This window comes from Neisseria sp. P0017.S009, assembly GCF_051957375.1.
GTDB lineage: Bacteria > Pseudomonadota > Gammaproteobacteria > Burkholderiales > Neisseriaceae > Neisseria > Neisseria perflava.
Genome location: NZ_JBQCWL010000001.1, coordinates 315,870 through 371,379, shown reverse-complemented (window position 1 = coordinate 371,379; position 55,510 = coordinate 315,870). Strand labels below are relative to the sequence as shown.

Genomic DNA, 55,510 nt, shown 5'->3' with positions numbered 1-55,510 from the left:
AATGAAAAAGCCGAAGCCGAATTGGTGAAAAAATGGACGGCAATCCGCGAAGCACGCGAAGCGGTAACTGCCGCCATCGAGCCTCTGCGTACGGATAAAACCGTCGGTTCTTCATTGCAAGCCGAAACCGAAATTACGGCTCCGGAAGAAATTGCCGATTATCTGAACACTTTGGGCGAAGAATTGCGTTTTGCTTTGCTGGTGTCTAAAGCTGAAGTGAAAGTAGGTGATGAACTTGCCGTAACCGCTAAAGCCAGCGATGGTGAAAAATGCGAACGCTGCTGGCACTACACCCACGATGTGGGCGCAGTTGCAGGCCATGAAACTATCTGTAAACGTTGTGCCGACAACGTTGACGGTAAAGGCGAAGACAGACATTACGCTTAATTGTTTGGTCTAAGATAAAGGCCGTCTGAAAACTTTGAAAATAGGTTTTCAGACGGCCTTTGTTTATTGAATCTGTTTCGTATAGCGAATAGATTTTGAAGGGTAATTGGGATTTGTGATTTAGGTAAAATGCAGGATAGGGTTTCAAGTTATTGTGGGGTAGAAGTTTAATTGCAAAAAATGACTCTTACTTCAGAGAAAATTTGTTGAGGATATAGGAATTACGAATAATCATTTATCTAGAATTGAGATCAATTATTACAATTTTGGATTCGTAAGTCTTTAATAAAACAATGAGATATTATATGCGCCCTAAAGATAAGTTTGACATCAATGCTTGCAAAAAAATTAAGGACTGCAACGATGAGGAATTAATTGAGATGGGGGAGTGGCTCTCAGGATGGTTGGGAGATGCGAACTTTCCTGTTTTTAGTGAAATTGTCGAAATCTTTGTAGAACGACAAGACACATTACTTCCATTCGTTTCAAATATTTTTTACTCAAATGATAGTATATGCATTTATTGGGTTTTACTTGAACTCTATCCAAAATTATCCTATCAAAACCAAGTAGCCTTAGCCATTGATTTGGAACATTGTCTTCATAATATTTCAGAAAAATTAATTTTGGATGAAGATGATGAAAACCTTAAAGAAATCTTGGAAAAAGTTTTAAATTAAGGTAGATATATATTTAATGATTTTGAAATAATGCATTGTCGGAGAAGATACCTTTTAAAGGGTCTTACTTATCCGTGGAGTATGGACGTATTTTGAACCTTCAAATAGCCTCATATTTGCATTTTATCCTTAAACGGAAATTTCGTTTTATCCAATATGAAAGGCCATCTGAAACAAGTTTTCAGACGGCCTTCAGCTATTCTATTGCTAAGTAGAAATTAGCGGGCAGAGCAAGAAGTTTCTACTTTGTTGCCGTATGGGTCAGTGAAGCCGAAGAATGCTTCGCTGCCTTTTTGATGCCATTCGGCGCCTTTACCGAACAAGCCTTGGTTGGCAACATAGCGTTCGCCTGAACCTGCAACGGCAGAAGACAGGGTGGCAACTTTGTCGTCAAGGCGTAATTCAACTTGATCGGTGCTCAGGTTGCGGATTTGTACAGACAGGCCATTTTCGCAGCTGAATGATTGAACACGGGCATCATGATCGTGTGTACGGCCGTGGTCATGATTGTGCTCGTGACGGTGACCATGGTCATGTTGATGGGCTTCGGGTGCGGCACAGGCAGCGAGGCTCATGGCGGCGGCAATTGCAAGCAGGGCTTTTACTTTCATTTTTGACTCCTATGGTCAGTGTTGAAGGAAGAATGTAGCGGCATGTTATAAATATCTTTATGGCTTCACAATAGGGATAACCATTATTTACTTTTTCTTCCTGTTTCCGGGAGTATGGCAGGATTTTTTGTAGTTTTGATATGAATGATTAATGCCGTTTGAAAAAAAACCGCACTTGCGCTAGAGGTAAACGAAAGTGCGGAAAATTCAGAGAGTTACATTGAAATATGGGTTGGGCCACTTAACGCTGGCGTGCTTTAAAGCGGGGGTTGCTCTTGCAAATAACGTACACTTTGCCTTTTCGGCGGACAATTTGACAGTCGCGGTGTCGTTTTTTTGCAGTTTTCAGGGAGGAGAGGACTTGCATTATTTATCCTTTCTGAAGGAAGACATCATGGATTGGTAACGTTGGTTGAACTTGCTGGCGCGGCCTTCGATATTGACATTGCGTTGTTTGCCTGTGTACACGGGGTGGGAAGCGGAAGAGGTATCAAGCGAAAAGAGGGGATACTCTATGCCGTCTTTCCAAACCATGGTTTTGCCGTGGGTATTGGCGCATGAACGGATAAGCCATCCTTGGTCTGCGCCGCTGTCGTAAAACAGGACGGTACGATAGTTGTCCGGGTGGATATCGGATTTCATTTTTTTCTCCAGTAAATGTTATGGTATAACATTATACTCCTAGAAAAAGAGCAGGCAAGTGTTTTTTGTTTTTCTTTATCACGGGATTGCGGCATTTTGATAAAATATGCGGTTTCAGGCGGCCTTTTTTATGAGGCCGTCTGAAACATTTTGTTTTCTGATGATAGGAATATGATGTATCTGCATAAGGGTTTCAGATTGGGCGGTGCGGTAAGCAAGGTGATGCCGATTGTCCATGTATTGTCCAAGCTGGGACTGTTGTTTTCATTACTGTTGGCCGTGCCGACACTGATGTCGTATTTTTATCACGACAGCGCGTTTCTCGTGTTTGCCTATACGGCTTTGACTGTATTGCTGGTATCGTGTGTAACTTGGGTGCTGACTTTGCGTTTCAACCGTGAATTGCGGCCGCGTGATGGATTTACCCTGGTATTGATGCTGTGGCTGGCCTTTGCTGTCGTGGCGGCGATGCCGATTTATTTCTATATGCCGTCCATGAGTTTTACCGATGCATTTTTTGAAGCGATGTCGGGGCTGACGACGACAGGTGCGACAGTGATTTCCGGCTTGGATACGCTGGCGCCGTCTGTAAACTTTTGGCGACACATGCTCAACTGGCTTGGCGGTATGGGTATTATCGTGCTGGCTGTGGCGATTTTGCCGATGTTGGGCGTGGGGGGCACGCAGCTCTTCAAAGCAGAAATTCCGGGTATGGATAAAGAAAGTAAGATGGCGCCCCGCATTTCGCAAGTGGCCAAACGGCTATGGTTTGCCTATGCGCTGACAACTGCTGCGGCTTTTGTATCCTTGCATATTGCCGGTATGGGTTGGTTTGATGCCTTGTGCCATGCGATGTCGGCAGTGGCCTTGGGCGGTTTTTCGACACATGATGACAGCGTTGCCTATTTTGATTCTGTGGCAGTCGAATGGACGTTGATGTTTTTTACTGTCTGGGGCGGTATCAATTTTGCCAGCCATTTTACTGCGCTGGGCAACCGCTCTTGGCGGGTGTATTGGAAGGATGAAGAATGCCGCACCATGCTGCTGGTTTTGTCGGGCAGTATTTTGATTTCGGCATTGTATCTGTGGCAGCAGGACGTGTACCAAAGCCTTGGCGAAGCTTTGCGTTTTGTCAGCTTCAACTTTGTGTCCATAGGATTGGCCAGCGGTTTTTCCAATACTGACTTTGCTCAATGGCCGCTGATTGTGTCGCTGTGGATGTTTTTCCTCTCTAACGTGTTGGCAAGCTCAGGCTCTATGGGTGGCGGTATTAAAAACGTGCGTGCGTTGGTATTGTTTAAATTCAGCTTGCGCGAGATGTTGATTTTGCTGCACCCGCGTGCGGTTCGTACGGTAAAGGTCAACAATCGCTCCATTCCGGATCGTATGGCGCTGACCGTTATGTCGTTCATTTTTATTTACTTTATGACGGTCATCGTATTCAGCTTTTTACTGATGGCCGCAGGCTTGGACTTTTTATCCGCCTTCACGGCAGTCATTGCCTGTATTACCAATGCAGGGCCGGGTTTGGGCGCAGTTGGTCCGTCGCATAATTATGCCGCGCTGAGCGATGTGCAGAAGTGGCTGTGTACGGCGGTGATGTTGTTGGGACGTTTGGAGATTTTTACCGTTTTAATTTTGTTTACTCCGGCATATTGGAAGAAATAAGTGTAGAAAAAGGCCGTCTGAAATTTCAGACGGCCTTTTTATAATGGCTGGGCTTAAGCGTATTGCTTGAGTAATTCTTTGAATTGTTCGCCGGTTTCATGGTGTTTCAAACCATAAGCCACGGTTGCTTCAAGGTAACCCAATTTGCTGCCGCAGTCGTAGCGTTTGCCATCAAACGCATGAGCCAACACAAACTCATGGTCGAGCAGGCGGGCGATACCGTCTGTCAGTTGGATTTCGTTACCGGCGCCGCGGGGCAGGTTGGTCAACAAGTCAAAAATACGCGGAGTCAGGATGTAGCGGCCGACAACAGCAAGATTGGAAGGCGCTTCTTCCGGTTTTGGTTTTTCAACAATATTGACTACACGTTGATAGCTTTTCAGCTTTTCAACTTCAACGATACCGTAAGAGCCTGTTTGGGAAGGATCGATGGTTTCAACGCCTAAAACGCTGTTGCCGCTTTGGTTATACACGTCAACCATTTGTTTTAGCGCGCCTTTAGGCGCATCAATCAAATCGTCTGCCAAAATAACGGCAAAAGGTTCATTACCGACGGCAGCTTGCGCGCACAATACGGCATGCCCCAAACCCAATGCTTCAGTTTGACGGATGTACATGCAGGTAATGTTGGAAGGCAGGATATCGCGAACGTGCGCCAACAGTTTGTCTTTTTGACGCAATTCCAATTCGGTTTCCAACTCGTATGCTTTGTCGAAATGGTCTTCGATACTGCGTTTGTTACGGCCGGTGATGAACACCATTTCAGTACAGCCGGCTTCAACCGCTTCTTCAACTGCATATTGAATCAGAGGTTTGTCCACGATAGGCAGCATTTCTTTGGGGCTGGCTTTGGTTGCAGGCAAGAAACGAGTGCCCATACCGGCAACGGGAAAGACGCATTTTTTAATGGGTTTCATATTATTATCCTATTTTAACTGTGGGTTTATACCCCAAAAAGTGTAAAGATGTAGTCGCATGTAACAATAATACCACATGATAAAGTATCGGGCGGTTTGAAAAGGAGGATTGGTCATAGATACTGTCTTATCCCAGCAACGTCAGTAATTCTTCTTCGGTTAATACGGCCACGCCCAAAGTTTGGGCTTTTTCCAATTTACTGCCTGCGGCTTCTCCGGCGACAACGTAGTCGGTTTTTTTGGATACGCTGCCGGAAACTTTACCGCCTGCAGCCTCAATCATGGCTTGGGCTTGGTCGCGTTTGAGTGTAGGTAAAGTCCCTGTTAATACAAAGGTTTTACCTGCTATGGTCTCATTGATGCCGTCTGAAATAGTTTCATCTTGAAGCTTAGACAGTGTTTGAGCAAAGAAAGTTTTCATATTTTCAAGCAGGGCTGCGTTTTGCGGTTTACTGCGCCATGTTTGCCAATCGGCAGGTAACGCTTTGTCGCTTTGTAAACCTTCTATGCTTTGACCAGCAAGTTCCCACAAGGCCAGCGCTTTGGTTTCGCTGATTTTAAAATCAGGCAGGCGGGCAATCCAGCGTTGCGGCTCGGCATGGCGTAACGGCGGGATAGTGACAGCCTGGCTTTGCAGGGCAACACCTACAGCCAGCAGCTCGTCTATCATCGCCTGTTGTGCTTCTTGGGCAAAAAAGTGGGCGATGGAGTGGGCAACCACTGTACCGATATCGGGCAGGCAGGCGAGGATGGGTTCGGGTGCATGGCGGACGTTTCCCAGTGTGCCGAATGCCTGCGCCAGCGTTTTGGCGGTGCGTTCGCCGACGTGACGGATGCCGAGGGCAAAAAGGAAGCGCGCAAGTTCAGGCGTTTTGCTGGCTTCTATACCTGCGAGGATGTTTTCCGCCCATTTAGTTGGCTGTTTTTTACTGGTTTTGCTAAGCAGGGCATTGCCGCTCTCGTTTTCAAAGTCTTCAATCTCACTGTTTGATGGTTCTTCTTCATTAACTGATGCTTTGTCCGCCGTTTCTTTCATTTTTTGCAGGGTTGGGATATCGAGGCGGTAGAGGTCGGCGAAATGACGAACCAAATCTTGTGTTACCAGTTGCTCGATTTGTTTTTGACCAAGTCCGTCAATGTCCATGGCTTTGCGTGAGGCGAAGTGGATTAAACCTTGCGCGCGTTGTGCTTGGCAAAGCATACCGCCGCTGCATCGGGCAACCGCTTCACCTTCTTCGCGTTCGATTTCGCTGTGACAGATAGGGCAATGGGTAGGCAGGCGGTAGGGTTTGTGAAGCGGTTCGGCTCGGGTTTCAGAAGGTGTTTCGGCAAACAAATCGTCTTGCAGGCCGTCTGAAACGGAAATATTGCTCTCCTGCATTGGGCGACGTTCAAAAATCACGCGCACTACCTCGGGAATCACGTCTCCGGCGCGGCGTACGACAACTGTGTCGCCAACGCGTACGTCTTTTCGAGATACTTCGTCCTGATTGTGCAGGGTGGCGTTGGTAACGGTAACGCCGCCGACGAATACAGGTTGCAGGCGGGCGACGGGGGTTACTGCGCCGGTGCGCCCGATTTGTACATCAATGGCTTCGACAATGGTCAATGCTTCTTCAGCAGGGAATTTGTGGGCAATGGCCCAGCGCGGCGCACGGGAGATGAAGCCGAGTTCACGCTGTTGCGCCAAGCTGTTGACTTTGACCACCATGCCGTCGATTTCATAAGGTAAAGTAGGGCGTTTTTGCTGCATTTGCTCGTAAAACGCTAATACTTCATTGATATTTGGGAAACAGCCGAAATTGCCATCGGGCAGGCTGAAGCCAAGCTCTTTACAGTAGCCCAGCTCTTGCAGGTGTTCTTCTGCGATAAAACCGCCTTGCTGTCGGGCGATGGAATAGGGGAAGAAATGCAGTTTGCGCTGTGCAGTAATGCGCGAATCGAGTTGACGCAGACTGCCGGCAGCGGCATTGCGTGGATTGGCGAAAGGTTTTTGTCCGTTTTCAGCCTGTCGTGCGTTTAAGGCGGCAAAATCGGCTTTGAGCATCAGTACTTCGCCGCGTATCTCGATAAGCTCGGGAATGTTTTCTCCATACAGGCGCAGGGGGATGTTGGATACGGTTTTGACGTTTTGGGTAACGTCTTCGCCTGTTGTGCCGTCGCCACGGGTTGCCGCTTGAGTCAATACGCCGTCGCGGTACAGCAGGCTGATGGCCAGACCGTCAAATTTAGGCTCGATAACGTATTCCGGTTTTTCTCCATTTAAACCGCCACGAACGCGCTCATCAAAAGCGTACATTTCGGCATGGTCAAACACGCCGTTTTCGTCTTGTGGCGAAAAGGCGTTGGTCAGTGACAGCATAGGCACTTCGTGGCGCACTTCATCAAAGCCTGCCAAAGGCTCGCCACCGACGCGCTGGGTTGGGCTATCGGGCAGTTTCAACTCAGGGTGATTCAACTCCAATGCTTCGAGCTCGCGGAACAATTTATCGTATTCGGCATCGGGTACGCTGGGCGCGTCTAGGGTGTAATATTCGTAGGCGTAGCGGTTGAGGAGGTCGGTCAGGTATTTGATACGTTGTGCGGTCGGATTCATGAGCAATCGAAATAGAGTTTTCAGACGGCCTGATGATAGAGAGGCCGTCTGAAAATCGATGAATATTGAAGATGAAGGGATTTTACCTGAAAAAAAGCGGATATGCCGTCATTGCATATCCGCTTTTTGATTGGGGAAGTTAAGAGAACAGGCGCAGGGCTTGTTTGCTGCCGGGTTTGATGCCGACTTTAAGCATTTCTTCCTGACGGGCTAAAACGTAGTTGCGTACGTCTTTGAGCCATTGGGTGGAAACTTCTTCCATTTGGTCGTTAACCAAATCTAAGCTGAGTTGGCCGGAGAGTTTGACAGCCAAGTCCATAAATTTGTCGAAAGTTTTTTCGCCGGCAGGAACATGCGGAATATCCAACAGCATGCTGAAGCCGCGGTAGGCTTGGTTGTCCAACAGAGGATTGGTAAACGGTTTGTTGTCCAAAGTATGGATGGAGAACAATTGAGGGTTGTTGTTGTCGCCGAAGTGGAACGCGCCGTCTTCACCCAGTTTGAAACCGGTTTCTTCCACGGCGGCACGCAATTCTACGCCGCTGATGTTGGAATGGGAAACCAAGTGAATGGCGATGGTTTGGTCAACACGCGCACAGAATTGGTCGAGAGCTTGTGCGACTTCGGTGAACGCATCCAAGTCGGTATGCAAAACTTTGCCGTCCATCAGTTGGGCAAAAGCATCAACCTGTTGGTCGAAGTGTTGCAGCTCTTCACGCGCTGCCAAACCGTTGCGGCTGACAGCTTGCAAGCCTATGACGAAGCCTTGGTAGTAAACGCCCGGAATCGGCTCGGCAACGCGGAAATGGTCGTCCATAGTGCAACCGATGATTTGGAAGCGGTGTGTGCCGGAAAGGCGCGGCAGGGCGTGCAATTCTTGGGCTTGTTTCAGGGAGATGTAGGCCATGTAGTCGAAGCGCGGGTCAAACCAAGGCAACTCGACTTGCGACAATTCGTCCAAGCTGATCAATGGTACTTGTACCACAGGTTCGGAAGCGGTTTCAACCGGAGCAGAAGCGGCTTCGGCAGGGCTAATGGTAATTTCGTTGTTTAAGCCGATAACAGTGTGTTGGATTTTTTCTTCTGCGGAAAAGTCGTCTTCCACAGTCAATTCGACATCGGTTTTAAGTTGGGCAGGATGAGCCAGTTTGGCTTTTGCCGCGTAGATTTCATCTTGCTCTTGCAGGTTGCGTAATGCCTCTTCGGTTTTTTTGTTTTTCTTGATAAACAAACCTTGGCCGCCAGTTTCTTTGCTGTCGCGGACGTGCTTGGTTTTGCTGGTCAAAAGCGCATCCTTATCGGAATGGCCGAATTGTTCGCGCACTTGTTTGCGGTATTGGTTTTCCTGGTACATGTTGTAACCGATGACCGCCAAAAGAGCGGCGAGGGCTAAGACGATGAAAATCATGGAGTAATCACTTTTTAAAAAGGCAGCATTCCGTCTTTTTCAGGGTGCGGAATCTTGCTGCATGGGAAGTTCGTTGGAGCCGGACTTTATGCGTCCGAATGAATAGCTGAATTATAACGAAAATAAACGGTTGTGACAGCATTATGTCTGCCAATCATTTCAGGCCGTCTGAAAGTTATCCGCGCCGGATGGGGAAACCTGCTTTTTGAAGGCGTGGCCAATCGAAGAAATGCCCAGGATCGGTTTTCCTGTCCGGCGCGATGTCTTGATGGCCGGTAACGGCCTGAATCGGGTAATGCTCGGAAATGGCGGTCAGCAAGGCTTGTAGGCTGGTGTATTGTGCTTCGGTAAAAGGCTCGAAATCGCAGCCTTCCAATTCGATACCGATGGAAAAGGCATTGCATTTTTCTCTGCCTTGAAACGACGATACGCCGGCATGATAGGCCATGTCGTCGCAGGAAACGAATTGGACGGTTTCGCCCTTACGGCTGATGAAAAAATGGCTGGAGACGCGCAAGGTGTGGATGATGCTGAAAAAAGGATGCTCGTTAGGGTTGATTTGGTTGGTAAACAATTTTTCCACTGCCCCTGTGTTGTACTCAAAAGGAGGGAGGGAAATATTGTGGAGGACAACCAATGAGACGTTTTCATCCGGTTCGCGCGGGCTGAAATTGGGCGAATGAGTTTGGCGTGCATTCAGCCAACGGCCGTTTTGCCAAGTGTTTTTTGAAGGGGAATTCATGGTTTCAGACGGCCTTTCGGGATAGGAAAACATACGTTGGGGAAGGTGGCAGGCTTAATGTGCTTGTTTTCGGTTATACTGTTGCCCGACACGTTCACAAACCAAGAATCCTACCATGTTGAAAAAATTGTTGAAATGGCTGGCCGTATTTTTGACGGCATTTGCCGCCGTGGTTGCCGCATTGTTGTTTGTTCCGAAAGACAACGGCAAACCATACCGTATTACCATTACCAAAAACCAAGGTATCTCTTCCGTCAGCCGCAAACTGGCTCAAGACGGCATTGTTTATAACCGTTATGTGCTGGTAGCTGCCGCATATGTGATGGGCGTGCACAACCAACTCAATGCCGGCTCTTACCGCCTGTCTGCCAAAGTATCGGCTTGGGACATTTTAAAACGCATTAAAAAAGGCCGTCCTGATTCGGTCAGCGTGCAAATTTTGGAAGGCGCGCGTTTTGCCCAAATGCGCCGTATTATCGACAATACTGCCGACATTGCCCACGATACGCGCGGTTGGAGTAATGAAAAACTAATGGCTGAAGTGGCGCCCGATGCCTTGAGCAGCAATCCTGAAGGACAGTTTTTCCCGGATAGTTACGAAATTGATGCTGGTGGCAGCGATCTTCAAATTTACAAAATCGCCTACCGTAAAATGCGGGAAAACCTGCAAGAAGCATGGGACGACCGTCAAAGCGGCCTGCCTTATAAAAATCCGTACGAAATGCTGATTATGGCGAGTCTGATTGAAAAAGAAACCGCACACGAAGACGACCGCGCCCATGTGGCCGCAGTATTCGTCAACCGCCTGAATATCGGCATGCGCCTGCAAACCGACCCGACCGTTATCTATGGCATGGGCGATGCGTATAAAGGCAGAATCCGCAAAGCCGACCTGCAACGCGATACGCCTTACAATACCTATACGCGCAGCGGTTTGACGCCGACGCCGATTGCGCTTCCCGGCAAGGCCGCGCTTGAAGCAGCGGGTCATCCGTCTGATGAAAAATATCTGTATTTCGTCTCAAAAATGGATGGTACGGGCTTGAGCGAGTTCAGCCACAATCTTTCTGAACACAACGCTGCCGTGCGCAAATATATTTTGAAGAAATAAACCGAATAGGCCGTCTGAAACATTTATAATCCCAGTTTCAGACGGCCTTTAAATTGACGATATCCATATGAAACCTAGATTTATTACCCTTGACGGCATAGACGGCGCAGGCAAGTCCACCAACCTCGCAGTAATGAAAGCATGGTTTGAGAAACACCAACTGCCCGTATTGTTTACGCGCGAACCGGGGGGTACTCCGGCCGGAGAAGCATTGCGTGAAATCCTGCTCAACCCTGCCACCCAAGTCGGCCTGCGTACCGAAACCCTGCTGATGTTTGCAGCCAGGCAGCAACACTTGGAAACAGTCATTCTGCCTGCCCTGAAAAACGGCACGCATGTCGTTTCCGACCGCTTTACCGATGCAACGTTTGCCTATCAAGGCGGTGGACGCGGTGTTCCCTTGCAAGATATTGCCACGCTTGAGCATTGGGTGCAGGGCGATTTCCGTCCAGATTTAACTTTGCTGTTGGATGTGCCTTTGGAAGTATCGATGGCGCGCATCAACCAAACGCGTGAGAAAGACCGCTTTGAACAAGAAGAAGCCGAGTTTTTCAATCGGGTGCGCGAAGTGTATCTGCAACGTGCTAACGAACAGCCGGAACGCTATGCCGTCATCGACAGCAGCCAAAGTCTGGACGCGGTAAAAAATCAGATTGAAACCGCGCTGGACAGTCATTTTGGATTGAATGTTTAAGTTTAAATAAAATGCCGTCTGAAAGAAGGGTAGTGTGGCGAAGAAATATTATTACAGAAGTTTTTAGACATAAAACCAAATAAAACGAAATATCAAAACAAATGTAATAAATATCGGTATGCGCCACCAAAAGAACATGATAAAATTACGGTCCCTTACAAAGCCGGACTGTTAACAACCCGACTTTAGAAAATTTAAACGTCTGAAGCAGCCTGTTTCAGACTTATTCGCTGTAAAATCTCTCTCGCAAACAGGATCGATAAATGGAAAATTCATTAAAAGAAGCCGCCCTGCAGTTCCACGAATTCCCCGTGCCGGGCAAAATCTCCGTTACCCCAACCAAATCTCTGGCCACGTCTAAAGATTTGGCGTTGGCGTACTCTCCGGGCGTAGCCGCTCCTTGTATGGAAATCCATGCCGATCCGCAAACTGCCTACAAATACACTGCCAAAGGCAATTTGGTTGCCGTGATTTCCAACGGTACAGCAGTGTTGGGTTTGGGCAACATCGGCGCATTGGCCGGTAAACCTGTAATGGAAGGCAAAGGCGTATTGTTCAAAAAATTCGCCGGTGTTGATGTATTCGACATCGAAATCGATGAAAAAGACCCTCAAAAATTGGTAGACATCATCGCTTCTTTGGAACCGACTTTCGGCGGTATCAACCTCGAAGACATCAAAGCGCCTGAGTGCTTCTACATCGAACGCGAATTGCGCAAACGTTGCAAAATCCCCGTATTCCACGACGACCAACACGGTACTGCCATCATTACCGCTGCCGCTGTACTGAACGCTTTGCGTTATACCGGCCGCAAAATTGAAGAAGCGACTTTGGTGTGCTCCGGCGCAGGTGCGGCCGCGATTGCCTGCTTGAACCAATTGCTGGATTTGGGTTTGAAACGCGAAAACGTGACCGTTTGCGACTCCAAAGGCGTGATTTACAAAACCCGCGAAGACAAAGACCGTATGGACGAGTCCAAACAGTTCTACGCCATCGAAGACAACGGTCAACGCGTATTGGCTGATGCCGTTAAAGGTAAAGACATCTTCTTGGGTCTGTCCGGCGCAAACCTGCTGACGCCTGAAATGCTGAACACCATGAACGAAAAACCAATCGTGTTCGCCATGGCAAACCCGAATCCGGAAATCCTGCCTCCATTGGCAAAAGAAACCCGTCCGGATGTGGTCATCGGTACCGGCCGTTCAGACTTCCCGAACCAAGTGAACAACGTATTGTGCTTCCCATTCATCTTCCGTGGCGCATTGGATGTCGGCGCGACCACCATCAACGAAGAAATGAAACGCGCCTGCGTGTATGCACTGGCTGACTTGGCAATGGAAGAGGTAACTGAAGAAGTGGTTGCTGCTTACGGTAAGAAATTTGAATTCGGTGCGGAATACCTGATTCCTACCCCATTCGATTCCCGCCTGTTGCCTCGCGTTGCTACAGCTACTGCTAAAGCAGCAATGGAAAGCGGCGTGGCTACCCGTCCAATCGCTGATTTGGATGCGTATGCTGCTAAACTGGCCGGTTTGAAATTGTAATCCGGTAAGTAGTATTTGATTGAAAATGCTGTCTGAAAGTTGTATTTCAGACGGTATTTTTGTTTATTGGGTATTTTATAGAGGGTTTAATGAAACGGTTGGAATGATGAACATGGTAAGCTGCCGATTCAAAATAGGCGTGGAAATATGAATTGCTTTCTAAAATAGGTTTCTTATTTTTGAGCCGCTTTGATTTTGCAGAATTTGTATGGGATTAAATACAATATTTTTGCCAGCTTTTTAAACAACATCAGGCCGTCTGAAATCGGGTTTTTCAGACGGCCTGAGTTAATGAAACGGTTTATTTTTGCCAATAGGTTTTGACGTTGACGAACTCGTACAGCCCGAATTCTGATAGCTCGCGTCCATAGCCTGAAGCTTTGACGCCGCCAAAGGGGAGGCGCAGGTCGCTGCTGGTGTGACGGTTGATAAAGACAGAGCCTGCTTGGATTTTTTCGGCGTATTGCCATGCGTTTGCTGTGTCTGCTGTGTAGATACAGGCGCCGAGGCCGAAAGGTGTGTCATTGGCAAGTGCGACGGCATGATCCGGATTGTCGGCGCGTAAGATCATGGCAACCGGGCCGAAGACTTCTTCGTGCCAAACGCGGCAGTTTGGATTGACTTGATCCAATACCGTGGCAGGGTAAAACCAGCTTTCTCCCTCAGGGATATAGCCGCCGCTTAAGCATTGCGCACCGTGTGTAACCGCATCTTCAACCTGCTCGTGTACGGTTTGACGCAGGTCTTGGCGGTGAAGTGGGGCAAGGGTGGTGTTCGGATCTTTGGGATTGCCGGTTTGCAGTTTGGCGCACTCGGCAAGGAAGAGTGGGATAAATTGTTCGGCAATATCTTGGGTAACAACGATGCGTTTAGCGGCATTGCAGGATTGTCCGGCATCGCGAAAGCGCGAATAGCAGGCATCGATGGCTGCGCGTTGCAGATCGGCGTCGGGTAGGATGATAAACGGATTGCTGCCGCCCAATTCAAGGACGTTTTTTTTCAGATGTCTGCCTGCATGTGCGGCCAGCAAGCGGCCGGTATGGGTCGAACCGGTAAATGCCATGGCATCGGTATCTTTAATGGCTTTAAGCGTGTCTTCATGGTTTAACCATGCGCCGATAAGCGGCAAACCTTTGGGGATGAGGCTGAAGAGGGTTTCGCTGACGCGGGCGACACTGGGCGCAGGTTTGACCGCGCAGGCATTGCCGGCGCACAGGGCAGGGATGGCAAATCGTAAAATCTGCCAAACAGGATAGTTCCACGGCATGACTGCCAAAACAACGCCCAAAGGCTCGAAACGGACTTGGCTGAGGCTGGCTTGGGTGGCGATGGTTTTATGGGCAAGCAGTTCGGGGGCAAGACGGACGTAGTAGCGGATAAGCTCGATGGATTTATTGATTTCGGCACGGCATTCGTGCAGGCAGCGTCCGACTTCTTCGCAAACCATTTCAGCAAGGCGTTCTTGGTTTTGGGTAAGGCTGTCGGCAAATTGCTGTAAGAGGGCGGTGCGCTCGGTAATGCTTGATTGAGCGAAGGTTTGCTGAAGGGTTTGGAGGCGGTTTAATTCGTCGGTAAATTCAGTGTAGTTTTGTGCCGGTCGGCGGCAAATGGTTTCACCGGTAAAGACATGGGTGCTGTGAAACATGGTTGGCTCCTTTGTTTTTATGTTTTTATGAGGCCGTCTGAAAATGTTTCAGACGGCCTTTTATTGTGATAATTGTACTTCAAGCGACCAGTTGGGGAAAAATAGATTTTAAGCCGGCAACAATAATCTCTACGGAAATGGCAGCAAGCATCATGCCCATGATACGGTTGAGGATGGTCAGGCCGGTCGTGCCCAAGCGTTTACTGATGCGTCCGGCAACGATCAGGATGAGATAGCAAATCAGGCTGACCAGAAAGCCGGAGATGATAATTAGGGCAATATCGCTGTAATTTTTGGCGGCAGAGGAGTAAATAATGACGGTAGAGATACCGCCGGGGCCGATGGTAATCGGAATGGCAATGGGTACGACGGCAATGGCTTTTTCATTGCGGCGGACTTGTTGCGCACTTTGATGTTCTTCTGAATGGGAATCAATTTTGGGTTTGGCAGGATTATCGTTGCCGTTCATTAAGGAGATGGCAATCAGCAAAACCAGAATACCGCCGCCGACTTGGAAGGAGCCGACGCTGATGCCGAGTACTTTCAACAAGATACCGCCGCCCAGTGCAAAGACGACAATCACGATGAAAACAGCCAATGCGGCAGTACGCGCGATTCTGCGCTTTTCTTTGGTGCTGTGGTTTTGTGTCAGGTCAAGATAAATTGAGAGCGCGCTGAAGGGGTTGATCAGTACAAGAAGTGCAACGAGAAGTTTGCCGATTTCTACACCTAATTCCATATTATTCCTTGCTTGCAGTTAGGTCGTCGTTGTCTATATTACGACGGCGGAGGTTTTTGTGTTCATTGGCAATACCCATCAACAGGGCGAGTACCACCATGATGGAAAGTGTAGCTGTACCGCCGTAGCTGACCAGGGGAAGGGGGACGCCGACAACGGGCAAAATACCGCTGACCATGCCCATGTTTACAAAGGCATAGCAGAAAAAGGTCATGGTCAACGCGCCTGCCAGAGTACGGCTGTAAAGGGATTGAGCTTGCGCGGCAATCCACAATCCGCGTGCCAGAATGATAAGGTAAACCAGCAGTAAAAGGATATTACCAATCAGGCCGAATTCTTCGCCGAATACTGCGAAAATAAAGTCAGTCGTTGATTCGGGAATATAGTCCAAATGGGTTTGCGTACCGTTGAGCCAGCCTTTGCCCCATACACCGCCCGAGCCGATGGCAATCATGGATTGGATGATGTGGTAGCCTGCACCTAACGGGTCTTTGGTTGGATCGAGCAGGGTGAGGACGCGGGTTTTCTGGTAGTCGTGCATGCCGTAATTCCACAAGAGCGGCAAGGCGGCTACAAAGGCAATAATAGCGGAAAAAATGGCTTTCCAAGGCAGTCCGGCAAAGAAGATGACAAAAATACCTGAAGCCATAATCAGCGCGGCCGTCCCCAGATCTGGCTGCTTCAAAATCAGGGCGACAGGAACAAGAATCAGAACGAGTGCGACAATATAATGTATCCATTTCAGACGGCCTTCATAGCGTTGGAAATACCACGCGACAGTCATGGGAATACCGATTTTCATGATTTCGGAAGGTTGGATACGGGTAAAGCCGAGGCTCAGCCAACGGGTCGAGCCGTTGACGGTAACGCCGGCGACTTCGACGCCAATCAACAGTAATACGCCGACAATGTAAACAGGCAAGGCAACTTTGGCAGCCGTGTGCGGCTTGAATACGGCGATAATCCATAACAGGGCAAAGCCCAAAACGGTATGGATGGTTTTGTTTTCCAATTGGCCGAACTCTTGCCCGTCCGCAGAATAGAGCAGGAACAGGCTCATGATGTAGATGGCGAGCATGGCAAAAAACAGCCAAGGGTCAATTGGGGCTGCAATGGTGGATTTTAAATTTTTCCACGCTGATGTGTTATTCATGATGAACCTCCGGCTGTGAGGCAGGGCTTGTCGGCGTCAGTCCGTAGGCGGATTGGAAAATACTGGTAATAGGCTGATGTTTATCAGTTTTTTTAGTTTGGGTCAAATCTGTTTCAAGGCTGTCTGAAAACTGTTGCGGCTTGACGTGAAGCATATAAAAATCAGTCATTTCACGGGCCAATGGCGCGGCATACGCACCCCAGCCGCCGTTTTCCAAAATAACGGCAATGGCGATTTCAGGTTTTTCCAATGGCGCAAACGAGATAAACCATGCGTGGTCGCGGTGTTGTTCGCGCAGGGCTGCGGCGTTATAGCGGCCGCCTTGTTTAATTTGTACGACTTGGGCCGTACCGGTTTTACCGCCCATCGTATAGGAGAGTCCGCCACCGATACGGTGTGCCGTACCACCCGGTTTCAATACCTTTTCCATTGCGCGTTTGACGTATTCGAAGTTGTCGGCTTTGAACGGAATTTGACGCTCAGGATTGGGGTTGATACGGGTAATTTTGCGCGCGCCGAAATCCAATATTTCTTTGACCAAATGCGGCTGATGGACAACACCGTTGTTGGCCAGAGATGCTGTCGCATGTGCCATTTGCAAAGGCGTGTAGGCATTGTAGCCTTGGCCGATACTGACGGAAACCATCTCGCCGGCGCGCCATTCTTTGGCAGTCGGGTCGGAAGATTTGGCAAAGCGTTTGGCTTTCCATTCGCGGCTGGGCAAAACGCCTGTGTATTCGCTGGGCAGGTCAATGCCGGTTTTCTGGCCGAAACCGAATTGCGCCAGATATGGAGAGGCTTTGTCGATACCCATTTCGTAACCCAAGCGGTAGAAGAAAGTATCTGAGGATACTTGAATGGCTTTGCTCAAGTTGGCCGAGCCGTGGCCGCTGCGGACAGAGTCGCGGAAAATATGGCGGCTGCCAGGTATGCTCCATGCGCCGGGAGCGGAGACGATGGTGTTTTGAGTGATTTTGCCGCTTTCCAACAAAGCCATGCCCATAAAGGGTTTGAATGTAGAACCCGGCGGATAAAGGCCTTGGGTAACGCGGTTGATCAAAGGCTTTTTCCAATCGTCATTCAGCATTTTCCAAGTGTCGCTGTCGATGCCGTCAATAAAGAGGTTGGGATCGAAAGAAGGCTTGGAAACAAAAGCCAAAACTGTACCGTCTTGTGGATTGATGGCCACCAATGCGCCACGGCGGTCGCCTAAAATGCGGTCGGCTTCCTGCTGCATACGGATATCCATACCTAGGCGCAAGGTTTGCCCCATTTTGGACGGGACATTTTTCAATACGCGGACGATATTGCCGTAAGCGTCTTTTTCGACTTCTTGATAGCCTGGAACACCATGAAGCTGGTGTTCGTAATATTTTTCCAAGCCGGATTTGCCGATATGAGTACTGCCGCGGTAGAGAGCGGTCAGGCCTTCTTCTTCCAGCATTTCTTTGTCTTTGTCGCTAATACGGCCGATATAGCCTAAGAAATGGGAAGTCAGTTTGCCGTAAGGATATTCGCGGAATGTGCGTGAGTTGACCTCTACACCTTTGAATTCGCGCAGATGCACGGACAAACGGGCGACCTCTTCATCGGTCAGCCTAAGCTTGAGAGGGATATTTTCAAATTTTCGATAGCTTTCGCGGTATTTTTTGAAGCGTTTTAAATCTGTCGGCGTGATATCGACGTATTTTTTCAATGCTTCAATGACATCTTCCATCTTGTCTTCGATGCGGCTGGGAATAACTTCGAGCGAAAAGACAGGATAGTTTTTGGCCAAAGGAACGCCGTTGATATCGACGATTTCGCCACGTACTGGTGGCGTTGGAATCAGGGTAATGCGGTTGCTCGATGCCTGACCGGAAAACTCGTTGTGTTGAGTCACTTGTAGGTAGAAGAACCGCGCCAGCAAGATGGAAAAGAAGATGACAATCAGGATAAAGGCAACGAGCAGGCGCAACAAAGCATCGGTTTGCGCTGCCTGAGCGGAAGGTTTTTTAGTATGTTGACCACCGGAAAGACGGCGTGGAAGAATCGGTTTCATCTTTTCAGTGCGCGCGGTAAATACGGGTCACGACCAGCATCAGCTGGCTGAGTATCGGCCAAAGCAGTGCGCCGACAAATGGGGCAACAAAGCCTTGCAAAGTGATGACCTGATGATTAAGGAACAAACGGGCAACAGTTAAGACGGCCTGATTGAGAAGCAGCGCAGCCAAGACAGCAGCCAATTGCATAATGTGGCCGTAAAGCATGATTTGGCGGCGGCGGTTTAAAATGAAATAAGTCATCACGACGTAAGACAGGGCATGTAATCCCAAAGTCGCGGCGGTTGCTGCATCGACAATCAGACCGATGGCAAAAGCCAGTCCCATGCCTGCGCGTTGCGGTTGGTGCAATGTCCAATACAGCAACATCAGTGCCGTCATTTCAGGCAGCCAGAAGAATCCATCAAAGGAAAACGGCATAAAGTCCAGTATCATCATCACAATGAGACTGCCCGCCATGATGTGCAGCGGTACTGCACGGTAAGAATCGTCAAAATCGTTCATGAAATCAGCGTGGGGAAGAAGGGGCGGAAGAAAGTACCAAGACAAAACGGCTGCTGCGTAAAGCGGCCAAAGGCGTCAGTTGCGTATCGTAATAAGGTGTTCCCGATGCGCGGACAACCTTGCTGACGGTTGCAACGGGAATCCCTGCCGGATAAGTACCATCCAGGCCGGAAGTCAGCAGAATATCACCGGGTTTCAAGTCTGAACCGGTTGGGAAATAGCGCAAATCCAAACCGTTGCCATTGCCGTATGCCAAATTGCGTTCGCCGGTGCGGCTGACGGCTACGGGGACAATGCTTTGTCCGCTTGAGATCAGTTCAATTTCCGCACTTTGTGTGTGAACTTGTGTCAACAGGCCGATCAAACCGTTTTGATCGATGACCGCATCGCCAACTTTCAAGCCGTCTTGACTGCCTTTGCCGATAATCAGTCTTTCGGAAAGCGGATCTTTGCCATTGGAAATGACTTCCGCACCGATAACGTTGTGAATGCCTTTTTGTTGCAAACCGTACAGTTTTTTTAATTCACGCAATTCATCGGTATTGACTTTATCTCGCTGCAAATCGATTTTCAGACGGCCATTTTCTTCCATTAGCTGGCGGTTTTGTTCCAAGAGCTCGGATTTGGACTGGGAGAGGTCGGCAAAATATTGATAAAGTTGAACAGGTTGATTCGCCAGCCATTGAACAGGATAGAGCATGGGCATTACTGCCGCACGTACAGGCTGCATCAATGAAAAGCGGTAATCGGCCACCATCAGGCCGGCAGCCAGCGTGATATAAACGACAAAACGAGGCAACAGCTTAGGGCCTTTTGCCTCGTCAAAGCGCAAAGAAGAGCGTTCCATAACCATCTACCTTATGGGTTTTCCGTGAATACGGTATCCCATTTGCCGATATAGTCCAAAGCCTTACCGGCGCCATAGGCAACGCAGTTCAGAGGCTGGTCGGCAATACCGACGGGCAGGCCGGTTGCATCGGCTAAGACGGTATCAATACCGTGCAGAAGCGCGCCGCCGCCGGTCAGCATAATGCCTCGGTCGGCAATGTCGCCGGCCAGTTCGGGTGGAGCCTGTTCCAAAGCCAGACGGACGGCACGGATGATTTGATTTACCGTTTCACTCAATGCTTCACGGATTTCATTTGATGTAACCGCCAAGGATTTAGGCGTGCCTTCAGCCAGATCACGGCCTTTAATGCGCATGGCTGTTTCGGTTTCAAAGCCCGATGCAGAGCCGATTTGTTTCTTCAATTCTTCTGCCGTAGCTTCACCAATCAAGACACCGCGATGACGGCGCAGGTAATGGATGATGCTTTTATCGAATTCATCGCCGGCTGCGCGGACAGAAGCAGAATAGGCCATGCCGCCCAGTGAAAGAATACCGATTTCAGTCGTACCGCCGCCAATATCGACAATCATCGAACCTGCCGCATCTTCAATCGGCAAGCCTGCGCCTAAAGCGGCAGCCATCGGTTCTTCAATCAAATGTACGCTTGCCGCGCCGGCGGCAAACGCTGAATCCAAAATCGCTTTACGTTCCACTTGGGTAGAGCCGCCCGGAACACAGATAACCACACGAGGCGGAACCAAAGACCGTCCTTCGGTGGCTTTTTTAATCAACATACCCAGCATACGCTCGGTAATCACAAAATCAGCAATCACGCCATCCCTCATCGGGCGGACGATTTCAATATTGCGCGGCGCACGGCCCTGCATTTTTTTGGCTTCCGTGCCCACAGCCATAATTTTACTTTTATTGCCTGCGCCGGATTGAATCGCAACCATAGACGGTTCATCCAAAACAATCCCTTTGCCGCGTACAAAAATCAGCGTGTTGGCCGTGCCCAAGTCGATGGCAATATCATTGGAGAGGAAACGAGATAAAAGACGAAACATAGGATTCCTGAAATTCCGGCCCAGCCCGGATGTGTTTAGCATTATTTAAAATAAGAAAAACAGGTACACGGTTTAAGACGGATAAATGCCCCCTTAAAAGGCCGTCTGAATTAAAACACCATGCCAACCTGTTTGGTTTTCGGTTATAATTCTTCGCTTCATAGAAGACGAAATGCAATGATACCCCAAACCTAAGAGGCATTGCTATCAGACAAGGATTTTTTATGGCTTTAAGCTTAAATGATGTGGAAAAAATCGCAAAACTCTCGCGCCTCACTTTAACGGACGAAGAAAAAAACAAAACGCTTGCCGAGTTGAACGACATTTTCGCCATGGTTGAAAACATGCAAAGCGTCAATACCGACGGCATTGAACCCATGGCGCATCCGCACGAAGCCGCTTTGCGCCTGCGCGAAGATAAAGTGACTGAAACCGATCATGCCGCAGAATATCAGGCTGTTGCCCCCGAAGTGCGCAACCGACTGTATATCGTTCCTCAAGTGATTGAAGAATAAGGTTTCAGATGGCCTTTGCTTATCGGCAAGCCCCTATTGCAAGGCCGTCTGAAAGGATACTTTGTTCAGACGGCCCGATTTATTGATTTAAACGGATGTTTTCAATATCTGTTTTGAAAGCAAAAACTGTTTTATAGAAAGTACGGCACAATGACCGCTTACACGCTCAAACAAGCCAGCAGCCTGCTGCAATCCAAACAAATTTCCGCAGTCGAATTGGCGACCGAATATTTGGCCGCTATTGCTGCGAAAAACCCTGCCATCAACGGCTATGTGACCATCGATCAAGATAAGACCCTTGCTGAGGCCAAAGCAGCCGATGCGCGTATCGCAGCCGGCAATGCAACGGCTTTGACCGGTGTGCCGGTTGCTTATAAAGATATTTTCTGCCAAACAGGTTGGCGCAGTGCATGCAGCTCCAAAATGTTGGATAACTTTGTTTCTCCTTATACTGCCACTGTGGTGCAAAACCTGTTGGATGCCGGCATGGTGACTCTCGGCCGTACCAATATGGACGAATTTGCCATGGGTTCGACCAATGAGACTTCATTCTACGGCGCAACCAAAAACCCATGGAATCTTGAACATGTTCCTGGCGGTTCGTCAGGCGGGTCGGCAGCTGTAATCGCGGCGCGTTTGGCACCAGCTGCGCTGGGTTCGGATACCGGCGGTTCTATCCGTCAGCCTGCATCGCATTGCGGTATTACCGGCATCAAGCCGACTTACGGTACGGTTTCACGCTTCGGTATGGTTGCTTATGCTTCCAGCTTTGACCAAGCCGGTCCTATGGCGCAAACGGCCGAAGACTGTGCGATTTTGTTGAACGCTATGGCCAGCTTTGACGAGCGCGATTCCACCAGCTTGGAACGCGACAAAGAAGACTACACCCGTGATTTGGACAAGCCGCTTAAAGGTTTGAAAATCGGGTTGCCTAAAGAATATTTCGGCGAAGGCGCGGATGCCGATGTTCAGACGGCCTTGCAAAGCGTTATCGATTTGCTCAAAGCTCAAGGCGCGGAGACTGTTGAAGTTTCCCTGCCGCAAACATCATTGTCGATTCCCGCTTATTACGTTCTCGCCTCTGCTGAAGCAAGTACCAACTTATCCCGTTTCGACGGCGTACGTTATGGTCATCGTGCGGCGCAATTTGGCGATTTGGAAGAAATGTACAGCAACACCCGTGCCGAAGGTTTCGGCAGCGAGGTCAAACGCCGTATCATGATCGGTACTTATGTATTGAGCCATGGTTACTACGATGCGTACTACCTGAAAGCGCAAAAATTGCGCCGTCTGGTTGCCAATGATTTTCAGACGGCCTTTGGTCAATGTGATTTCATTTTGGCGCCGACTGCACCGACTGCCGCACCGAAACTTGGCAGCGACATCCACGACCCTGTACAAATGTACTTGTCCGATATTTACACTATCGCCGTGAACCTTGCCGGTTTGCCTGCACTGACCCTGCCTGCCGGTTTCAGCACAAACGGTCTGCCGATTGGTGTGCAATTTATCGGTAATTATTTCTCCGAAGCCAAAATTTTGGGTGCCGCACATCAGGTTCAACTGAACAGCGATTGGCACACTAAAGCGCCGGAATAATGTTTTTAGGGCCTTGATGATTCAAGGCCGTCTGAAAATAAACCATATAAAAGTGCCTGAATGTATTGAGGTGCTGCATATTGTAGATATTTAAAAATCATGACTGCCACCGACTTCATTCAAATCATTGGGACAGCCGCGTTTGCCATTTCTGGCTATTTGGTCGGCTACAACAAGCGGTTGGATGTACTCGGTGTCGTCATTACCGCGTTACTGACGGCTGTCGGTGGCGGCATGATACGCGACGGCTTGATTGGCCGAATTCCGCAGGTGTTTTTGCAAACCGATGCGCTGATAGTCGTGTTTGCCACGCTTGCCATTGCATGGTTGATAAGGGTGCAACGTTATCGCAGCACCTATTTGGCTGCTGCTTTTATTATTGCCGATGCTATCGGTTTGGCAGCGTTCAGCATTACCGGCGCACAAATCGGTATGGCTTTGCAACTTAATTTGTTCGGCGTTATTTCTTTGGCTTTTGTGACAGCCGTTGGCGGCGGTATTGCGCGCGATATTTTGGTCAATGACGTGCCGATGATTTTGCGTACCGACCTTTACGGCAGCGTAGCCATTTTGATTGGCGGGCTGATTTATCTGTTCGGGCATTTGGGCTGGATTAATATTTTTACGTTAAACCTGCTCTTTGCCGGCGGATTGTTGTTTCGCTTGACTGCATACCGTTTCCATTGGCAACTGCCCGGTTTCCAACGCCGTAGGAAATAGACTTATCTTGTCAGACGGCCTGTTATGGTTTCTTATTCAGGCCGTCTGAAAAACGAATCACTCATTTAACCGATTAACTTTTTTTCGACAGAAAGACCCTTATGACTTGGGAAACCGTAATCGGACTGGAGATCCACGTCCAACTCAACACCCAATCCAAAATCTTCAGCGGCGCATCCACTGCATTCGGTGCCGAGCCTAATGCCCACGCCAGCGTGGTTGAGTGTGCGTTGCCGGGCGTATTGCCGGTAATGAACCGCGAAGTCGTCGAAAAAGCCATCAAACTCGGTTTGGCTTTGGATGCGAAAATCAATCAGAAAAACGTGTTCGACCGTAAAAACTATTTTTATCCTGATTTACCGAAAGGCTATCAAATCAGTCAGTTGGATTTGCCGATTGTTGAGCATGGCAAATTGGAAATCGTAGTGGGCGACGAGGTTAAAACCATCAATGTTACCCGTGCGCACATGGAAGAAGATGCAGGTAAATCCGTACATGAAGGTTTGAACGGTGCAACCGGTATCGACTTAAACCGTGCCGGTACGCCTTTATTGGAAGTTGTCTCCGAGCCTGAAATGCGCTCTGCAGCCGAAGCTGTGGCATATGCTAAAGCGTTGCACGGTTTGGTGACTTGGCTGGATATTTGCGACGGTAATATGGCGGAAGGCTCGTTCCGTGTTGATGCCAACGTTTCTGTACGTCCAAAAGGTCAGGCGGAGTTCGGTACACGCCGTGAAATCAAAAACCTCAACTCTTTCCGCTTCTTGGAACAAGCCATCAATTATGAAGTGGAAGCGCAAATCGAAATCTTGGAAGATGGTGGTAAAGTACAGCAGGCAACCATGCTGTTTGACCCTGAAAAAGGCGAAACCCGTGTGATGCGCTTGAAAGAAGATGCGCACGATTACCGCTATTTCCCTGATCCGGATTTGCTGCCGGTCATTATTTCAGACGGCCAATTGCAAAAGGCCAAAGAGCAAATGCCTGAGTTGCCGCATGAAATGGCGGCGCGTTTTGTTGCCGATTACGGCGTGTCTGACTATGATGCGCGCCTGTTGACTGCCAGCCGCGCCCAAGCTGCCTATTTTGAAGAAGCGGCCAAAGCCTGCGGCCAAGGTAAATTGACGGCGAACTGGATGAACGGCGAGCTTGCCGCTACCTTGAACAAAGAAGGTTTGGAATTGGCTGAAAGCCCGATTACAGCTCCACGCCTTGCCGAGTTGGTTGCTAAAGTTGCAGATGGAACATTAAGCAGCAAATTGGCGAAAAAAGCTTTTGAAGCGATGTGGGCTGAGCCTGAAGCAGGTATTGCCGAAATCATCGAAAAACATGGTTTGCAACAGATTACTGACACTGGCGCAATTGAAGCGATGGTGGATGAAGTGTTGGCAAACAATGCGAAAGCCATTGAGCAATTCCGTTCCGGTAATGAAAAAGCCTTAAATGCGATTGTCGGCCAAGTGATGAAAGCAAGTAAAGGCAAGGCCAATCCGGCTCAGGTTCAAGAGTTGATTAAAGCCAAATTGGCTTGATAGATAGGATAGGCCGTCTGAAAACAGGTTTTATTTTCAGACGGCCTTTGTTTTTGATAATAAATTTATTCTAAATACCATGACACATACCATTACCTTACCAGATCAAACTACATTTACGGCGAATGAGGACGAAACTGTTCTTGCTGCCGCAACCCGTCAGAATTTAAATTTGCCTCATTCTTGCAAAAGTGGTGCCTGCGGGCAGTGTAAGGCTGAGTTGATTAGTGGCGAATTTGAAATGGGCAAACATATTGATAAAGCCATCAGTGAAGAAGAAAAAGCACAAGGTAAAGTGTTATTGTGCTGTACCACTGCAAAGAGCGACCTCAAAATCAATGTGCCGGGTTTTAATCAAAATGCTTTGCCGGTGCGCACTTTGCCTGTACGCATTGAAACGATTGAAATCAAACATGATGTTGCTTTGTTGCGATTGGCTTTGCCTAAAGCGCCGTCATTTGCATTTTATGCCGGACAATATATTGATTTGCTGCTTCCCGGCAATATCAGCCGCAGCTATTCAATTGCCAATTCTCCTGACCAAGAAGGTGTTTTGGACCTGCATATCCGCAAACGTGAAAACGGCGTATGCTCAGAAATGATTTTTGGTGCCGAGCCTAAAATCAAAGAAAAAGGCATTGTCCGCGTTAAAGGGCCATTAGGTACATTCACTTTGCAACAGGACAGCAATAAACCGATTGTTTTGTTGGCAACGGGTACAGGTTACGCACCTATCCGCAGCATCTTGCTTGATTTGATTCATCAGAATAGCGAACGTCAGGTTCATTTTTACTGGGGAGCACGTCAGCAGGAGGATTTGTACGCATTGGAAGAAGCAGAAGCATTAATAGACCGTCTGAAAAATGCGAAATTCTCGCCTGTTCTTTCTAAGCCTGATTCCGATTGGAAAGGGGAGAATGGGTACGTGCAAAATGTTGCCGCACAAAATTATCCTGATTTGAGCCAATACGAAGTTTATGCTTGTGGGTCACCAGCTATGACCGAGAGTGCGCAAAGTTTGCTGACTCAAAATTGCGCTTTACCGGAAGATGCCTTCTTCTGTGATGCTTTTTCACCGGCATAGGAATATATTTTACGGAATTCATATGTTTGGATAAGGGTATTTAGCATAGGGTTTGACGACAATTCGTTTGAAGAAGAGAGTGTGTTTTTGCACACTCTTTTTTTATACAGTAATTTTCAAAAAATATTTTTATCTTTAAGTAAAGACTATTCTGTTTGTTATCAAACATTAACTTGATTATCTATCATCAAGAAAAAGGCCGTCTGAATCTTTCAGACGGCCTTTGTTTTAAAGATAATATTAGCTACCAATCAGTTTCAAACGTTGACCGGGAGATACGGTACGGGTATTGCGGTTCCAACGGCGGATATCGTTAATATCAACATTGAAACGGCTGGCGATGGTGTTCAGGGTATCGCCTTTACGTACAGTGTAGGAAACGTTTTGAACCGGGTTGCTGCGGACTTTTGCCGGAGTAGCTGTAACACGGAGGATTTGGCCTTTTCTGATATTGTTGCCTTTGATGTTGTTGGCAATAATCAAATCAGCTACGCTCAAGTTGTAACGTTTGGAGATATTAAACAACGTATCACCATCTTCCACACGGTGTGTGCCTGCTGCAAGTGCTGCAGTTTGTGTGTTTTGTTGGCCATTTACACGGGCAAGACGCGCATTGATGCGTTGTTGTTGTTTAGCGGTATTGGCTGCGATACGTGCTGTACGAGCGCTTTCGGCAGTCACAACAGTTTGAACTTGTTTGGCTTCAGAAGTCGCTTCAGCAACAGTCGCTGCAGGTTCCTCCGCAGGTTGGCTTTGTACCAAAGCCATCAGGTCATCATGCTCTTCTTGAACCGGAGCAACAGCAACAGATTCAACTGCTGGAGTAGGGGCTACATCGTTTGCGGCAACAGTCGGTGCAGTCAAGTCGGCAGGGATAGCTGCTTTTGGTGCTTCAGCAACATTTGTGGCAGCAGGCTCAGCAGTAATATGGGTCATGGCTACAATAGGGGCGGCTACTTCCGCACTTGCAACTTGAGGCTGCGCCTTGGTTTCTGTTACCGCTACGGAAGTAACGTTTTCAGTTTTGCTGCGTGCAATAAAGTCAACCGGTTTGCTGGACTGTGGAACAACAGGAGCAACAATATTGGTCACGGTAGTTTGAGCAACTTTAACCGGTTCTGCTACGCTTGAAGCAATAATCGGCGACATAGCCGGCATATTGGATTGGTAAGTATCCGGCGTATTGTCTTTGTCGATAAAGTTAATAATGTCTTGACTTTGGGTAACTGAGTTTTTAGCCACCAAAATGCTGCGGCCTTCAGAAATGGCGCTACCGCTCAGGCCGTTGAGGCGTTTGAGTTCGGCTACGCTCATGCCGGTATCGTTGGCAATGGCGTTAAGCTTCTTGTTGCCCAAAGAAGTATAAATATCCCAAGACATCAGGGTATCTGGATTGGCATTGCGGTAGTTCTTTTCAAATGCAGAAACCGCAGAAACCGGCAACAACAGGCGACGATTGTTTTTAGGGATAAATACCGGGGCATTGAAACCTGGGTTGAGTGCCAACAGTTCGCTTTCGCTGATGTTTGCAAAACGAGCGATTGTGCTGTTATCAATAGGTTTGTCGATGCTGACAGATTTGAAATACGGCTGATTGCTGATTTCGCTGATATTCATACCGAAGGTTTGCGGATTGGCAACGATATTGCGTACTGCCAATAGTTTTGGAACGTAGTTGCGTGTTTCGTTCGGCATACGCAGGTTTTCGTATGTTGGTTCCAAACCTTGCGCACGGGCGCGGTTTACGGCACGGCCGACGTTACCTTCGCCCCAGTTGTAAGCGGCAAGCGCCAAAGACCAGTCGCCGAACATACCGTGCAGGTATTGCAGGTAGTTCAATGCAGCATCGGTAGCGGCGTAAACGTCGTGGCGGCCGTCATACAAAGGCGTTTTTTCCAAGCCGAAGTGGCGGCCGGTAGCCGGCATAAATTGCCACAGGCCGGATGCGCCGACGTGTGATTTGGCTTTGGTTACGAATGCGCTTTCAATGAAGGGCAGCAAAGCGATTTCGGCGGGCATATTGCGTTTTTTAACTTCATTGGCAATATGGTACATATAAGGTTTGCTGCGGGAGATGGTGCGGTCGAAATATGCACTGTTTGCAGCAAATTTGTTTTCATGGCGGCGAACCAGTTCTGTATTGACTTCGTTGATGCGGAAGTCTTTACGCAACGATGCCCATAAGCTGCCGGAGCCGAAGGTTTGTGCTTTGGCTTGGTCGAGCAGGGCGGAGTTGAGGCGCATCATGGCCATGCCGACTTGGTTGGGTGTAGCGTTTTGTGCGTAGGCTGTGGCGGAAACCGCCGACAGGCTTGAAACGGTCAGAGCGATGGTTTTTAGTTTTGCCATAGTAAATAAAGTTATCAAATATATAATAAAATTTCGTCTTTTTGATAGTATCGTTTCAGCATTTAAACGTCAAGTCGAGCAGGGAATTTGCTTGTGTGATGTGGCCGTGGTGTTAAAATTCTGTCACACAAGTCGGGATGCATAGGGGGCCTTTAATGGAAGTTTTTTTTATGCAAACGCCAATGGGACAATATCTTGCTCAAAAAGAGGCGGATTTTTTCAGACGGCATTTGCAGTATTTGAATAGGCAGGTGGCGGTTCAATTGGGCGGTGTATGGCAGAGGCCGTCTGAAAACATGCTTGTAGTGCCTCGCGATGTGCGGATGGATGCTGAAATGTTGGCATTTGAAACGCATTCCGTGGATGTGTTATTGATGCCCCATCTTTTGGAAGTTTCATCTGCAGATTTGGTGTTGCAAGAGGCGTTTAGGATATTAAAACCTGAAGGCAGATTGATTTTGACGGGGTTCAACCCTAAATCTTTGTGGGGGTTGAGCTCTTGGTTTGATGGGGAAAAGCTGCCTTTGAAATCTCAATGCTTGGCTCTGGCTGAGTTGAAACGAAAAATTGCGGATATTGGTTTTGAAATAGAATATGGGCAGTTTATGGATTATCTGCCTGCTGTGAATTCGCCTTCTGCTTTGAAGTTTTGGCGGTTTATGGAAAAGGCAGGGGATAGGTGGTGGCCGCAGTGTGCAGCGGTTTATGGGATGGTGTTAACGAAACATTTGATTGGTGTCCATCCTTTGCCTGAATTGGAATCTGCATTTGATGGCAATACGGTTGCTTTAAGTACGGCACGTTTGGCCGAATAGTTTTCAGACGGCCTGTATATTAATGATGAATTTGGAGAATCAACGATGCCTGAATTACCTGAAGTGGAAACGACTTTACGCGGAATCGCGCCTCATATTGATGGCAAGAAGATAGAAAAAGTCATTATTCGCCAGTTTAAATTGAGATGGCCTATTCATCCAAACTTGGCGCAAATTTTGGCTGGGCACAAAGTTTTGGCATGCAGTCGGCGTGCGAAGTATTTGATTATTACTTTTGAAACGGGTATTTTACTTATTCATTTGGGTATGTCCGGAAGTTTGCGGATTTTTACCGCCGATGATGAGCGCATCGCCACGCCGGATAAGCATGATCATTTAGATTTTGTATTTGATGACGGCACCGTATTGCGTTATCACGATCCGCGTAAATTTGGTGCGGTATTGTGGTATGAGGGTATTGCCGAGCATCATCCGCTGTTGGAAAAACTGGGGCCGGAGCCGCTCTCGGACGATTTTGATGCAAATTACCTGTATCAGAAATTGAAAACCCAAAAGCGTGCAGTCAAATTAGCGCTGATGGATAATGCGGTGGTGGTTGGTGTTGGCAATATTTATGCGAATGAAAGTCTGTTTAAGGCAGGTATTTCGCCATTGCATCCGGCAAATAAGCTGACCAAGAAAGAATGCGCATTATTGGTGGAAACCGTTAAAGCGGTTCTGCAAAGGGCGATTGCAACGGGCGGCAGTACGCTGCGGGACTTTGTCAATAGCGATGGCAAAAGCGGCTACTTTCAGCAGGAATATACGGTCTATGGCCGTCACAATGAGCCTTGTGTCCAATGTGGCGGGCTGATTTTTAAAGAAACTTTGGGGCAGCGTGGAACGTTTTATTGTCCAAATTGCCAGAAATAGTTTCAGACGGCCTTAAATGTCAGAGGCCGTCTGAAAATAATGAATACCATACAGAAGAAATTTTATGTCTAAACAAAAAGCTCCTTTTTTTAAACGACTGGGCAGACTTTGCCGTTTGGCGGCTTGGTTGTTCCGAACCGGCCGGAATTTGCGTGCCATCGATGGCAATAATGCAGAGGAACGCAATCATGCTGTGGTTGTTTTGGGAAAAGGCGCATTGGATGCTTTGGATATTGAATTGGAAATCGGCGTACCGCCTCAAGGCAATGTGAGCGGTACATTGGTAGTGGCCAACCATGTTTCTTGGTTGGATATTTTTGCCATGAGCGCCGTTTATCCGAGCAGTTTTATTGCCAAGCAGGAAATCAGCGGTTGGCCGGTTTTGGGGAAAATGGGTAAAAATGCCGGCACGGTGTTTATCAACCGCAATTCCCGCCGAGATATCGAGCCTATTAACCAGGCGATTTGCGCGGCATTGAAAGCAGGACAGAATGTCAGCTTCTTCCCTGAAGCGCGTACTTCTTCCGGCTTGGGTATTTTGCCGTTTAAAGCAGCCCTGTTTCAATCGGCGATTGATGCGAAAGCGCCGATTCAAGCAGTGACCTTGCGCTATTATGATGGCGAAGGACAACGGACGGACTTGCCGTCTTATGCGGAGGTAAACCTGTTTCAATCTTTATGGCGCATTGTTTCGATGAAGAAAATCTGTATCCGTTTGGATTTCTCGCCTCAATACAAACCGACAGATATGCCGGATAAAGACCGCTATGCTTTGAAAGATATTGCGGAAACAGCCATCGGCGAAATTGTGGCTTCGGATTCGCCCGTTCAGCCCTTACCTAAAAAATAATTTCAGTCAGGCACTTGTTTTATTTCAGATGGCCTTCATTTAGAGGAATAGCTGTTTTCGGTTTAATTGAATTGATAGTTTGATGTAATTAATATTATTTGAACTATAAATTATACAAATCGATAGGCCTGCATTAAAATGCAAGCATTGATTCATTTCTCAAACCCGAATTTTTAAGGAGCTTAAAAATGGCTTTGCAAGATCGTACCGGTCAAAAAGTACCTTCCGTAGTATTCCACACTCGCGTTGGCGACACTTGGAAAGATGTTTCTACTGATGATTTGTTCAAAGGCAAAAAAGTAGTCGTGTTCTCTCTGCCTGGCGCATTTACTCCAACTTGCTCTTCTTCTCACCTGCCACGCTACAACGAATTGTTTGGTGCGTTCAAAGAAAACGGTGTTGACGCAATCTACTGCGTATCTGTAAACGACACTTTCGTAATGAACGCTTGGGCTGCTGAAGAAGAAGCCGACAACATCTACATGATCCCTGATGGCAACGGTGAATTCACTGAAGGCATGGGCATGTTGGTTGACAAAGAAGACTTGGGCTTCGGTAAACGCTCTTGGCGTTATTCCATGCTGGTTAACGACGGCGTGGTTGAAAAAATGTTTATCGAACCTGAAGAACCAGGTGATCCTTTCAAAGTGTCTGACGCTGACACTATGTTGAAATACATTGCTCCTGACTGGAAAGCTCAAGAGTCTGTTGCCATCTTCACCAAACCTGGCTGCCAATTCTGTGCTAAAGCTAAAAAAGCTCTGCAAGACAAAGGCTTGTCTTACGAAGAAATCGTATTGGGCAAAGATGCAACTGTTACTTCCGTACGCGCTATTACCGGCAAGATGACTGCTCCTCAAGTATTCATCGGCGGTAAATACATCGGCGGTAGCGAAGACTTGGAAGCTTACTTGGCTAAAAACTAATCGCCTGTATGCTTGAGACGGTTTAAACAGGCCGTCTGAAAGATAAAATATAGAGTTATTCAGACGGCGTTTACAATTCGGCGTTCTGAATAACTCTATATTCGCAAGTAGAATTTGAGATTATTGTTTTAAATCGATATTTAGGTATTGGCTATTGATTTTTAAATTTTGATAGTTTGTGAAGTTTAGGCCGTCTGAAAACGGATAACCTGATGGCAATATCGGTTTGGATATAGACAGTAAGGATAAAATATGAAAAAGATTCAAGCAGATGTGGTAGTACTGGGTGGCGGTACAGCCGGTATGGGCGCATTTCGCAATGCCCGACTTCATACAGACAATGTTTACCTGATTGAAAATAATGTGTTCGGCACGACCTGCGCGCGCGTGGGCTGTATGCCTTCTAAACTCTTGATTGCCGCAGCAGAAGCGCGCCATCATGCTTTGCATACCGATCCGTTTGGCGTGCATTTGGATAAAGACAGCGTAACGGTAAACGGCGAAGAAGTCATGCACCGCGTGAAGTCCGAACGCGACCGTTTTGTCGGTTTTGTAGTCAGCGATGTAGAAGAGTGGCCTGCCGACAAGCGTATTATGGGTACGGCAAAATTTGTTGATGAACACACCGTCCAAATCGATGACCATACGCAAATCACTGCAAAAAGTTTTGTGATTGCCACCGGCTCACGCCCTGTGATTTTCCCGCAATGGGAAGTTTTGGGCGATCGCTTGATTGTGAACGATGATGTTTTCTCTTGGGATACCCTGCCTAAGAGTGTGGCCGTATTCGGCCCCGGCGTAATCGGCTTAGAGTTGGGTCAGGCTTTGCACCGTTTGGGCGTAAAAGTTGAAATTTTTGGCGTGGCAGGTGCTATTGGCGGTATTTCCGACCCTGTTGTCGCTGAAGAAGCCAAAACTGTTTTTGGTGAAGAGTTGACTTTGCATTTGGATGCCAAAACCGAAGTCAAATTGGACGCAGAAGGCAATGTTGAAGTTCATTGGGAACAAGATGGCGAAAAAGGCGTGTTCCATGCCGAATATGCTTTGGCTGCCGCCGGCCGTCGTCCGAACGTGGATAATATCGGTTTGGAAAATATCAATATCGAAAAAGACACGCGCGGCGTGCCCGTTGCTGATCCGCTGACCATGCAAACCAGCATTCCTCATATCTTTATCGCAGGCGATGCGTCCAACCAACTGCCTCTGCTGCACGAAGCTGCCGACCAAGGCAAAATTGCCGGTCATAATGCCGCTATTTTCCCGAATATTGAGGGCGGTTTGCGCCGTAGCGTAATCGGCGTGGTATTTACCAGTCCGCAAATTGCCACTATCGGTTTGAAATACGCGCAAGTTGCAGCGAAATATCAACCTGACGAGTTTGTCATCGGCGAAGTTTCCTTCCGAAACCAAGGCCGAAGCCGCGTTATGTTGGTAAACAAAGGCCATATGCGTTTGTATGCTGAGAAAGCAACCGGCCGTTTCATTGGTGCGGAAGTTGTCGGCCCTGCTGCCGAACATTTGGCACACTTGATGGCTTGGGCGCATCAAATGAAGATGACGATTCCGCAAATGCTGGATATGCCGTTCTACCATCCGGTTATCGAGGAAGGTTTGCGCACTGCATTGCGTGATGCCGATGCAAAATTGAAACAGGCTTGATTATTTGATGGAATAAAGGCCGTCTGAAACTCATAGTAAGGTTTCAGACGGCCTTTTCTATGCTTTGAAGCTTTTACTTTTAAATCAATTCTAAATCTGGACCGGCATTTTGCGCACGACGGCTTCGTAATTGAATGTCTAGGCGCAAATCGTGGGCGGAGTCGGCATTTTTAATGGCGTCTTGATAGCTGATATCGCCGTTTTCATACAAATCATATAAGGCTTGGTCAAAAGTAATCATGCCCATGCCAGTTGATTTTTTCATCATTTCTTTGATGTTGTGGACTTCGCCTTTTCGAATCAAGTCGGCAATAATGGGCGAATTGAGCAAAACCTCGACAGCCGCTACGCGTCCCCGTCCGCCTTCACGGGGAATCAGGCGTTGCGAAATAAAGGCTTGCAGGTTGAGCGATAAATCGGTTAGCAACTGGTTACGGCGCTCTTCGGGGAAGAAGTTGATGATGCGGTCCAGCGCTTGGTTGGTACTGTTGGCGTGCAGTGTCGCCATACACAAATGGCCGGTTTCCGCGAAGGAAATGGCGTAGTCCATGGTCTCGCGGTCTCGGATTTCACCAATCAGGATAACATCCGGCGCTTGGCGCAGGGTATTTTTCAATGCAATCGGCCAATTTTCTGTATCTACACCGATTTCACGTTGGGTGATGATGCAGTTTTTGTGTTGGTGGATAAACTCAATCGGGTCTTCGATGGTAATAATGTGGTCGAAGCTGTTTTCGTTTCGATAGTCGATAAGGGAGGCGAGGGAAGTGGACTTGCCCGAACCTGTACCGCCGACAAAAATAACCAAACCGCGTTTTCTGAGGGCGATGTCTTTCAGAATCGGTGGCAGATTGAGCGTTTCAAATTTAGGGATATTGCTGGTAATGGAGCGGAACACTAATGCAGTTGCGCCGCGTTGAACCATTGCATTGACACGGAAGCGGCTGGTATCGGGCAGGCTGATGGCGAAGTTGCATTCGTTGGTGGAAGAAAATTCTTCGATTTGTTTGGAAGACATAATCGAAAAAGCGATTTCCATACATTTTTCAGCACTCAGCGGCTCATCGCTCAGTCGTGTGATTTTGCCATCCACTTTCATGGCAGGCGGGAAATTGGTGGTAATGAAAAGGTCGGAGCCTTTGTATTTGTTCATATGGCGTAGCCAAGCGAACAATTCTTCTTTTGCGCCCGGAGTATTTTCGTCAAACATAAGAATTTAGATATTTAAAATAGAGTTATTTTATTGAGAATAATTATAACAGAAGCAATCATTATTTGCTGTTTTGCCCGCTAGAGCGGCAATCTGTTTTAAATTGAGTGTCGTGTTGGGAATATAGCAGATTTTTCAGTATCCCTGTGATTTTAAATTCTGCTGTTATAATGTTGCTCGATTAGTGAATGGAAAGGTAACGAGATGTCAGTACAAACAATTGCCGTGGTCGGCGCAATGGAACAGGAAATCGAGCTTTTGCGTGAAAGTATGGCCAATGTCAAGCATGTGTCCTTCGGTAAATTCTCGGCATATGAAGGCGAATTGACTGGAAAACGCATGGTATTGGTTTTGAGTGGTATCGGTAAGGTCAATGCAGCGGTTTCTACTTCTTGGGTCATTCATCAGTTTGCACCGGATTGCGTCATCAATACCGGCAGTGCAGGCGGTTTGGGCAAAGGATTGAAGATCGGCGATGTGGTTATCGGCGAAACTGTGGCGCATCACGATGTTGACGTAACGGCTTTTGGTTATGTTTGGGGACAAGTGCCGCAACTTCCTGCCGTGTTTGCATCGGATTCAAACTTGATTCGCCAAGCAGAAAAGGCGGCGCAAGTGTTTGAAGGTGCGGCTGTTACGCAAGGTCTGATTGTCAGTGGCGACCGTTTTGTGCACAGCAGCGAAGGTGTCGCGGAAATCCGCAGCCATTTCCCTGACGTTAAAGCAGTAGAAATGGAAGCTGCGGCGATTGCGCAGACTTGTCATCAGTTGGAAGTGCCGTTTGTGATTATTCGCGCCGTCTCCGATTCGGCAGATGAGAAAGCGGACATCAGCTTTGAAGAGTTTTTGAAAACGGCTGCCGTCAGCTCGGCGAAGATGGTAACCGAGATTGTCAAATCGCTATAAAATCATGCAAAAGCGTTGAATTTCCGTTAGAATACGGAACGATTCAACCTTATTCTAAGGCCGTCTGAAAACCGAATCCCTGTTTTTTCAGACGGCCTTTCAGCCTTTAATTGCATTTATCTTAATAACAATATGAAAAACATACGGAATTTCTCCATTATTGCCCACATCGACCACGGTAAATCGACGCTTGCCGACCGTTTTATCCAATACTGCGGCGGCTTGGATTTGCGCGAAATGAGTACGCAGGTGCTCGATTCCATGGACATCGAAAAAGAGCGCGGCATTACCATTAAAGCGCAAACCGCCGCGCTCAACTATAAAGCACGCGACGGACAGGTGTATCAGCTCAATCTAATTGATACTCCGGGACACGTCGATTTCTCTTACGAAGTATCACGTTCGCTGTCGGCTTGCGAAGGCGCGCTTTTGGTGGTCGATGCGTCTCAAGGTGTAGAAGCGCAAACCGTAGCGAACTGCTATACCGCGATTGATTTGGGTGTGGAAGTTGTGCCTGTTTTGAATAAAATCGACTTGCCTGCCGCAGAACCCGAGCGCGTGGAGCAGGAAATTGAAGACATCATCGGCATTGATGCCGTTGGTGCGGTGCAGTGTTCCGCTAAAAGCGGCATTGGTGTGGAAGATGTTTTGGAAGAAATCGTTGCCAAAATCCCTGCGCCAACCGGTGATGAAAATGCGCCGTTGCAAGCGGTTATTGTCGATTCTTGGTTTGACAACTACGTCGGCGTAGTTATGTTGATTCGTGTGAAAAACGGCACCATCAAGCTGAAAGACAAAGTGCGCTTTATGAGCACCAAGGCGGAAACTCAGGTTGAGCAGCTGGGCGTTTTTACGCCGAAATCGGTTCAAAAACAAGAACTCAAAGCCGGAGAAGTGGGCTTTTTGATTACTGGTGTAAAAGAATTGGGTCAGGCGAAAGTCGGCGATACGGTGACTTTGGTTGCCAACCCTGCCTCTGAGCCGCTGCCCGGTTTCCAAGAAGTACAAAGCCAAGTATTTGCCGGTCTCTATCCGGTGGAAAGCCACGACTACGAAGCCTTGCGTGACGCGTTGGAAAAATTGCAGTTGAACGATGCTTCGTTGAAATTTGAGCCTGAAGTTTCCCAGGCATTGGGCTTCGGCTTCCGTTGCGGCTTCTTGGGTCTGTTGCACTTGGAAATCGTTCAGGAACGTTTGGAACGCGAGTTCGACATGGACTTGATTACCACTGCGCCAACGGTGGTTTATGAAGTCGTGTTGAAAAACGGCGAGAAAATCGAAGTTGAAAACCCGTCCAAACTGCCTGAAATCAGCACCATCGAAACCATTCTTGAGCCGATTATCACTGCGACCATTCTTGTGCCGCAGGAATATGTCGGCAACGTCATGACTCTGTGTAACCAAAAGCGCGGCGTTCAGGTCAATATGCAATACATGGGCCGTCAAGTCATGCTGACTTATGATTTGCCGATGAACGAAGTCGTAATGGATTTCTTCGACAAGCTTAAATCGACTTCGCGCGGCTATGCTTCGTTGGACTACCATTTCAAAGAGTTCCAACCATCTGATTTGATTAAGCTCGACATTATGGTCAACGGCGAAAAAGTCGATGCCCTGAGCCTGATTGTGCACCGTCAAAGTGCCGTTCACCGCGGTCGCGAGCTGGCATCGAAAATGCGCGAACTGATTCCGCGCCAGATGTTTGATATTGCCGTACAGGCCGCCATCGGCAGTCAGATTATCGCCCGTGAGAACGTCAAAGCACTGCGTAAAAACGTTTTGGCGAAATGTTACGGCGGCGATATTACGCGTAAGAAAAAACTTCTCGAAAAACAAAAAGCAGGTAAGCGCCGCATGAAACAAGTAGGCAATGTGGAAATCCCGCAAAGCGCGTTCTTGGCGATTCTGCAAGTGAGTGATAAATAATGAGTATAAATCTGACTTTAGGCGCAATCGTTGTACTGCTGGCCGGCTTGGTCCTCAACTTCAAAAGCAGCAAAGAGCGTCAGGAAAACGGCGAATGGAGCTCCGGCTTGCAATGGAGTTATCTCTTGTGCATGGTCGGCGTATTCGGAATTTTGTCCGAATTTATGAGCTTTACCGCCGTATTGCTGGTGTTTGTCGTGTTTACCGGTATTGTTTGGGCAATCCATAAAGGCCGTCTGAAAAAAAGCGAAACCGGCGAAGACAATGCACATTTTACCGACTACATGGGCGGCTTTTTTCCTATCATCTTGGTTATCTTTGTATTGCGTAGCTTTATTGCTGAGCCGTTCCAAATTCCGTCCAGTTCCATGCGTCCGGGCTTGGTCAAAGGCGATTTTATCTTGGTAAACAAATTTTCTTACGGTATCCGCCTGCCGATTTTGAATAAGGTCATTATCCCTGTCGGCAATATTGCCCGAGGCGATGTCGTGGTGTTCAATTACCCACTTCAGCCTGAGATGAATTACATCAAACGTATCGTCGGTATTCCGGGCGACGTTGTGGAATACCGTGATAAGGTTTTGACTGTTAACGGTGAAATTATTTCCGAAAAACCAAACGGTAATTATCAATACGCAGATGATACCGATCCGTCTATGATTCATACGCTTGAGCGTTTTCAGACGGCCTTGAACGGCAAAAACTTTGATGTGGTCAAAGAAGCCGGTCAGCCTTCCGTATCTATTGCCGTATTGAACAAATATACTTCCGAAGTAATGCCTGAAAGCAATTACTCGCTTGAAACAAGCGGTTTGGAAAATTGCGAATACGCAGAAGACGGCAATGGCTTTATCTGTAAAGTTCCCGAAGGCCGTTATTTCGCGATGGGCGATAACCGTGACAACAGCGCCGATTCCCGTTACTGGGGATTTGTCGATGACAAACTGATTGTCGGTAAAGCCTTCTTTGTTTGGATGAACTTTGGCGAACTCAGCCGTATCGGTACCAGTATCCAATAAGCAATAAACAGATTAAAAGGCCGTCTGAAATTTTTCAGACAGCCTTTTTTGCATCTATTTTTTGTCTTTTAACGAACCTAAATAAATTGCCAATAAAGTTAAAGTGGCGCCACTCCATTGGACGATATTAATCGGTTTATCCAGCCAGAAATAATCGATCAACATGGCAGCAACTGGTTCGGAGAGCAGTAGTAGGCCGGTCAGCGATAGGGATAAAAGCGGGATGGCGTAAGCAATCAATGCCCAAGCAAAACATTGCATGACGATGCCGTAGATGGAGACTAGAATCACATCGTTTAAAGTTTTGGGGTAAAGATGGATGGCATCGAATAGCAGTGACGGGATGACCAGCGCCATTGCGCCGCCGAAGCTTAAAATCATCATCAGAGGAAACAAACCAACTTTTTCCTGCTCATGGGTTTTGCGTACGAAGACCATAGACAGGGCCAGCATGGCACCGGATACTACGCCGCTGACAAATCCCCATGCGGCATTGTCGTTATGGCTGAACTCTGGACTGCCGATTAAGGCGACGCCTATGGTGGCCAATATCAAACTTAAAATTTGCAGGGTGCTTAGACGTTCTGAATAAAAGAAGAAGCCGATGGCGGCTAAAAAGAAAATCTGCAGGCTGTTGAGCAAAGTGGAAATTCCGGGACCTACGGCGTGAATGCTTTCGTGCCAAAGGGCGAGGTCGAATGCGAGGAAAACGCCGGATAAGATTGCGTAGCCGACCGTTTTTCTTTTCGTGGGCATTTGTTGTCTGAAAAAACGCCCGAGTAGGAAGAATATAGGGGCGGCGATCAGCAAGCGCCAGAATGCGATGGCGTAAGAGCCGACATCGACAAATTTGACGATCAAACTGCCCAAGCCGAAGACGACGCAGCCGACGACCAGTAGGGGTGCTGCATAATTTCCCGAACGTGTGTTCATCGGCTTCTCCAAGAATGAAATGAAGACGATTATTCCATAAAATATAGCTGGGGCGCTAATGATAAATAGTGGTAAGCCAAGATAAAGGGTTTATGATGAAAGGCCGTCTGAAAACTTTTTCAGACGGCCTTTTGATGATTTTCTGGCTTGATTTCGTATTGTTGTAGTATAAAATCGTTTTACGCCGTGTTTTCAGACGGCCTGATCAGTTTTGGTTTTGAGAAAAGGATATTGGAAATGGCAAACCCTATTCGTGCGTTTTTGGATTATGTGCCGTCGGTTGATGAGTCTTGTTTTGTAGATGAGACTTCGGTAGTGATTGGCGAAGTGTCGCTGGCAGAAGATGTATCGATTTGGCCTTATGCCGTATTGCGCGGCGATATGAACAGTATTTCTATCGGCAAACGCAGCAATGTGCAGGACGGCAGCGTTTTGCATGTGTCGCATAAGAATGCGGCGAAGCCTGACGGTTCGCCTTTGATTATCGGTGATGATGTGACGATTGGGCATAAGGTCATGCTGCATGGTTGCCGAATTGGGAATCGTGTGTTGGTGGGCATGGGCTCGATTATTTTGGATGATACGGTTGTCGAGGATGATGTGATGATAGGCGCGGGCAGTTTGGTACCACCGCGCAAGCGTTTGGAAAGCGGTTTTTTATACGTTGGCTCGCCTGTGAAACAAGTGCGTCCGCTGACTGATGAGGAAAAGGAATTTTTGACGTATTCGTCCGCGCATTATGTCCGCCTGTCCGGTCAGCATAAAATTTCAAAATAAGGAAAACCAATACAATGAACGCAATTTATCTGGCTTCGGGCAGTCCGCGCCGTCGTGAGATTTTGGAGAATTTAGGTTTTACGGTACACCGCCTTCCTGCGGATATTGATGAAACCCCTAAAGAAAGCGAAGCTGCAGTAGAGTATGTGCGCCGTATGGCCTGCGAGAAAAATCAGGCAGCGGTGGCGCAATGGTTTGCTGCTCATGATCAAGAGCCAGAGTTTGCTGTATTGACGGCGGATACGACGGTGGCGGATGGTATAGTTATTTTAGGTAAACCGGAATCCGAGGCGGATGCGGTCGATATGCTGGAACGCTTGTCTGGACGGACGCATCAAGTGCTGACGGCTGTATGCGTTTACTGGCAAGGCGTGCGCCATGATGTGGTGCAGGCGAGCGAAGTGCGCTTTAAAACGTTGACGACTGAGGAGATTGCGGCCTATGTTGCCAGCGGCGAGCCGATGGATAAAGCCGGTGCGTATGGGATTCAGGGCTTGGGCGGCGTATTTGTCGAGCATTTGCAGGGTAGCTTTACTGGCGTGATGGGTTTGCCGGTTTATGAGACCGCGCAACTACTGAAATCTTTGGGTTTGGAAGCGCCGCCGTTTGCTTAAAATTAGGCAAATACCGTCTGAAAGCGTGCCGACAAAAACGCCTGTTTCAGTTACAATACTGCCTTAAACAGCTTGTTTGAAGAAAGATATGAAAGAACATAAGGCCCGGAAACGCTTCGGGCAGAATTTTTTGCAGGATACGCGGATTATTAGCGATATTGTCAACGCAGTCAGACCGCAGCCTGATGATATCGTGATTGAAATCGGCCCGGGCTTGGCCGCCATTACCGAGCCTTTGGCGAAAAAACTCAACTGCCTGCATGTTTGCGAAATCGACCGCGACATCGTACGCCGTCTGAAAACCTTGCCGTTTGCAGATAAATTGGTGATACACGAAGGCGATGTATTGCAGTTTGATTTCAATAGCATTGAAGGCAAGAAAAAAATTGTCGGCAACCTGCCGTACAATATTTCCACGCCGCTTTTGTTCCGATTGAGCGAAGTGGCAGACGATGTGATCGATATGCACTTTATGCTGCAAAAAGAAGTGGTCGAACGCATGGTGGCGCAGCCGGAAACCAACGACTATGGCCGTCTGGGCGTAATGCTGCAATATTTCTTCGATATGGAAATGTTAATTGAAGTACCGCCCGAATCCTTTGATCCTGCGCCGAAAGTAGATTCGGCCATCGTGCGCATGATTCCGGTGAAACACCGTATCGGCAAAGCGGAAGATTTTGAACATTTTGCCAAACTGGTGAAACTGGCTTTCCATCAACGCCGCAAAACCATACGCAATAATTTGAAGGAACTTGCCGGAGATGATGATTTGCAGGCAGTCGGCATCAATCCGCAGGACAGGGCAGAACACATTGCCGCTGAGAAATATGTGGAATTGAGCAATTATCTGGTTCAAAAGGCCGTCTGAAACAGTGATGGCAATTTTTAAGCAACCTCCTATTCAATGGGGGTTTCTAGGTGACTCATATTTGTGGCGCGAGTTGGCGCAGTATTTTTCCGATAAAGACATGCCGCCTGAGCGGCACCGTTTTGAAGCAGCAATTATCGGCGCAGTTTGGGTATTGACCGGGCATCGTCTTGATAGGGAAGAGCAATTTAAAGTCAATCGGTAAAATCAAGGCGGAATCTCCGGCGGCATAGTTAGTTGCCGTTTTTGGCTGGAAACGGCCATTCCTTTGCTTTGGTAGCGGCAAGCGCAACTCAAGTCCCGAAAATTTTGGCAGTTTGGAAAGAAATAATGATTAAATTCAAAAATGTACACAAACATTTTAAAGATTTGCACGTTATCAACGGCGTGAATCTGGAAGTCAAACAAGGCGAAGTGGTCGTTGTATGCGGCCCTTCAGGCAGTGGCAAATCTACGCTGATTCGTACGGTAAACCAACTCGAGCGCATTGAAAGCGGCGAGATTTGGGTGGGCGGCATCAATGTTGCCGATCCGAAAACCGATTTGAACAAAGTGCGCGAAGAAGTGGGTTTTGTGTTCCAAGGATTCAATCTGTATCCACATTTGACCGTCTTGGAAAATATTATTCTTTCTCCGATGAAAGTGAAAAACCAAAGCCGTGAAGAGGCGGAAAAGAAAGCGATGGAGCTTTTGGAACGCGTCGGTTTGGCGCATAAAAAAGACGCGCTGCCCGGTCAGCTTTCAGGCGGTCAGCAGCAGCGTGTGGCGATTGCACGAGGTTTGGCGATGGAGCCACGCGTCATGTTGTTTGACGAGCCGACTTCCGCGCTTGACCCTGAAATGGTTGGCGAAGTATTGAAAGTGATGAAAGACTTGGCGGAAAGCGGCATGACCATGATGTGTGTGACCCATGAAATGGGTTTTGCGCGCGAAGTCGCCGACCGTGTGATTTTTGTCGATAAAGGCCAGATTCTGGAAGATGAAACGCCGGAAGAATTTTTTACCAATCCGAAACACGAGCGTGCCAAACAATTCCTGCAACAGGTGATGACACATTAAAACTCGGGCCGTCTGAAATTTCAGACGGCATGATCGGTTTGAATGATTTTGAAAGTTGAAAATAATGTATTTTGTTGACCGTACTGCTGTTGTGCTGAAGCCGACCGCCCGTTTTTTGGAATGGCTGAAATCCGCCGATGAAAATATGCCCGACCTGACCGTCGAGCAACTGCGCACCAACTGCTCCGTATTCCTTGTGCCGCAATTTGACGAACCCGAATCCGTCATTTCTTATTTTGACGAACGCTATCAGCAGATTTTTGAAGCCGAATTGGCAGGCTGGGACATCGATAAAAGCAAATGGCCGCAAGACATGAGCTTGAAGGCTTTTTGGGAATTTTTCGATACCGAAATCCACGATATGGTTTTGGATATGGAAGAGGCGGAATTGAACATTACGCCTGTTTTCGACAATATGATGTAAAGCCGTGCGAAGTTTTCAGACGGCCTTAAAGCCCTCGCGTTCTTTGAAAATTCTGATTGTCTTCTTACACCTTTCGGCGTTGGCCTTATGCCTTGCCGAGTTTTACGGCTGGATGATGTGGCTGGGTTTGGCGGCATTGGCCGGCAGTTTTGCCTATGCTTGGCGCAGCGTTAATTTTCAGACTCAAAATGCGGTCAGAAAAATCATCATCGACCGCCAATACCGTGCGACGGTTTACTTGAATGATGAGGAAGAGGGAAGAAGCGCGGTTTTGCAAGACGGCAGTATGTTGACAGTTTATGCTTTGTTTTTGCAATGGAATGTTGACGGAAAAATGGTTAAACACTGCATCTTGCCTGATATGGCCGACCGCGATGCCTACCGCCGTCTGAAAGTGTGGGCGCGCTGGTGTCGTGAAAAAGAAGACAAAGCAGAACTTGCGGCAGATATGGATTAAACGGCTGTTTCAGACGGCCTTTTGAAGCGATAAATACAATGAAAACATTACAAAACTGGCTTTCTCATTTGGAGACTGCCCATAGTTCCGGCCTTATCGATATGGGCTTGGAGCGCGTGGGAGAAGTGAAAAAACGTATGAATTTGGTGCCGCAATGTCCTGTCGTCGTGGTGGCGGGTACCAATGGCAAAGGTTCCGTATGCGCCTATTTGTCGCATATTTATAAAGAGGCCGGTTTCAAAGTCGGTACGCTGACCAGTCCTCATCTTCTGCGTTACAACGAACGAATCGCCATCAACACTCAGCCAGTTTCAGATCAATTGATTGTTTCCTCATTTGAGCGTATCGAAGCGGCGCGCGGTGAAATTTCGCTGACGTATTTTGAGTTTAATGCTTTGGCTGCCGTTGATATTTTCATGCATGAAAATGTGGATGTAATGATTTTGGAAGTCGGTTTGGGCGGGCGATTGGATGCTGTGAATGTATTCGATGGCGACTGCTCGGTCGTTACCAGCGTGGATTTGGATCATCAGGCATTTTTGGGTGATACTGTCGAACAGGTCGGTTTTGAAAAAGCCGGAGTGTTCCGTAGCGGCAAACCAGCCGTGTGTGGTCAGAATCCTGCGCCTGAATCATTGGTCAAACACGCAGAAGAAATTGGCGCAAAACTATTGATGGTTCAGCGAGATTTTGATTTTGCGTCAATGGAAAGCGTACAGTGGAACTACCGCTTCCATCCGCAATCTTCAGACGGCCAAAGCCGTAACCGCAATTCCTTGCCGTTTCCTGCTTTACGCGGTGCCTATCAGTTGTCTAATGCCGCGTGTGCATTGACGGTGCTGGAATGTTTGAACGAACAATTGCCGGTTGATATCGGCGCGATTAAACGCGGTTTGCTGTTGGTTGAGAATCCTGGACGTTTCCAAGTTTTGCCCGGCCGTCCGCTGGTGGTTTTGGATGTCGGCCACAATCCGCACGCAGCCCGTGCTTTGCGCCGTAGCCTGATTAACCTTGCCTTTGCCCAAAAACGTACCGCCGTATTCAGTATGTTGTCCGATAAAGATATTGATGGCGTGCTGGAAATCGTTAAAGATCAGTTTGACGAGTGGAATATCGCGCCTTTAGATGTACCGCGCGGCATGACGGCGGAGGCTTTGCAGGCTAAACTGTCTGAACACGGCATCGACAATGTAAATGTTTTTGAAACTGTCGCTGCTGCCTACCGCGCTGCTTTGGCTAAAGCAACCGAAAATGATAGAATCGTTGTTTTCGGCTCATTCCATACTGTTGCCGATGTAATGGCTGTTTTGAAAGAACACTAACGAGGAAATTATCATGTCCGACAATAAACAAAAAGAAACTCCAAACGGATACGATTTAGACGGTTACGAACGACTCAAACGTCGCAACCGCCGTCGCTTGGTCTTGGCCTCCGGCTTGGTGGTAGCATCGGGTATGCTGTTCGGTTTGGCACTGACTTCCGGCGACGATAAAAATTCACCGTTTAAAGAAGCGCCTGTCGGTCAGAGCCAAGTCAAAACGGCTGATGAGCCGAGCAAGGCGGTTGTTTTAGAGCCGAATAAAGAGGATGTTGCCGCTGCTGAGGAGGCTGCCCGCCATGCTGATGCCGAAGCATCAAATAAACCGCAAAATGCAGGCGACGAAGAAGACAATGCGCCGGTTGAAGTATTGAAGCCAAACCGTGAATCTGCTCCCGAAGATGTTGGCGAGCCGTTGGTTTTGATCAACGATACTTTGGATGACGGCAATATTAAAGGCTTGGAAGAGTCCGAACGTATTCAACGTGCCGAGGCTGCCAAGCGTGAAGCTGCGGAGCGCCGAGCCGAAGAACGCCGCCAACGTCAGGCTGAACAACGTGCCGCTGCAGCCCGTAAAACACAAGCCCAACAGGAAGCTGTTGAGAAAGAAAGCGCATTGGCAGCTAAAAAACGTGCACTTCAAGCGCGTGCTGAAAAAGCAGAGCGTGAAGCTGCTGCTGAACGCAATAAATTAGCACAATTGGAAAAAGCAGAGAAAGCCATTGCCGAGCGTAAATCTGCCAAAAACAGCAAAGACAGCGTAAAAGACAAGGCCGAACCTACTAAGAAAGCAGAAGCCAAAGTTGAAAAACCAAAAAATGAAAAAGCTAAACCAGAAACGGCCAAAGCAGAAAAAGCCGATAAGGTAAAAACTGCCGAGAAGCCGTCTGAAAAAGCCAAACCTAAAGCTGAAAAAGAAAAAGCAGAAGCTAAACCTGCTAAAAAGGCCGCTATTCAGGCTGGTTATGCTGAAAAAGAACGCGCACAAAGCCTGCAACGTAAAATGAAAGCCGCAGGTATCGATTCGACCATTACTGAAGTGATGACCGATAAAGGTAAGGTGTATCGCGTGAAATCAGCCAGTTATAAAAATGCACGCGATGCAGAGCGCGATTTGAACAAATTGCGTGTACATGGCATTGCCGGTCAGGTGACCAGTGAGTAATTTGCCTGTTGCCGATTTGTTGGCTGCCGCTGTCATCGTCATCTGCATCATTATCTCGTTGACACGGGGTATTATTGCTGAAGCAGGGGCGATGGTGGCGTGGGTGGTATCGTTTATTGCAGCCAGAACGCTTGCCGTTCCGTTTGCCGATGTGGTCTTTAAATCGGTTGAGCCGCATTCTTTGGGGGTTGCCATGGGTTTTGCCGCTGTGTTTTTTCTGGCATGGCTGTTGCAGAAACTGGCACGATCGCTGTTGAGCAGTTTGATGTCTGCCGTTGGTTTGGGAAGCATCAACCGTTTGCTTGGCGGCGTATTCGGTGCAGTGAAAGGTGTGATTTTGGTAACACTGGCTGTGATGGTTTTTTCGCATACCGATTTGCCGAAGACGGAAGAGTGGCAAAGTTCCCATACGATTCCGTATTTTGAATCACTTGCTGATGCTGCGATGCCTTATCTGCCTAGAAAAGGTACCGCAATGCCCCATCTTTCTGGTAAAGCGGCTGAAGTAGAAGAATTGGATGATTGAGTTTGACGGATTCAGACGGCCTATAGGCCGTCTGAATCCGTTTTTATTTGCGTAAATTTAGCATCATATTGTCAACAATTTGAGCAAACTCATCTAAATTATTTTATAATGACGGCTTACCCATTTAATCTTCAAACTCGGAGAAGCACGATATGTGTGGTGTATTAGGTTTGGTTAGTCATGAACCGGTCAATCAGATGTTGTATGATGGTTTGCAGATGTTGCAACACCGTGGTCAGGACGCAGCAGGTATTGTTACTGCCGAAGGCAATATATTTCATATGCACAAGGGCAAGGGCATGGTGCGCGAAGTGTTCCGTACCCGTAATATGCGTGACTTGGTCGGTAATGCAGGCATTGCACATGTCCGCTATCCGACTGCAGGCAATGCGGGCAGCAGCGCAGAAGCCCAGCCGTTTTATGTCAGCTCCCCATTCGGCATTGTTTTGGCACACAATGGTAATCTGACCAATACTGAAGAGCTCTATGAAAACGTATGCAACAAACACCTGCGCCACGTTAATACCAGCTCCGATTCTGAAGTCCTACTCAATGTATTCGCACACGAATTACGCCGCAAAGTCTCTAAAAATACAGTTTCTTACCAACTCACTATCGACAATATTTTCAACGCCGTTTCTGAAGTGCACCGTTTGGTGCGCGGCGCATACGGCGTAGTAGCCATGATTGCAGGATACGGCATGCTGGCTTTCCGGGATCCTTTCGGTATCCGTCCGTTGGTTTTGGGTTCGCAAATTGACGAATCCGGCAAAAAATCTTATGCCGTTGCCTCCGAATCCGTTGCCTTTAATGCACTTGCCTATGATTTGGAACGCGATATCCAGCCGGGAGAAGCCGTATTTATTGGTTTTGATGGCACGATTATTTCCCGTCAATGCAGCGATAAAGCCAAATTAAGCCCTTGTCTTTTTGAATATGTTTATTTTGCCCGCCCGGACTCCGTCATCGATGGCGTTTCCGTTTATCAGTCCCGTATGGATATGGGCGTATCTTTGGCAGAAAAAATCAAACGCGAGCTGCCTGTCGATGATATCGATGTCGTGATGCCGATTCCCGATACCAGCCGACCCAGCGCGATGGAGCTTGCCGTCCATCTCGAAAAACCTTACCGCGAAGGTCTGATTAAAAACCGCTACATCGGCCGCACCTTTATTATGCCCGGCCAAGCAACACGCAAAAAATCAGTGCGCCAAAAACTCAGCCCGATGGAAACCGAGTTTAACGGCAAAAGCGTTTTGTTGGTGGATGATTCCATCGTGCGCGGTACGACCAGCCGTGAAATCGTTGAAATGGTACGCGCGGCAGGCGCACGCAAAGTTTACATTGCGTCTGCTGCTCCCGAAGTGCGCTATCCGAATGTGTACGGTATCGATATGCCGACCCGTGAAGAACTGATTGCAAACGGCCGCAGCGCAGCAGAAATCGCAACCGAGATTGGCGCGGATGGCATCGTCTTCCAAAACTTAGAAGACTTGGAAGCAGTAGTCAAAGCACTCAATCCAAAAATCGAATCCTTTGATTCTTCATGTTTCAACGGTGTTTATCAAACCGGCGATATCGATGAAGTGTATCTAAACCGTCTCTCTACCGAAAAATCAGGTTGTGGCGGCTTGAAAGTTCATCCAAGCAAAATGGAACACAGCATCAGTATCAGTGATAGCGATGATGATGAAGAATAAAGTAAATTGACTTACAATAAAGGCCGTCTGAAAATTAACGTTCAGACGGCCTTTAATTATGTTTTAAACACATCATGAGTACCGAAACCAAAAATTACATCACGCCTACCGGTTGGCAGGCATTGAAAGACGAACTTTATCACCTGGTCAACAAAGAACGCCCGGAAATCGTCCAAATCGTTAACTGGGCGGCAAGCAATGGAGACCGCAGCGAAAATGGTGACTATCTTTACGGCAAACGCCGTATGCGCGAAATCGACCGCCGTATCCGCTTCCTAACCAAACGCTTGGAAGCAGCCGTTGTCGTCGACCCTGAAGCGCGCGAAGCCACGGACCAGGTTTTTTTCAGCGCCACCGTTGGCTTATTGCGCGGAGACGGTCGTGAACAAACCGTCAAAATCGTCGGCGTAGATGAAATCGATACTGCTAAAAACAAAATCTCATGGATTTCCCCTTTGGCGCGCAGCCTGATTAAAGCACGCGAAGGCGATGAAGTTGTCTTGAATACACCGGAAGGGCGTGAGGTTATAGAGATTCTGTCGGTGGAATATATTAAGATTGACTGATTATGCGTGAATAAAAACTATAAAGGCCGTCTGAAAAATATATTTTCAGACGGCCATCTACACTTTTAAGATTTTCCGGCTTTATCCCCGATTTTGCTTTCTTTGCCTTGAATCAGGTTTTGAATATTGCTTTTATGGCGGTACAACACCAATGCTGCAATGAATACGGTTGCCCATGCCCAAGAGGCGTGTGGCATCATGAAGAAGGCGAAGATTGGGGCACAGACGGTGGCGACCAGTGCAGCGAGGGAGGATACTTTGAAACCGAATGCCATGACCAGCCAAATTAAGGCACAGAGCAGGGCGGTTGCAGGGGAGAGGGCGAGCAAGACACCCAATGCGGTGGCTACGCCTTTGCCGCCTTTAAAATTGAAAAATATTGGCCACATATGACCGACCAATGCGGCGATGGCAACCAGTGCTATCGTTGCATCAGACAAATTTAAAGTATCTTGCAGACAGCGTGCCAAGATGACGGCAACCAAGCCTTTTACTGCATCGCCGAGCAGGGTCAGTGCGGCCGCTTTTTTCTTACCGCTGCGCAAGACGTTGGTGGCGCCGGGGTTGCCAGAGCCGTAAGTGCGCGGATCGTCCATGCCGTAATATTTTGATACGATGACGGCAAAAGACAGGGAGCCGATAAGATAGGCGGCAATAATGGCGAGTACATTGAACATTTTGGGTGCTTTACTTAAAATGGGAACGGATATTCTATCAAAAAAACGGACAGGCAAATGGATAAAATCTTTTTGTGCGGCATGAAGGCCGATACTTTAATCGGCGTATATGATTGGGAACGCGAGCGTAAACAGACTTTGATTTTGGATTTGGAAATCAGTGTTCCCGAGCGTACCGGCACGAGCGACGATATCGGCGATACCATCCATTATGGCGAAGTATGCGAAGTCGTACGCCGCAGCCTTGCCGAACAGGATTTTTTACTGCTGGAAACTTTGGCGGAACATATCGCCCAATTGATTTTGAATGATTTTGGTGCGGCCAAAGTGCGCGTCCGTATTGTGAAACCGGGTATCTTGCCCGATGTGGCGCAGGTCGGTATTGAAATTGAACGTGTTCGGGAATAGGGCTTATCTATGCCGTCTGAAAAAGCATTTCAGACGGCCTTTAATATTTAATAATTTGGAAATGAGGTAAAAAATGGATTTGAAAGAAACTAAATTAAGCAGCGAGCCAATCTACGAAGGTTCTTTTGTTACCATCAGCCGCGATCGGGTGCGCCTGCCCAACGGCAACGAAAGCCAACGGGTTGTGATCCGCCATCCGGGTGCTGCGTGTGTGTTGGCGGAAACGGAAGACGGCAAAGTTGTTTTGGTTCGCCAATGGCGTTATGCCGCCGATCAGGCGACGTTGGAATTGCCGGCGGGTAAATTGGATGTGGCGGATGAAGATCCTGCCGAATGCGCTTTGCGTGAGTTGGCAGAAGAAACGCCATACGTTGCCGACAGCGTCAAACTGTTGTACTCCTTTTATACAGCAGTCGGTTTTTGCGATGAAAAAATGTATCTCTACCAAGCGCAAGGTGTGCGTTTAGGCAGCGAGTTGAGCAATGATGAGGATGAAATTACAGAAACCGTCCTGATGAGCAAGGACGAGGTGCGCAATGCATTGGCAAACGATAAAATCAAAGATGGTAAGACTTTGATTGGTTTGCAGTATTGGTTGACTCAGAATTGATATGTTAAGCAGAAAATCCTTGATGGATTTCTGAATACTTGAGCCTGATATTTGATAATAAGGTTTCATACAAACAAGGCCGTCTGAAAAAGCTTTCAGACGGCCTTGTTTTATTTTGTAGCCGGATTTTAGCCTAATAAAGCCGGTGCAAACCGTGTAATCGTATCGCGTAAAACGATGAGTTTGCCGTGGAAGAAGTGGGACGAGCCGGCAATGGTTACAACTGGCAGGCCTTGTGGTTCTGCCCATGTCAGGGCTTTGTTGATTTCGACGACTTCGTCTTCCGCGCCATGAATCATCAATGTTTTGGCGATATCGGGAACGTCGGATGGTTCAGGACGGTCGGTGTAGTGATGGACGGCAGCGCCCATCAGCAACAGCAAATCAGGCGTGCGTTCTTGGGCGGCAAAGGTGGAAACGTAGCCGCCAAATGAAAAGCCAGCCAGGGCGAATTGCGGTGCGTCTGGATGTTGCGCGCGGGCGTAGTCGATAACGGCAATGCAGTCATGCGTTTCGCCGCGGCCGTAGTCGTGTTCGCCTTCGCTATTGCCTACGCCGCGCAAATTGGGCAGGTAGCAATGGAAACCGAGTTGGCTGAGGGCTTTGGCGGCGGTTTGGATGACTTTGTTGGTGTTGGTGCCGCCTTGCAGGGGATTGGGGTGGTTGATGACGGCAACGCCGCGGGCGGATTCTTGTGTGCTTGGCAGGTAGATGGTTTCCAGTAAACCGGCCGGGCCGGGGATTTGAATGATGTCGGGTTTGAGCATGAGTGTGTCCTTGTTTGTTTTTTCAGACGGCCTGAAGCGGTTTACAGATAAAAATTCTTGCCGTTGTTTTGGTTGTTGGCTTTCAAATCAGCAAGCATCCGTTTGAAGTCCAAGCCGTATTTTTCGCTTAATTTTTCGGCGCGTTTTTTCAGGTTGTCGAGATTTTGTTCTTTAGGGCTACTTTGGAACGCCATGACCGCTACGTTGCCGTGGCTCTCAGCAGGCAGCTCGAGCACGCGGCCGTCAAAGACGTTGAGCAGGCGTTCGACAAAGCGTTGGTAACGCTGGTCGCCGCTCCACCAGTTGGTGACAAATACGCCGTCTGAAGAGAGGGCGTTGCGGCAGTCTTGGAAGAAGGGCTCTTCCACCAAAGTATCGATAATCTGTTCGCCGTCAAAACCATCTACCAAAATCACATCGGTATTGTGGCGGAACACTTTAATATATTCCGCGCCATCCGCCTCGATAATTTCAAAATTTTCGCCTTCGTGCGGCAATTCAAACAGGCTGCGCGCCACGGCGATGACTTGCGGATTGATGTCAATGGCGGTTTGCTTGGTGTGGGGCAGATAGCTGTCTATCCAACGGGCAAACGAGCCGCCGCCCAAGCCGATTTGGGTGATGTGTTTGGGCGGGGTTTCTGCAAACAGCAGCCAACCCATCATGGCGCGGCTGTACGACAACACAAGCTTGGACGGATGATCGACATTCATGGAGCTTTGAATGGTGTCGCTGCCCAAGTGGAGGGAACGGATATTGCCTTCTTCGGAAATGCCGACTTCGGGCAGATGGGATTTAGCTGGGCGCAGGCGGCGGTAAGGATGGCGGGGTGGCATGGGTGCAGACGAAAGATGTAAAAGGCGTTATTTTAACAGAAACAATGATGTTTTGTGCTGGAGCGGTTTTCAGACGGCCTTTGAGCGTGTTGAATTGAGAGGTAAGGTATTTATTTAATTTTCTTTAAAATCATTGGTTTTTATAATTTCGTGAGTAACTTTGTTTTAAAATGCTTGCCAAAATGGGAACTTATCGGCATAATTCCGACTTCTTTGCCGGTATAGCTCAGTTGGTAGAGCACCTGACTTGTAATCAGGGGGTCCCGAGTTCGACTCTTGGTGCCGGCACCAGTTAAAGACTGATGGTGCCGCAAGGCATTTCAGTAGGCCGGTATAGCTCAGTTGGTAGAGCACCTGACTTGTAATCAGGGGGTCCCGAGTTCGACTCTTGGTGCCGGCACCAATTAAAAGCCCGATTGTGAAAGCAGTCGGGCTTTTTGCTTATGCTTTGATATTTTAAAAGCAGACCTTATAATACCGCGTTTCCATTACAACAAAGGGCTGCCCGTCGGGCGGAACACACAAAACACCATGATTACCGTAAACACTTTGCAAAAAATGAAAGCAGAGGGCGAAAAAATCGCCATGCTGACCGCTTATGAATCCAGCTTTGCCGCGCTGATGGACAATGCCGGCGTAGATGTATTGCTGGTCGGTGATTCTTTGGGTATGGCGGTGCAAGGTCGTCAGTCCACTTTGCCAGTGAGCTTGCAGGATATGTGCTACCACACTGAATGCGTGGCTCGCGGCACTCAAAATGCCATGATTGTCAGTGATTTGCCATTTGGCGCATATCAGCAGAGCAAAGAGCAGGCATTTGCGGCGGCGGCAGAGTTGATGGCGGCCGGCGCGCATATGGTCAAGCTCGAAGGCGGTGTCTGGATGGCGGAGACCACTGAATTTCTGCAAATGCGCGGTATCCCTGTTTGCGCCCACATCGGCCTGACCCCGCAATCCGTGTTTGCATTCGGCGGCTATAAAGTTCAAGGCCGAGGCGATAAGGCGGAAGCGTTGCTCAACGACGCCAAAGCGCATGATGCGGCAGGTGCGGCAATCGTATTGATGGAATGCGTTCCTGCGGAGTTGGCGAAAAAAGTGACCGAAACCGTTTCTTGCCCGACCATCGGTATTGGCGCAGGCGTGGATTGCGACGGTCAGGTTTTGGTGATGCACGATATGCTCGGCATTTTCCCCGGTAAAACCGCCAAATTCGTGAAGAACTTTATGCAGGGCAAAGACAGCGTTCAAGCTGCGGTCAAAGCTTATGTGGACGAAGTCAAAGCAAAAACGTTCCCATCTGTCGAACATACATTTGCCGGATAAAATAAAAACCAGGCCGTCTGAAACTTATTTCAGACGGCCTTTTTAATGAATAAAAGCGTATAATCGGCGCGTGATTTCCGTTGATAAAACGGCGGAAAAGATAAAGGATTTTTCAAACCATGCAAATCATTCATACGATTAAAGAATTGCGCGAGTGGCGCAAAACTGCCGGAAAAGTGGCATTTGTACCGACTATGGGCAATCTGCACGAGGGCCATCTTGCGCTGGTGCGCGAAGCAAAAAAACGTGCCGATAACGTTGTGGTCAGCATTTTTGTCAACCGCCTGCAATTCGGACAAGGCGAGGATTTCGACAAATATCCGCGCACTTTGCAACAAGATGCCGACAAATTGGCAGGAGAGGGCGTTGCCGTCGTGTTTGCGCCTGATGAAAAAGAGCTGTATCCGAATGTGGAACAGCGTTTCAATGTCGAGCCTCCGCACCTGCAAAACGAATTGTGCGGCAAATTCCGCCCGGGCCATTTCCGCGGCGTTGCGACCGTTGTGACCAAGTTGTTCAACATCGTTCAACCCGATACCGCCTGTTTCGGTAAAAAAGACTATCAGCAGCTGGCGATTATCAAAGGCTTTGTCGAAGACTTGAATTTCAATATCGAAATCGTCCCGGTTGATACCGGCCGCGCTTCAGACGGCCTGGCACTTTCCAGCCGCAACCAATATTTGAGCGAAGCAGAGCGCGCAGAAGCACCGCGCCTCTATCAAGAGTTGCAAAACATTGCCACTGCCCTGAAAAACGGCAATCTTAATTACGCCCAGCTTGAGGCCGAATGTATCCGCCGTTTGACCGATGCCGGCTGGGTGGTTGATTATGTTGAAATCCGCCATGCACAGAGCTTGGCAGTAGCTCATGTTGGCGATAAAGAATTGGTGGTGCTTGCCGCTGCCCGTTTGGGTGCCACGCGCCTGATTGATAATTTGGAAGTGGCTTTGGCTTAAAACCAAGCTGCTGTTAAAGGCCGTCTGAAACCTGTTTTTCAGACGGCCTTTTGTTACAATAACGCTTTTGCGTTTCTAAGGCTTTTCCATGTCCAAACCCACCGTTTCCCCGATGATGCAGCAGTATCTCGCCATCAAATCGCAACACGCCGACAAGCTGGTGTTTTACCGCATGGGCGATTTTTACGAGTTGTTTTTGGATGACGCAGTGGAGGCGGCAAAGCTGTTGGACATTACCCTGACCACGCGCGGGCAGATGGACGGCGTGCCGATTAAGATGGCAGGTGTGCCGTTTCATGCGGCGGAGCAGTATCTGGCGCGACTGGTTAAGATGGGCAAAAGCGTGGCGGTGTGCGAGCAGGTGGGCGAAGTCGGCGCAAGTAAAGGGCCAGTGGAGCGCAAAGTCGTGCGCATCGTGACTCCCGGCACGCTGACCGACGCGGCGTTTTTGGAAGACAAGGAAACCAACCGCATTGTGGCGGTAAACGCAGACAAGAAAAACGTTGCCATTGCATGGGCTTCTTTGCAAAGCGGCGAATTCAAAACCAAGCTGACGACGGCGG

56 protein-coding genes and 2 tRNA genes (2 of these 58 only partly in view) are annotated in these 55,510 nt (G+C 48.3%); 38 read left to right on the top strand and 20 right to left on the bottom strand.

The window, feature by feature from the left end:
* Together ileS and ACTHTG_RS01895 are read left to right on the top strand one after the other, a co-directional pair.
* Window positions 1–387, top strand: partial view of an isoleucine--tRNA ligase gene (gene ileS, locus ACTHTG_RS01900; protein WP_440360505.1) — the final stretch only. It extends 2,406 nt beyond the left edge of the window; 387 of the gene's 2,793 nt are visible here — the last part of the coding sequence; its start codon lies beyond the left edge, outside the window; it ends in the stop codon at window positions 385–387.
* 305 nt (window positions 388–692) lie between these two features.
* Window positions 693–1,067 carry a DUF5071 domain-containing protein gene (locus ACTHTG_RS01895; RefSeq protein ID WP_440360504.1) on the top strand — a complete coding sequence of 125 codons (375 nt, stop codon included), beginning with the start codon at window positions 693–695 and terminating at the stop codon, window positions 1,065–1,067.
* Between the two features lie 218 nt (window positions 1,068–1,285).
* Here the strand turns inward: ACTHTG_RS01895 and ACTHTG_RS01890 are convergent, their stop codons facing one another.
* From ACTHTG_RS01890 to ACTHTG_RS01880, 3 genes are all read right to left on the bottom strand, one after another.
* Window positions 1,286–1,678 (bottom strand): MliC family protein, encoded by a 393-nt coding sequence (locus tag ACTHTG_RS01890; RefSeq protein ID WP_004520107.1) that lies wholly within the window; start codon window positions 1,676–1,678, stop codon window positions 1,286–1,288.
* A 241-nt stretch (window positions 1,679–1,919) separates the two neighbouring features.
* A complete protein-coding gene (gene ykgO / locus ACTHTG_RS01885; RefSeq protein WP_003685279.1) occupies window positions 1,920–2,045 on the bottom strand; it encodes a type B 50S ribosomal protein L36 in 126 nt (41 codons plus the stop codon).
* Window positions 2,045–2,320, bottom strand: coding sequence for a type B 50S ribosomal protein L31 (locus tag ACTHTG_RS01880; protein WP_004520108.1), 276 nt, complete (start codon window positions 2,318–2,320; stop codon window positions 2,045–2,047). Before ACTHTG_RS01880 ends, ykgO begins: the two co-directional genes overlap by 1 nt.
* Window positions 2,321–2,491: 171 nt before the next feature.
* Here ACTHTG_RS01880 and ACTHTG_RS01875 point away from each other — a divergent pair, with 171 nt between their 5' ends.
* Window positions 2,492–3,988, top strand: coding sequence for a TrkH family potassium uptake protein (locus tag ACTHTG_RS01875; RefSeq protein WP_004520109.1), 1,497 nt, complete (start codon window positions 2,492–2,494; stop codon window positions 3,986–3,988).
* A gap of 53 nt (window positions 3,989–4,041) precedes the next feature.
* On the opposite strand, the gene galU is transcribed toward ACTHTG_RS01875, so the two are convergent.
* From galU to ampD, 4 genes are all read right to left on the bottom strand, one after another.
* Window positions 4,042–4,905: a UTP--glucose-1-phosphate uridylyltransferase GalU gene (galU, locus tag ACTHTG_RS01870; RefSeq protein ID WP_004520111.1), complete on the bottom strand. Its 864-nt coding sequence runs from the start codon at window positions 4,903–4,905 to the stop codon at window positions 4,042–4,044.
* Between the two features lie 127 nt (window positions 4,906–5,032).
* On the bottom strand, window positions 5,033–7,501 hold the full coding sequence (gene ligA, locus ACTHTG_RS01865) for an NAD-dependent DNA ligase LigA (protein WP_004520112.1): 2,469 nt from the start codon (window positions 7,499–7,501) through the stop codon (window positions 5,033–5,035).
* 139 nt (window positions 7,502–7,640) lie between these two features.
* On the bottom strand, window positions 7,641–8,909 hold the full coding sequence (locus tag ACTHTG_RS01860; protein WP_004520113.1) for a cell division protein ZipA C-terminal FtsZ-binding domain-containing protein: 1,269 nt from the start codon (window positions 8,907–8,909) through the stop codon (window positions 7,641–7,643).
* Between the two features lie 175 nt (window positions 8,910–9,084).
* Window positions 9,085–9,651: a 1,6-anhydro-N-acetylmuramyl-L-alanine amidase AmpD gene (ampD, locus tag ACTHTG_RS01855; protein ID WP_039862241.1), complete on the bottom strand. Its 567-nt coding sequence runs from the start codon at window positions 9,649–9,651 to the stop codon at window positions 9,085–9,087.
* Between the two features lie 115 nt (window positions 9,652–9,766).
* Here ampD and mltG point away from each other — a divergent pair, with 115 nt between their 5' ends.
* From mltG to ACTHTG_RS01840, 3 genes are all read left to right on the top strand, one after another.
* Entirely contained in the window at window positions 9,767–10,762 is a 996-nt protein-coding gene (gene mltG, locus ACTHTG_RS01850; protein ID WP_004520116.1) for an endolytic transglycosylase MltG, read from the top strand.
* A 67-nt stretch (window positions 10,763–10,829) separates the two neighbouring features.
* Window positions 10,830–11,456, top strand: a complete 627-nt coding sequence (gene tmk / locus ACTHTG_RS01845; RefSeq protein WP_004520117.1) for a dTMP kinase — start codon at window positions 10,830–10,832, stop codon at window positions 11,454–11,456.
* 263 nt (window positions 11,457–11,719) lie between these two features.
* Complete coding sequence (locus tag ACTHTG_RS01840) at window positions 11,720–13,000, top strand: malic enzyme-like NAD(P)-binding protein (protein WP_004520118.1); 1,281 nt, start codon at window positions 11,720–11,722, stop codon at window positions 12,998–13,000.
* Between the two features lie 301 nt (window positions 13,001–13,301).
* On the opposite strand, the gene ACTHTG_RS01835 is transcribed toward ACTHTG_RS01840, so the two are convergent.
* From ACTHTG_RS01835 to ACTHTG_RS01805, 7 genes are all read right to left on the bottom strand, one after another.
* Window positions 13,302–14,645, bottom strand: a complete 1,344-nt coding sequence (locus tag ACTHTG_RS01835) for an aldehyde dehydrogenase family protein (RefSeq protein ID WP_004520121.1) — start codon at window positions 14,643–14,645, stop codon at window positions 13,302–13,304.
* 79 nt (window positions 14,646–14,724) lie between these two features.
* On the bottom strand, window positions 14,725–15,384 hold the full coding sequence (locus ACTHTG_RS01830) for a MarC family protein (RefSeq protein ID WP_004520122.1): 660 nt from the start codon (window positions 15,382–15,384) through the stop codon (window positions 14,725–14,727).
* A 1-nt stretch (window position 15,385) separates the two neighbouring features.
* Complete coding sequence (gene rodA / locus ACTHTG_RS01825; RefSeq protein WP_004520123.1) at window positions 15,386–16,537, bottom strand: rod shape-determining protein RodA; 1,152 nt, start codon at window positions 16,535–16,537, stop codon at window positions 15,386–15,388.
* Window positions 16,530–18,578 (bottom strand): penicillin-binding protein 2, encoded by a 2,049-nt coding sequence (mrdA, locus tag ACTHTG_RS01820; protein WP_107848711.1) that lies wholly within the window; start codon window positions 18,576–18,578, stop codon window positions 16,530–16,532. The genes rodA and mrdA overlap by 8 nt, the downstream gene beginning before the upstream one ends.
* 4 nt (window positions 18,579–18,582) lie before the next feature.
* Window positions 18,583–19,083, bottom strand: a complete 501-nt coding sequence (mreD, locus tag ACTHTG_RS01815) for a rod shape-determining protein MreD (protein ID WP_004520125.1) — start codon at window positions 19,081–19,083, stop codon at window positions 18,583–18,585.
* A gap of 4 nt (window positions 19,084–19,087) precedes the next feature.
* Complete coding sequence (mreC, locus tag ACTHTG_RS01810) at window positions 19,088–19,930, bottom strand: rod shape-determining protein MreC (RefSeq protein WP_039862243.1); 843 nt, start codon at window positions 19,928–19,930, stop codon at window positions 19,088–19,090.
* Window positions 19,931–19,941: 11 nt separating this feature from the next.
* Window positions 19,942–20,979 carry a rod shape-determining protein gene (locus ACTHTG_RS01805; RefSeq protein ID WP_039862245.1) on the bottom strand — a complete coding sequence of 346 codons (1,038 nt, stop codon included), beginning with the start codon at window positions 20,977–20,979 and terminating at the stop codon, window positions 19,942–19,944.
* Between the two features lie 224 nt (window positions 20,980–21,203).
* Here ACTHTG_RS01805 and gatC point away from each other — a divergent pair, with 224 nt between their 5' ends.
* From gatC to ACTHTG_RS01780, 5 genes are all read left to right on the top strand, one after another.
* The gene (gene gatC / locus ACTHTG_RS01800; RefSeq protein ID WP_003685110.1) at window positions 21,204–21,494 is read left to right on the top strand and encodes an Asp-tRNA(Asn)/Glu-tRNA(Gln) amidotransferase subunit GatC; all 291 of its coding nucleotides are present in this window, start codon (window positions 21,204–21,206) and stop codon (window positions 21,492–21,494) included.
* A gap of 150 nt (window positions 21,495–21,644) precedes the next feature.
* Window positions 21,645–23,093: an Asp-tRNA(Asn)/Glu-tRNA(Gln) amidotransferase subunit GatA gene (gatA, locus tag ACTHTG_RS01795; RefSeq protein ID WP_070588267.1), complete on the top strand. Its 1,449-nt coding sequence runs from the start codon at window positions 21,645–21,647 to the stop codon at window positions 23,091–23,093.
* Window positions 23,094–23,192: 99 nt separating this feature from the next.
* On the top strand, window positions 23,193–23,813 hold the full coding sequence (locus tag ACTHTG_RS01790; protein ID WP_070588268.1) for a trimeric intracellular cation channel family protein: 621 nt from the start codon (window positions 23,193–23,195) through the stop codon (window positions 23,811–23,813).
* Between the two features lie 101 nt (window positions 23,814–23,914).
* Window positions 23,915–25,345, top strand: a complete 1,431-nt coding sequence (gene gatB, locus ACTHTG_RS01785; protein WP_003685244.1) for an Asp-tRNA(Asn)/Glu-tRNA(Gln) amidotransferase subunit GatB — start codon at window positions 23,915–23,917, stop codon at window positions 25,343–25,345.
* Window positions 25,346–25,424: 79 nt separating this feature from the next.
* On the top strand, window positions 25,425–26,429 hold the full coding sequence (locus ACTHTG_RS01780) for an FAD-binding oxidoreductase (protein ID WP_004520131.1): 1,005 nt from the start codon (window positions 25,425–25,427) through the stop codon (window positions 26,427–26,429).
* Window positions 26,430–26,669: 240 nt separating this feature from the next.
* On the opposite strand, the gene ACTHTG_RS01775 is transcribed toward ACTHTG_RS01780, so the two are convergent.
* On the bottom strand, window positions 26,670–28,778 hold the full coding sequence (locus tag ACTHTG_RS01775) for a LysM peptidoglycan-binding domain-containing protein (RefSeq protein ID WP_049336493.1): 2,109 nt from the start codon (window positions 28,776–28,778) through the stop codon (window positions 26,670–26,672).
* A gap of 155 nt (window positions 28,779–28,933) precedes the next feature.
* Between ACTHTG_RS01775 and ACTHTG_RS01770 the strand changes: the two genes are divergently transcribed.
* The 5 genes from ACTHTG_RS01770 to ACTHTG_RS01750 all read left to right on the top strand — a co-directional run bounded on the left by ACTHTG_RS01770 (window position 28,934) and on the right by ACTHTG_RS01750 (window position 33,901).
* Window positions 28,934–29,593: a class I SAM-dependent methyltransferase gene (locus ACTHTG_RS01770; protein ID WP_049336494.1), complete on the top strand. Its 660-nt coding sequence runs from the start codon at window positions 28,934–28,936 to the stop codon at window positions 29,591–29,593.
* A gap of 45 nt (window positions 29,594–29,638) precedes the next feature.
* Complete coding sequence (gene mutM / locus ACTHTG_RS01765) at window positions 29,639–30,466, top strand: DNA-formamidopyrimidine glycosylase (protein WP_070504764.1); 828 nt, start codon at window positions 29,639–29,641, stop codon at window positions 30,464–30,466.
* 64 nt (window positions 30,467–30,530) lie between these two features.
* Window positions 30,531–31,316, top strand: coding sequence for a 1-acylglycerol-3-phosphate O-acyltransferase (locus ACTHTG_RS01760; RefSeq protein ID WP_049336498.1), 786 nt, complete (start codon window positions 30,531–30,533; stop codon window positions 31,314–31,316).
* A gap of 188 nt (window positions 31,317–31,504) precedes the next feature.
* Window positions 31,505–32,242 (top strand): redoxin family protein, encoded by a 738-nt coding sequence (locus ACTHTG_RS01755; RefSeq protein WP_004520136.1) that lies wholly within the window; start codon window positions 31,505–31,507, stop codon window positions 32,240–32,242.
* 252 nt (window positions 32,243–32,494) lie between these two features.
* A complete protein-coding gene (locus ACTHTG_RS01750; RefSeq protein WP_004520137.1) occupies window positions 32,495–33,901 on the top strand; it encodes a dihydrolipoyl dehydrogenase in 1,407 nt (468 codons plus the stop codon).
* Window positions 33,902–33,980: 79 nt separating this feature from the next.
* Here ACTHTG_RS01750 and ACTHTG_RS01745 read toward each other — a convergent pair whose 3' ends face one another.
* Complete coding sequence (locus ACTHTG_RS01745) at window positions 33,981–35,111, bottom strand: PilT/PilU family type 4a pilus ATPase (RefSeq protein ID WP_004520139.1); 1,131 nt, start codon at window positions 35,109–35,111, stop codon at window positions 33,981–33,983.
* Window positions 35,112–35,315: 204 nt separating this feature from the next.
* On the opposite strand from ACTHTG_RS01745, the gene ACTHTG_RS01740 reads away from it, so the two are divergent.
* The 3 genes from ACTHTG_RS01740 to lepB all read left to right on the top strand — a co-directional run bounded on the left by ACTHTG_RS01740 (window position 35,316) and on the right by lepB (window position 38,962).
* Window positions 35,316–36,017: a 5'-methylthioadenosine/adenosylhomocysteine nucleosidase gene (locus ACTHTG_RS01740; RefSeq protein ID WP_004520140.1), complete on the top strand. Its 702-nt coding sequence runs from the start codon at window positions 35,316–35,318 to the stop codon at window positions 36,015–36,017.
* A 132-nt stretch (window positions 36,018–36,149) separates the two neighbouring features.
* The gene (gene lepA, locus ACTHTG_RS01735; protein WP_070504767.1) at window positions 36,150–37,943 is read left to right on the top strand and encodes a translation elongation factor 4; all 1,794 of its coding nucleotides are present in this window, start codon (window positions 36,150–36,152) and stop codon (window positions 37,941–37,943) included.
* Window positions 37,943–38,962 carry a signal peptidase I gene (lepB, locus tag ACTHTG_RS01730; RefSeq protein ID WP_070646797.1) on the top strand — a complete coding sequence of 340 codons (1,020 nt, stop codon included), beginning with the start codon at window positions 37,943–37,945 and terminating at the stop codon, window positions 38,960–38,962. The genes lepA and lepB overlap by 1 nt, the downstream gene beginning before the upstream one ends.
* 54 nt (window positions 38,963–39,016) lie before the next feature.
* Here lepB and ACTHTG_RS01725 read toward each other — a convergent pair whose 3' ends face one another.
* Window positions 39,017–39,895, bottom strand: a complete 879-nt coding sequence (locus tag ACTHTG_RS01725) for a DMT family transporter (RefSeq protein WP_308538284.1) — start codon at window positions 39,893–39,895, stop codon at window positions 39,017–39,019.
* A gap of 237 nt (window positions 39,896–40,132) precedes the next feature.
* Between ACTHTG_RS01725 and ACTHTG_RS01720 the strand changes: the two genes are divergently transcribed.
* From ACTHTG_RS01720 to greB, 12 genes are all read left to right on the top strand, one after another.
* Window positions 40,133–40,672 (top strand): gamma carbonic anhydrase family protein, encoded by a 540-nt coding sequence (locus ACTHTG_RS01720; RefSeq protein ID WP_440360503.1) that lies wholly within the window; start codon window positions 40,133–40,135, stop codon window positions 40,670–40,672.
* A 14-nt stretch (window positions 40,673–40,686) separates the two neighbouring features.
* A complete protein-coding gene (locus ACTHTG_RS01715; RefSeq protein ID WP_308538285.1) occupies window positions 40,687–41,286 on the top strand; it encodes a Maf family protein in 600 nt (199 codons plus the stop codon).
* An 88-nt stretch (window positions 41,287–41,374) separates the two neighbouring features.
* Window positions 41,375–42,154 (top strand): 16S rRNA (adenine(1518)-N(6)/adenine(1519)-N(6))-dimethyltransferase RsmA, encoded by a 780-nt coding sequence (gene rsmA, locus ACTHTG_RS01710; RefSeq protein WP_308538286.1) that lies wholly within the window; start codon window positions 41,375–41,377, stop codon window positions 42,152–42,154.
* 7 nt (window positions 42,155–42,161) lie between these two features.
* Window positions 42,162–42,359 (top strand): hypothetical protein, encoded by a 198-nt coding sequence (locus ACTHTG_RS01705; protein ID WP_308538287.1) that lies wholly within the window; start codon window positions 42,162–42,164, stop codon window positions 42,357–42,359.
* 125 nt (window positions 42,360–42,484) lie between these two features.
* Window positions 42,485–43,213: an amino acid ABC transporter ATP-binding protein gene (locus tag ACTHTG_RS01700; protein WP_308538288.1), complete on the top strand. Its 729-nt coding sequence runs from the start codon at window positions 42,485–42,487 to the stop codon at window positions 43,211–43,213.
* A gap of 64 nt (window positions 43,214–43,277) precedes the next feature.
* Window positions 43,278–43,637 carry a hypothetical protein gene (locus tag ACTHTG_RS01695; RefSeq protein WP_003747228.1) on the top strand — a complete coding sequence of 120 codons (360 nt, stop codon included), beginning with the start codon at window positions 43,278–43,280 and terminating at the stop codon, window positions 43,635–43,637.
* Window positions 43,638–43,641: 4 nt separating this feature from the next.
* Window positions 43,642–44,094: a protein YgfX gene (locus ACTHTG_RS01690; RefSeq protein ID WP_308538289.1), complete on the top strand. Its 453-nt coding sequence runs from the start codon at window positions 43,642–43,644 to the stop codon at window positions 44,092–44,094.
* 38 nt (window positions 44,095–44,132) lie between these two features.
* Window positions 44,133–45,416 carry a bifunctional tetrahydrofolate synthase/dihydrofolate synthase gene (folC, locus tag ACTHTG_RS01685; protein ID WP_440360502.1) on the top strand — a complete coding sequence of 428 codons (1,284 nt, stop codon included), beginning with the start codon at window positions 44,133–44,135 and terminating at the stop codon, window positions 45,414–45,416.
* A gap of 13 nt (window positions 45,417–45,429) precedes the next feature.
* Window positions 45,430–46,578 carry a cell division protein FtsN gene (gene ftsN, locus ACTHTG_RS01680; RefSeq protein ID WP_308538291.1) on the top strand — a complete coding sequence of 383 codons (1,149 nt, stop codon included), beginning with the start codon at window positions 45,430–45,432 and terminating at the stop codon, window positions 46,576–46,578.
* The gene (locus ACTHTG_RS01675; protein WP_004520152.1) at window positions 46,571–47,104 is read left to right on the top strand and encodes a CvpA family protein; all 534 of its coding nucleotides are present in this window, start codon (window positions 46,571–46,573) and stop codon (window positions 47,102–47,104) included. Before ftsN ends, ACTHTG_RS01675 begins: the two co-directional genes overlap by 8 nt.
* A gap of 152 nt (window positions 47,105–47,256) precedes the next feature.
* The gene (gene purF / locus ACTHTG_RS01670; RefSeq protein ID WP_004520153.1) at window positions 47,257–48,804 is read left to right on the top strand and encodes an amidophosphoribosyltransferase; all 1,548 of its coding nucleotides are present in this window, start codon (window positions 47,257–47,259) and stop codon (window positions 48,802–48,804) included.
* A 74-nt stretch (window positions 48,805–48,878) separates the two neighbouring features.
* Window positions 48,879–49,370, top strand: coding sequence for a transcription elongation factor GreB (greB, locus tag ACTHTG_RS01665; RefSeq protein ID WP_004520154.1), 492 nt, complete (start codon window positions 48,879–48,881; stop codon window positions 49,368–49,370).
* 65 nt (window positions 49,371–49,435) lie between these two features.
* Here the strand turns inward: greB and plsY are convergent, their stop codons facing one another.
* The gene (gene plsY, locus ACTHTG_RS01660) at window positions 49,436–50,047 is read right to left on the bottom strand and encodes a glycerol-3-phosphate 1-O-acyltransferase PlsY (RefSeq protein WP_440360501.1); all 612 of its coding nucleotides are present in this window, start codon (window positions 50,045–50,047) and stop codon (window positions 49,436–49,438) included.
* 57 nt (window positions 50,048–50,104) lie between these two features.
* On the opposite strand from plsY, the gene folB reads away from it, so the two are divergent.
* Together folB and ACTHTG_RS01650 are read left to right on the top strand one after the other, a co-directional pair.
* The gene (gene folB, locus ACTHTG_RS01655) at window positions 50,105–50,455 is read left to right on the top strand and encodes a dihydroneopterin aldolase (RefSeq protein ID WP_049331537.1); all 351 of its coding nucleotides are present in this window, start codon (window positions 50,105–50,107) and stop codon (window positions 50,453–50,455) included.
* 73 nt (window positions 50,456–50,528) lie between these two features.
* Window positions 50,529–51,065: an NUDIX hydrolase gene (locus ACTHTG_RS01650; protein ID WP_070765389.1), complete on the top strand. Its 537-nt coding sequence runs from the start codon at window positions 50,529–50,531 to the stop codon at window positions 51,063–51,065.
* 128 nt (window positions 51,066–51,193) lie between these two features.
* On the opposite strand, the gene ACTHTG_RS01645 is transcribed toward ACTHTG_RS01650, so the two are convergent.
* A complete protein-coding gene (locus tag ACTHTG_RS01645) occupies window positions 51,194–51,832 on the bottom strand; it encodes an alpha/beta hydrolase (protein ID WP_049331543.1) in 639 nt (212 codons plus the stop codon).
* Window positions 51,833–51,873: 41 nt separating this feature from the next.
* Window positions 51,874–52,668 carry a polyamine aminopropyltransferase gene (locus ACTHTG_RS01640; RefSeq protein ID WP_049331546.1) on the bottom strand — a complete coding sequence of 265 codons (795 nt, stop codon included), beginning with the start codon at window positions 52,666–52,668 and terminating at the stop codon, window positions 51,874–51,876.
* Window positions 52,669–52,883: 215 nt separating this feature from the next.
* On the opposite strand from ACTHTG_RS01640, the gene ACTHTG_RS01635 reads away from it, so the two are divergent.
* The 5 genes from ACTHTG_RS01635 to mutS form a co-directional block, all read left to right on the top strand.
* Window positions 52,884–52,959, top strand: a tRNA-Thr gene (locus tag ACTHTG_RS01635).
* Window positions 52,960–52,995: 36 nt separating this feature from the next.
* Window positions 52,996–53,071: transfer RNA gene (locus tag ACTHTG_RS01630), tRNA-Thr, on the top strand.
* 128 nt (window positions 53,072–53,199) lie between these two features.
* Window positions 53,200–53,991, top strand: a complete 792-nt coding sequence (gene panB, locus ACTHTG_RS01625) for a 3-methyl-2-oxobutanoate hydroxymethyltransferase (protein ID WP_004521070.1) — start codon at window positions 53,200–53,202, stop codon at window positions 53,989–53,991.
* A 119-nt stretch (window positions 53,992–54,110) separates the two neighbouring features.
* Window positions 54,111–54,947 carry a pantoate--beta-alanine ligase gene (gene panC / locus ACTHTG_RS01620; RefSeq protein WP_049333452.1) on the top strand — a complete coding sequence of 279 codons (837 nt, stop codon included), beginning with the start codon at window positions 54,111–54,113 and terminating at the stop codon, window positions 54,945–54,947.
* 88 nt (window positions 54,948–55,035) lie between these two features.
* Window positions 55,036–55,510 carry the start of a DNA mismatch repair protein MutS gene (mutS, locus tag ACTHTG_RS01615; RefSeq protein ID WP_440360500.1) on the top strand. 2,126 nt of this gene lie beyond the right edge of the window, so 475 of the gene's 2,601 nt are visible here — the first part of the coding sequence; the start codon lies at window positions 55,036–55,038; its stop codon lies beyond the right edge, outside the window.

What these genes read in the sequence shown, in the direction of transcription:
- ACTHTG_RS01895 (WP_440360504.1), top strand. Translation starts at nt 693, where the DNA reads ATGCGCCCTAAAGATAAGTTTGACATCAATGCTTGCAAAAAAATTAAG.
- ACTHTG_RS01890 (WP_004520107.1), bottom strand. Translation starts at nt 1,678, where the DNA reads ATGAAAGTAAAAGCCCTGCTTGCAATTGCCGCCGCCATGAGCCTCGCT.
- ykgO (WP_003685279.1), bottom strand. Translation starts at nt 2,045, where the DNA reads ATGCAAGTCCTCTCCTCCCTGAAAACTGCAAAAAAACGACACCGCGAC.
- ACTHTG_RS01880 (WP_004520108.1), bottom strand. Translation starts at nt 2,320, where the DNA reads ATGAAATCCGATATCCACCCGGACAACTATCGTACCGTCCTGTTTTAC.
- ACTHTG_RS01875 (WP_004520109.1), top strand. Translation starts at nt 2,492, where the DNA reads ATGATGTATCTGCATAAGGGTTTCAGATTGGGCGGTGCGGTAAGCAAG.
- galU (WP_004520111.1), bottom strand. Translation starts at nt 4,905, where the DNA reads ATGAAACCCATTAAAAAATGCGTCTTTCCCGTTGCCGGTATGGGCACT.
- ligA (WP_004520112.1), bottom strand. Translation starts at nt 7,501, where the DNA reads ATGAATCCGACCGCACAACGTATCAAATACCTGACCGACCTCCTCAAC.
- ACTHTG_RS01860 (WP_004520113.1), bottom strand. Translation starts at nt 8,909, where the DNA reads ATGATTTTCATCGTCTTAGCCCTCGCCGCTCTTTTGGCGGTCATCGGT.
- ampD (WP_039862241.1), bottom strand. Translation starts at nt 9,651, where the DNA reads ATGAATTCCCCTTCAAAAAACACTTGGCAAAACGGCCGTTGGCTGAAT.
- mltG (WP_004520116.1), top strand. Translation starts at nt 9,767, where the DNA reads ATGTTGAAAAAATTGTTGAAATGGCTGGCCGTATTTTTGACGGCATTT.
- tmk (WP_004520117.1), top strand. Translation starts at nt 10,830, where the DNA reads ATGAAACCTAGATTTATTACCCTTGACGGCATAGACGGCGCAGGCAAG.
- ACTHTG_RS01840 (WP_004520118.1), top strand. Translation starts at nt 11,720, where the DNA reads ATGGAAAATTCATTAAAAGAAGCCGCCCTGCAGTTCCACGAATTCCCC.
- ACTHTG_RS01835 (WP_004520121.1), bottom strand. Translation starts at nt 14,645, where the DNA reads ATGTTTCACAGCACCCATGTCTTTACCGGTGAAACCATTTGCCGCCGA.
- ACTHTG_RS01830 (WP_004520122.1), bottom strand. Translation starts at nt 15,384, where the DNA reads ATGGAATTAGGTGTAGAAATCGGCAAACTTCTCGTTGCACTTCTTGTA.
- rodA (WP_004520123.1), bottom strand. Translation starts at nt 16,537, where the DNA reads ATGAATAACACATCAGCGTGGAAAAATTTAAAATCCACCATTGCAGCC.
- mrdA (WP_107848711.1), bottom strand. Translation starts at nt 18,578, where the DNA reads ATGAAACCGATTCTTCCACGCCGTCTTTCCGGTGGTCAACATACTAAA.
- mreD (WP_004520125.1), bottom strand. Translation starts at nt 19,083, where the DNA reads ATGAACGATTTTGACGATTCTTACCGTGCAGTACCGCTGCACATCATG.
- mreC (WP_039862243.1), bottom strand. Translation starts at nt 19,930, where the DNA reads ATGGAACGCTCTTCTTTGCGCTTTGACGAGGCAAAAGGCCCTAAGCTG.
- ACTHTG_RS01805 (WP_039862245.1), bottom strand. Translation starts at nt 20,979, where the DNA reads ATGTTTCGTCTTTTATCTCGTTTCCTCTCCAATGATATTGCCATCGAC.
- gatC (WP_003685110.1), top strand. Translation starts at nt 21,204, where the DNA reads ATGGCTTTAAGCTTAAATGATGTGGAAAAAATCGCAAAACTCTCGCGC.
- gatA (WP_070588267.1), top strand. Translation starts at nt 21,645, where the DNA reads ATGACCGCTTACACGCTCAAACAAGCCAGCAGCCTGCTGCAATCCAAA.
- ACTHTG_RS01790 (WP_070588268.1), top strand. Translation starts at nt 23,193, where the DNA reads ATGACTGCCACCGACTTCATTCAAATCATTGGGACAGCCGCGTTTGCC.
- gatB (WP_003685244.1), top strand. Translation starts at nt 23,915, where the DNA reads ATGACTTGGGAAACCGTAATCGGACTGGAGATCCACGTCCAACTCAAC.
- ACTHTG_RS01780 (WP_004520131.1), top strand. Translation starts at nt 25,425, where the DNA reads ATGACACATACCATTACCTTACCAGATCAAACTACATTTACGGCGAAT.
- ACTHTG_RS01775 (WP_049336493.1), bottom strand. Translation starts at nt 28,778, where the DNA reads ATGGCAAAACTAAAAACCATCGCTCTGACCGTTTCAAGCCTGTCGGCG.
- ACTHTG_RS01770 (WP_049336494.1), top strand. Translation starts at nt 28,934, where the DNA reads ATGGAAGTTTTTTTTATGCAAACGCCAATGGGACAATATCTTGCTCAA.
- mutM (WP_070504764.1), top strand. Translation starts at nt 29,639, where the DNA reads ATGCCTGAATTACCTGAAGTGGAAACGACTTTACGCGGAATCGCGCCT.
- ACTHTG_RS01760 (WP_049336498.1), top strand. Translation starts at nt 30,531, where the DNA reads ATGTCTAAACAAAAAGCTCCTTTTTTTAAACGACTGGGCAGACTTTGC.
- ACTHTG_RS01755 (WP_004520136.1), top strand. Translation starts at nt 31,505, where the DNA reads ATGGCTTTGCAAGATCGTACCGGTCAAAAAGTACCTTCCGTAGTATTC.
- ACTHTG_RS01750 (WP_004520137.1), top strand. Translation starts at nt 32,495, where the DNA reads ATGAAAAAGATTCAAGCAGATGTGGTAGTACTGGGTGGCGGTACAGCC.
- ACTHTG_RS01745 (WP_004520139.1), bottom strand. Translation starts at nt 35,111, where the DNA reads ATGTTTGACGAAAATACTCCGGGCGCAAAAGAAGAATTGTTCGCTTGG.
- ACTHTG_RS01740 (WP_004520140.1), top strand. Translation starts at nt 35,316, where the DNA reads ATGTCAGTACAAACAATTGCCGTGGTCGGCGCAATGGAACAGGAAATC.
- lepA (WP_070504767.1), top strand. Translation starts at nt 36,150, where the DNA reads ATGAAAAACATACGGAATTTCTCCATTATTGCCCACATCGACCACGGT.
- lepB (WP_070646797.1), top strand. Translation starts at nt 37,943, where the DNA reads ATGAGTATAAATCTGACTTTAGGCGCAATCGTTGTACTGCTGGCCGGC.
- ACTHTG_RS01725 (WP_308538284.1), bottom strand. Translation starts at nt 39,895, where the DNA reads ATGAACACACGTTCGGGAAATTATGCAGCACCCCTACTGGTCGTCGGC.
- ACTHTG_RS01720 (WP_440360503.1), top strand. Translation starts at nt 40,133, where the DNA reads ATGGCAAACCCTATTCGTGCGTTTTTGGATTATGTGCCGTCGGTTGAT.
- ACTHTG_RS01715 (WP_308538285.1), top strand. Translation starts at nt 40,687, where the DNA reads ATGAACGCAATTTATCTGGCTTCGGGCAGTCCGCGCCGTCGTGAGATT.
- rsmA (WP_308538286.1), top strand. Translation starts at nt 41,375, where the DNA reads ATGAAAGAACATAAGGCCCGGAAACGCTTCGGGCAGAATTTTTTGCAG.
- ACTHTG_RS01705 (WP_308538287.1), top strand. Translation starts at nt 42,162, where the DNA reads ATGGCAATTTTTAAGCAACCTCCTATTCAATGGGGGTTTCTAGGTGAC.
- ACTHTG_RS01700 (WP_308538288.1), top strand. Translation starts at nt 42,485, where the DNA reads ATGATTAAATTCAAAAATGTACACAAACATTTTAAAGATTTGCACGTT.
- ACTHTG_RS01695 (WP_003747228.1), top strand. Translation starts at nt 43,278, where the DNA reads ATGTATTTTGTTGACCGTACTGCTGTTGTGCTGAAGCCGACCGCCCGT.
- folC (WP_440360502.1), top strand. Translation starts at nt 44,133, where the DNA reads ATGAAAACATTACAAAACTGGCTTTCTCATTTGGAGACTGCCCATAGT.
- ftsN (WP_308538291.1), top strand. Translation starts at nt 45,430, where the DNA reads ATGTCCGACAATAAACAAAAAGAAACTCCAAACGGATACGATTTAGAC.
- purF (WP_004520153.1), top strand. Translation starts at nt 47,257, where the DNA reads ATGTGTGGTGTATTAGGTTTGGTTAGTCATGAACCGGTCAATCAGATG.
- greB (WP_004520154.1), top strand. Translation starts at nt 48,879, where the DNA reads ATGAGTACCGAAACCAAAAATTACATCACGCCTACCGGTTGGCAGGCA.
- plsY (WP_440360501.1), bottom strand. Translation starts at nt 50,047, where the DNA reads ATGTTCAATGTACTCGCCATTATTGCCGCCTATCTTATCGGCTCCCTG.
- folB (WP_049331537.1), top strand. Translation starts at nt 50,105, where the DNA reads ATGGATAAAATCTTTTTGTGCGGCATGAAGGCCGATACTTTAATCGGC.
- ACTHTG_RS01650 (WP_070765389.1), top strand. Translation starts at nt 50,529, where the DNA reads ATGGATTTGAAAGAAACTAAATTAAGCAGCGAGCCAATCTACGAAGGT.
- ACTHTG_RS01645 (WP_049331543.1), bottom strand. Translation starts at nt 51,832, where the DNA reads ATGCTCAAACCCGACATCATTCAAATCCCCGGCCCGGCCGGTTTACTG.
- ACTHTG_RS01640 (WP_049331546.1), bottom strand. Translation starts at nt 52,668, where the DNA reads ATGCCACCCCGCCATCCTTACCGCCGCCTGCGCCCAGCTAAATCCCAT.
- panB (WP_004521070.1), top strand. Translation starts at nt 53,200, where the DNA reads ATGATTACCGTAAACACTTTGCAAAAAATGAAAGCAGAGGGCGAAAAA.
- panC (WP_049333452.1), top strand. Translation starts at nt 54,111, where the DNA reads ATGCAAATCATTCATACGATTAAAGAATTGCGCGAGTGGCGCAAAACT.